The organism is Klebsiella sp. CN_Kp066, from assembly GCF_040065135.1.
Classification (GTDB): Bacteria; Pseudomonadota; Gammaproteobacteria; order Enterobacterales; family Enterobacteriaceae; genus Klebsiella; species Klebsiella oxytoca.
Window position 1 is genome coordinate 1 of the sequence record NZ_JBEAIU010000058.1, and the last position, 55,259, is coordinate 55,259.

Annotated in this window: 56 protein-coding genes and 1 riboswitch (1 of these 57 running past the window's edge); of the genes, 28 read left to right on the forward strand and 28 right to left on the reverse strand. The window is 56.6% G+C overall.

From position 1 onward, the window contains the following. Positions 1-143: 143 nt before the first annotated feature. Positions 144-299, reverse strand: a complete 156-nt coding sequence (locus ABLV75_RS25460) for a hypothetical protein (protein ID WP_313769907.1) — start codon at positions 297-299, stop codon at positions 144-146. A gap of 69 nt (positions 300-368) precedes the next feature. On the opposite strand from ABLV75_RS25460, the gene nadA reads away from it, so the two are divergent. Further along, positions 369-1,412, forward strand: a complete 1,044-nt coding sequence (nadA, locus tag ABLV75_RS25465) for a quinolinate synthase NadA (protein ID WP_004100341.1) — start codon at positions 369-371, stop codon at positions 1,410-1,412. A 35-nt stretch (positions 1,413-1,447) separates the two neighbouring features. Beyond that, entirely contained in the window at positions 1,448-2,167 is a 720-nt protein-coding gene (gene pnuC / locus ABLV75_RS25470; RefSeq protein WP_004100343.1) for a nicotinamide riboside transporter PnuC, read from the forward strand. On the opposite strand, the gene zitB is transcribed toward pnuC, so the two are convergent. Further along, positions 2,164-3,108, reverse strand: coding sequence for a CDF family zinc transporter ZitB (gene zitB, locus ABLV75_RS25475; RefSeq protein WP_004100345.1), 945 nt, complete (start codon positions 3,106-3,108; stop codon positions 2,164-2,166). The two genes, pnuC and zitB, sit on opposite strands and share 4 nt — an antisense overlap. Positions 3,109-3,226: 118 nt before the next feature. Continuing rightward, a complete protein-coding gene (locus ABLV75_RS25480; protein ID WP_004100346.1) occupies positions 3,227-3,598 on the reverse strand; it encodes a YbgS-like family protein in 372 nt (123 codons plus the stop codon). Positions 3,599-3,913: 315 nt separating this feature from the next. On the opposite strand from ABLV75_RS25480, the gene aroG reads away from it, so the two are divergent. Further along, complete coding sequence (gene aroG / locus ABLV75_RS25485; protein ID WP_004100348.1) at positions 3,914-4,966, forward strand: 3-deoxy-7-phosphoheptulonate synthase AroG; 1,053 nt, start codon at positions 3,914-3,916, stop codon at positions 4,964-4,966. Positions 4,967-5,031: 65 nt separating this feature from the next. Here the strand turns inward: aroG and gpmA are convergent, their stop codons facing one another. The 7 genes from gpmA to modE all read right to left on the reverse strand — a co-directional run bounded on the left by gpmA (position 5,032) and on the right by modE (position 12,909). Beyond that, complete coding sequence (gene gpmA, locus ABLV75_RS25490) at positions 5,032-5,784, reverse strand: 2,3-diphosphoglycerate-dependent phosphoglycerate mutase (RefSeq protein ID WP_004100351.1); 753 nt, start codon at positions 5,782-5,784, stop codon at positions 5,032-5,034. Between the two features lie 327 nt (positions 5,785-6,111). Beyond that, on the reverse strand, positions 6,112-7,155 hold the full coding sequence (gene galM, locus ABLV75_RS25495; RefSeq protein WP_004100353.1) for a galactose-1-epimerase: 1,044 nt from the start codon (positions 7,153-7,155) through the stop codon (positions 6,112-6,114). After that, positions 7,149-8,297, reverse strand: coding sequence for a galactokinase (gene galK / locus ABLV75_RS25500; RefSeq protein WP_004100356.1), 1,149 nt, complete (start codon positions 8,295-8,297; stop codon positions 7,149-7,151). The genes galM and galK overlap by 7 nt, the downstream gene beginning before the upstream one ends. A gap of 2 nt (positions 8,298-8,299) precedes the next feature. After that, on the reverse strand, positions 8,300-9,346 hold the full coding sequence (galT, locus tag ABLV75_RS25505) for a galactose-1-phosphate uridylyltransferase (RefSeq protein WP_004100358.1): 1,047 nt from the start codon (positions 9,344-9,346) through the stop codon (positions 8,300-8,302). A 9-nt stretch (positions 9,347-9,355) separates the two neighbouring features. Continuing rightward, entirely contained in the window at positions 9,356-10,372 is a 1,017-nt protein-coding gene (gene galE, locus ABLV75_RS25510) for a UDP-glucose 4-epimerase GalE (RefSeq protein WP_004100360.1), read from the reverse strand. A gap of 205 nt (positions 10,373-10,577) precedes the next feature. Further along, positions 10,578-12,053, reverse strand: coding sequence for a molybdate ABC transporter ATP-binding protein ModF (gene modF / locus ABLV75_RS25515; protein ID WP_004100362.1), 1,476 nt, complete (start codon positions 12,051-12,053; stop codon positions 10,578-10,580). A gap of 67 nt (positions 12,054-12,120) precedes the next feature. Further along, on the reverse strand, positions 12,121-12,909 hold the full coding sequence (gene modE, locus ABLV75_RS25520; RefSeq protein WP_004100364.1) for a molybdenum-dependent transcriptional regulator: 789 nt from the start codon (positions 12,907-12,909) through the stop codon (positions 12,121-12,123). A gap of 154 nt (positions 12,910-13,063) precedes the next feature. Between modE and ABLV75_RS25525 the strand changes: the two genes are divergently transcribed. The 4 genes from ABLV75_RS25525 (at position 13,064) to modC (ending at position 15,879) form a co-directional block, all read left to right on the forward strand. Beyond that, a complete protein-coding gene (locus ABLV75_RS25525) occupies positions 13,064-13,213 on the forward strand; it encodes an AcrZ family multidrug efflux pump-associated protein (protein ID WP_004848993.1) in 150 nt (49 codons plus the stop codon). Positions 13,214-13,356: 143 nt separating this feature from the next. Next, the gene (modA, locus tag ABLV75_RS25530) at positions 13,357-14,130 is read left to right on the forward strand and encodes a molybdate ABC transporter substrate-binding protein (RefSeq protein ID WP_004100368.1); all 774 of its coding nucleotides are present in this window, start codon (positions 13,357-13,359) and stop codon (positions 14,128-14,130) included. Next, a complete protein-coding gene (gene modB, locus ABLV75_RS25535; RefSeq protein ID WP_004100370.1) occupies positions 14,130-14,819 on the forward strand; it encodes a molybdate ABC transporter permease subunit in 690 nt (229 codons plus the stop codon). The genes modA and modB overlap by 1 nt, the downstream gene beginning before the upstream one ends. 1 nt (position 14,820) lies before the next feature. Then, positions 14,821-15,879 carry a molybdenum ABC transporter ATP-binding protein ModC gene (gene modC, locus ABLV75_RS25540; RefSeq protein WP_004100372.1) on the forward strand — a complete coding sequence of 353 codons (1,059 nt, stop codon included), beginning with the start codon at positions 14,821-14,823 and terminating at the stop codon, positions 15,877-15,879. On the opposite strand, the gene ABLV75_RS25545 is transcribed toward modC, so the two are convergent. Then, positions 15,880-16,698 (reverse strand): pyridoxal phosphatase, encoded by an 819-nt coding sequence (locus ABLV75_RS25545; RefSeq protein ID WP_004100374.1) that lies wholly within the window; start codon positions 16,696-16,698, stop codon positions 15,880-15,882. A gap of 221 nt (positions 16,699-16,919) precedes the next feature. Between ABLV75_RS25545 and pgl the strand changes: the two genes are divergently transcribed. After that, complete coding sequence (pgl, locus tag ABLV75_RS25550; protein WP_004100376.1) at positions 16,920-17,915, forward strand: 6-phosphogluconolactonase; 996 nt, start codon at positions 16,920-16,922, stop codon at positions 17,913-17,915. A 59-nt stretch (positions 17,916-17,974) separates the two neighbouring features. Here pgl and ABLV75_RS25555 read toward each other — a convergent pair whose 3' ends face one another. Next, entirely contained in the window at positions 17,975-18,451 is a 477-nt protein-coding gene (locus ABLV75_RS25555; RefSeq protein ID WP_004100378.1) for a GNAT family N-acetyltransferase, read from the reverse strand. A 127-nt stretch (positions 18,452-18,578) separates the two neighbouring features. Here ABLV75_RS25555 and ABLV75_RS25560 point away from each other — a divergent pair, with 127 nt between their 5' ends. Beyond that, positions 18,579-20,048 carry a PLP-dependent aminotransferase family protein gene (locus ABLV75_RS25560; RefSeq protein ID WP_032704828.1) on the forward strand — a complete coding sequence of 490 codons (1,470 nt, stop codon included), beginning with the start codon at positions 18,579-18,581 and terminating at the stop codon, positions 20,046-20,048. A gap of 249 nt (positions 20,049-20,297) precedes the next feature. Here ABLV75_RS25560 and ABLV75_RS25565 read toward each other — a convergent pair whose 3' ends face one another. From ABLV75_RS25565 to ycgZ, 3 genes are all read right to left on the reverse strand, one after another. Next, a complete protein-coding gene (locus tag ABLV75_RS25565) occupies positions 20,298-20,564 on the reverse strand; it encodes a biofilm development regulator YmgB/AriR family protein (RefSeq protein WP_004100382.1) in 267 nt (88 codons plus the stop codon). 54 nt (positions 20,565-20,618) lie between these two features. Beyond that, positions 20,619-20,942: a hypothetical protein gene (locus ABLV75_RS25570; protein ID WP_004100384.1), complete on the reverse strand. Its 324-nt coding sequence runs from the start codon at positions 20,940-20,942 to the stop codon at positions 20,619-20,621. 118 nt (positions 20,943-21,060) lie between these two features. Beyond that, a complete protein-coding gene (gene ycgZ, locus ABLV75_RS25575) occupies positions 21,061-21,306 on the reverse strand; it encodes a regulatory protein YcgZ (RefSeq protein ID WP_004100386.1) in 246 nt (81 codons plus the stop codon). A gap of 335 nt (positions 21,307-21,641) precedes the next feature. On the opposite strand from ycgZ, the gene ABLV75_RS25580 reads away from it, so the two are divergent. Both ABLV75_RS25580 and ABLV75_RS25585 read left to right on the forward strand, forming a co-directional pair. Then, complete coding sequence (locus ABLV75_RS25580; RefSeq protein ID WP_004100387.1) at positions 21,642-22,865, forward strand: diguanylate phosphodiesterase; 1,224 nt, start codon at positions 21,642-21,644, stop codon at positions 22,863-22,865. A gap of 189 nt (positions 22,866-23,054) precedes the next feature. Beyond that, positions 23,055-23,786, forward strand: a complete 732-nt coding sequence (locus ABLV75_RS25585) for a MerR family transcriptional regulator (RefSeq protein ID WP_004100389.1) — start codon at positions 23,055-23,057, stop codon at positions 23,784-23,786. A 94-nt stretch (positions 23,787-23,880) separates the two neighbouring features. On the opposite strand, the gene ABLV75_RS25590 is transcribed toward ABLV75_RS25585, so the two are convergent. From ABLV75_RS25590 to ABLV75_RS25600, 3 genes are all read right to left on the reverse strand, one after another. Further along, the gene (locus ABLV75_RS25590; RefSeq protein WP_004100391.1) at positions 23,881-24,435 is read right to left on the reverse strand and encodes a LuxR C-terminal-related transcriptional regulator; all 555 of its coding nucleotides are present in this window, start codon (positions 24,433-24,435) and stop codon (positions 23,881-23,883) included. A gap of 51 nt (positions 24,436-24,486) precedes the next feature. Beyond that, complete coding sequence (locus ABLV75_RS25595; protein ID WP_004100392.1) at positions 24,487-24,699, reverse strand: hypothetical protein; 213 nt, start codon at positions 24,697-24,699, stop codon at positions 24,487-24,489. A gap of 409 nt (positions 24,700-25,108) precedes the next feature. After that, entirely contained in the window at positions 25,109-26,392 is a 1,284-nt protein-coding gene (locus tag ABLV75_RS25600; RefSeq protein WP_004100394.1) for a putative acyl-CoA thioester hydrolase, read from the reverse strand. A gap of 177 nt (positions 26,393-26,569) precedes the next feature. Here ABLV75_RS25600 and hutI point away from each other — a divergent pair, with 177 nt between their 5' ends. The 6 genes from hutI to ABLV75_RS25630 all read left to right on the forward strand — a co-directional run bounded on the left by hutI (position 26,570) and on the right by ABLV75_RS25630 (position 34,420). Then, complete coding sequence (hutI, locus tag ABLV75_RS25605; protein WP_224232081.1) at positions 26,570-27,841, forward strand: imidazolonepropionase; 1,272 nt, start codon at positions 26,570-26,572, stop codon at positions 27,839-27,841. Next, on the forward strand, positions 27,838-28,794 hold the full coding sequence (hutG, locus tag ABLV75_RS25610; RefSeq protein ID WP_004100399.1) for a formimidoylglutamase: 957 nt from the start codon (positions 27,838-27,840) through the stop codon (positions 28,792-28,794). The genes hutI and hutG overlap by 4 nt, the downstream gene beginning before the upstream one ends. A 54-nt stretch (positions 28,795-28,848) precedes the next feature. Beyond that, positions 28,849-29,574 carry a histidine utilization repressor gene (locus ABLV75_RS25615; RefSeq protein ID WP_004100400.1) on the forward strand — a complete coding sequence of 242 codons (726 nt, stop codon included), beginning with the start codon at positions 28,849-28,851 and terminating at the stop codon, positions 29,572-29,574. A gap of 142 nt (positions 29,575-29,716) precedes the next feature. Further along, on the forward strand, positions 29,717-31,405 hold the full coding sequence (gene hutU, locus ABLV75_RS25620) for a urocanate hydratase (protein ID WP_004100401.1): 1,689 nt from the start codon (positions 29,717-29,719) through the stop codon (positions 31,403-31,405). Next, positions 31,402-32,937: a histidine ammonia-lyase gene (gene hutH / locus ABLV75_RS25625; protein ID WP_004100402.1), complete on the forward strand. Its 1,536-nt coding sequence runs from the start codon at positions 31,402-31,404 to the stop codon at positions 32,935-32,937. Before hutU ends, hutH begins: the two co-directional genes overlap by 4 nt. 100 nt (positions 32,938-33,037) lie before the next feature. Beyond that, positions 33,038-34,420, forward strand: a complete 1,383-nt coding sequence (locus ABLV75_RS25630) for an amino acid permease (RefSeq protein ID WP_004100403.1) — start codon at positions 33,038-33,040, stop codon at positions 34,418-34,420. 99 nt (positions 34,421-34,519) lie between these two features. Here the strand turns inward: ABLV75_RS25630 and ABLV75_RS25635 are convergent, their stop codons facing one another. Continuing rightward, on the reverse strand, positions 34,520-34,996 hold the full coding sequence (locus ABLV75_RS25635) for a kinase inhibitor (RefSeq protein WP_016808907.1): 477 nt from the start codon (positions 34,994-34,996) through the stop codon (positions 34,520-34,522). 69 nt (positions 34,997-35,065) lie between these two features. After that, positions 35,066-36,355 (reverse strand): adenosylmethionine--8-amino-7-oxononanoate transaminase, encoded by a 1,290-nt coding sequence (gene bioA, locus ABLV75_RS25640; RefSeq protein ID WP_024273937.1) that lies wholly within the window; start codon positions 36,353-36,355, stop codon positions 35,066-35,068. Positions 36,356-36,562: 207 nt separating this feature from the next. On the opposite strand from bioA, the gene bioB reads away from it, so the two are divergent. Genes bioB through bioD form a run of 4 tightly spaced genes read left to right on the forward strand, consistent with a single transcriptional unit; the run spans position 36,563 to position 40,211 of the window. Further along, positions 36,563-37,603, forward strand: a complete 1,041-nt coding sequence (bioB, locus tag ABLV75_RS25645) for a biotin synthase BioB (protein ID WP_004100409.1) — start codon at positions 36,563-36,565, stop codon at positions 37,601-37,603. Beyond that, the gene (bioF, locus tag ABLV75_RS25650) at positions 37,600-38,757 is read left to right on the forward strand and encodes an 8-amino-7-oxononanoate synthase (RefSeq protein ID WP_265782466.1); all 1,158 of its coding nucleotides are present in this window, start codon (positions 37,600-37,602) and stop codon (positions 38,755-38,757) included. Before bioB ends, bioF begins: the two co-directional genes overlap by 4 nt. Beyond that, complete coding sequence (gene bioC, locus ABLV75_RS25655; RefSeq protein WP_049094978.1) at positions 38,741-39,496, forward strand: malonyl-ACP O-methyltransferase BioC; 756 nt, start codon at positions 38,741-38,743, stop codon at positions 39,494-39,496. Before bioF ends, bioC begins: the two co-directional genes overlap by 17 nt. Beyond that, positions 39,489-40,211 (forward strand): dethiobiotin synthase, encoded by a 723-nt coding sequence (gene bioD, locus ABLV75_RS25660; protein ID WP_017146307.1) that lies wholly within the window; start codon positions 39,489-39,491, stop codon positions 40,209-40,211. The genes bioC and bioD overlap by 8 nt, the downstream gene beginning before the upstream one ends. Here the strand turns inward: bioD and ABLV75_RS25665 are convergent. Next, positions 40,153-40,875 carry an ATP-binding cassette domain-containing protein gene (locus tag ABLV75_RS25665; protein ID WP_004100417.1) on the reverse strand — a complete coding sequence of 241 codons (723 nt, stop codon included), beginning with the start codon at positions 40,873-40,875 and terminating at the stop codon, positions 40,153-40,155. The two genes, bioD and ABLV75_RS25665, sit on opposite strands and share 59 nt — an antisense overlap. Positions 40,876-41,586: 711 nt before the next feature. On the opposite strand from ABLV75_RS25665, the gene uvrB reads away from it, so the two are divergent. Further along, entirely contained in the window at positions 41,587-43,602 is a 2,016-nt protein-coding gene (gene uvrB / locus ABLV75_RS25670) for an excinuclease ABC subunit UvrB (RefSeq protein WP_004111544.1), read from the forward strand. A gap of 310 nt (positions 43,603-43,912) precedes the next feature. Here the strand turns inward: uvrB and pmrB are convergent, their stop codons facing one another. The 4 genes from pmrB to yvcK all read right to left on the reverse strand — a co-directional run bounded on the left by pmrB (position 43,913) and on the right by yvcK (position 48,342). Beyond that, positions 43,913-45,010, reverse strand: a complete 1,098-nt coding sequence (pmrB, locus tag ABLV75_RS25675) for a two-component system sensor histidine kinase PmrB (RefSeq protein WP_004111547.1) — start codon at positions 45,008-45,010, stop codon at positions 43,913-43,915. Positions 45,011-45,014: 4 nt separating this feature from the next. Then, positions 45,015-45,686 carry a two-component system response regulator PmrA gene (pmrA, locus tag ABLV75_RS25680; protein WP_004100425.1) on the reverse strand — a complete coding sequence of 224 codons (672 nt, stop codon included), beginning with the start codon at positions 45,684-45,686 and terminating at the stop codon, positions 45,015-45,017. After that, on the reverse strand, positions 45,683-47,326 hold the full coding sequence (gene eptA / locus ABLV75_RS25685) for a phosphoethanolamine transferase EptA (RefSeq protein ID WP_017146305.1): 1,644 nt from the start codon (positions 47,324-47,326) through the stop codon (positions 45,683-45,685). The genes pmrA and eptA overlap by 4 nt, the downstream gene beginning before the upstream one ends. 110 nt (positions 47,327-47,436) lie before the next feature. Further along, on the reverse strand, positions 47,437-48,342 hold the full coding sequence (gene yvcK, locus ABLV75_RS25690; RefSeq protein ID WP_004100435.1) for a uridine diphosphate-N-acetylglucosamine-binding protein YvcK: 906 nt from the start codon (positions 48,340-48,342) through the stop codon (positions 47,437-47,439). A gap of 365 nt (positions 48,343-48,707) precedes the next feature. Then, positions 48,708-48,846: riboswitch (molybdenum cofactor riboswitch) on the forward strand. Here yvcK and moaA point away from each other — a divergent pair. The 6 genes from moaA to ABLV75_RS25720 all read left to right on the forward strand — a co-directional run bounded on the left by moaA (position 48,834) and on the right by ABLV75_RS25720 (position 52,293). Then, entirely contained in the window at positions 48,834-49,823 is a 990-nt protein-coding gene (gene moaA / locus ABLV75_RS25695; protein ID WP_004111553.1) for a GTP 3',8-cyclase MoaA, read from the forward strand. Its footprint overlaps the riboswitch before it by 13 nt. Positions 49,824-49,844: 21 nt before the next feature. Then, positions 49,845-50,357 (forward strand): molybdenum cofactor biosynthesis protein B, encoded by a 513-nt coding sequence (gene moaB / locus ABLV75_RS25700; RefSeq protein WP_004100439.1) that lies wholly within the window; start codon positions 49,845-49,847, stop codon positions 50,355-50,357. 3 nt (positions 50,358-50,360) lie between these two features. After that, entirely contained in the window at positions 50,361-50,849 is a 489-nt protein-coding gene (gene moaC, locus ABLV75_RS25705) for a cyclic pyranopterin monophosphate synthase MoaC (protein WP_004100440.1), read from the forward strand. After that, entirely contained in the window at positions 50,842-51,090 is a 249-nt protein-coding gene (gene moaD, locus ABLV75_RS25710) for a molybdopterin synthase sulfur carrier subunit (RefSeq protein WP_004100442.1), read from the forward strand. The genes moaC and moaD overlap by 8 nt, the downstream gene beginning before the upstream one ends. Position 51,091: 1 nt before the next feature. After that, a complete protein-coding gene (gene moaE / locus ABLV75_RS25715; protein ID WP_004100447.1) occupies positions 51,092-51,544 on the forward strand; it encodes a molybdopterin synthase catalytic subunit MoaE in 453 nt (150 codons plus the stop codon). Positions 51,545-51,588: 44 nt separating this feature from the next. Beyond that, a complete protein-coding gene (locus tag ABLV75_RS25720) occupies positions 51,589-52,293 on the forward strand; it encodes a Bax inhibitor-1/YccA family protein (protein WP_004100449.1) in 705 nt (234 codons plus the stop codon). A gap of 281 nt (positions 52,294-52,574) precedes the next feature. On the opposite strand, the gene ABLV75_RS25725 is transcribed toward ABLV75_RS25720, so the two are convergent. The 3 genes in view from ABLV75_RS25725 to ABLV75_RS25735 are tightly spaced (each overlapping or abutting the next) and all read right to left on the reverse strand, a layout consistent with a single transcriptional unit that may run on beyond the window. After that, a complete protein-coding gene (locus tag ABLV75_RS25725; protein WP_004100453.1) occupies positions 52,575-53,543 on the reverse strand; it encodes a lysylphosphatidylglycerol synthase domain-containing protein in 969 nt (322 codons plus the stop codon). Further along, the gene (clsB, locus tag ABLV75_RS25730) at positions 53,543-54,787 is read right to left on the reverse strand and encodes a cardiolipin synthase ClsB (protein ID WP_004100455.1); all 1,245 of its coding nucleotides are present in this window, start codon (positions 54,785-54,787) and stop codon (positions 53,543-53,545) included. Before clsB ends, ABLV75_RS25725 begins: the two co-directional genes overlap by 1 nt. Beyond that, a protein-coding gene (locus ABLV75_RS25735; protein ID WP_004100457.1) for an endonuclease/exonuclease/phosphatase family protein crosses the window boundary here: on the reverse strand, positions 54,784-55,259 show its 3' portion. The gene runs 274 nt beyond the window's last position; 476 of the gene's 750 nt are visible here — the last part of the coding sequence; its start codon lies off the right edge, out of view; it ends in the stop codon at positions 54,784-54,786. Before ABLV75_RS25735 ends, clsB begins: the two co-directional genes overlap by 4 nt.

Genomic DNA, 55,259 nt, shown 5'->3' on the forward strand with positions numbered 1-55,259 from the left:
GCAGTTGACTTTTAATCAATTGGTCGCAGGTTCGAATCCTGCACGACCCACCAATGTAAAAAAGCGCCCTAAAGGCGCTTTTTTGCTATCTGCCATTTCCTCGAAAATCACAACAATCCGCAATACTTTAATGCTGCGTTATTCTACCGTCGCGGTGTGTTTACCGTGGCTACAATTGGCACAGGCCAGTAGCCCGGACAGATGCGCAGCATCGCCTCCGGGAAATGGTCCCTGAGGGCAAAATTCCTCACGACATTTTCTGCACAATCGGCTATCTTGTTTAGCATATAAAACACCATTACCGAATAATGCCGTTTTGCGGGCGTTATTGCGGTTTTAAAGTTAAGCCAGTGAAACGAGACTGCAAGATGAGCGTAATGTTTGATCCGGAAGCGGCAATTTATCCCTTTCCCCCCAAGCCCATGCCGTTAAACCGCGATGAGAAGCACTTCTATCGTGAAAAAATTAAACGCCTGCTGCGTGAACGCGATGCGGCAATGGTGGCCCATTACTACACCGACCCCGAAATTCAACAACTGGCTGAAGAGACCGGTGGCTGCATCTCCGACTCTCTGGAAATGGCGCGCTTCGGCGCCCGACATTCCGCCTCTACGCTGCTGGTCGCCGGCGTACGGTTTATGGGAGAAACGGCAAAAATCCTCAGCCCGGAAAAAACCATCCTGATGCCCACGCTGCAGGCGGAGTGTTCATTGGATCTTGGCTGCCCGATCGAGGCGTTCAGCGCTTTTTGTGACGCTCACCCGGACCGTACCGTTGTGGTCTATGCCAATACCTCTGCGGCGGTTAAGGCTCGCGCCGACTGGGTTGTGACCTCCAGTATAGCAGTGGAACTCATTGAGCATCTGGATAGCATGGGGGAAAAAATCCTCTGGGCGCCGGACCGCCATCTGGGCAGCTACGTGCAAAAACAGACCGGCGCCGACGTGCTGTGCTGGCATGGGGCCTGTATTGTTCATGATGAATTCAAAACTCAAGCGCTGGCAAGAATGAAAGCGCTATATCCGCAGGCTGCGGTTCTGGTTCACCCGGAATCACCGCAGGCGATCGTCGATATGGCCGATGCGGTAGGTTCAACCAGCCAGTTAATCAGTGCGGCAAAAACGCTCCCGCACCAGCAGCTGATTGTCGCCACCGACCGGGGGATTTTTTACAAAATGCAGCAGGCGGTGCCGGAAAAAGAGCTGCTGGAAGCCCCTACGGCAGGCGAAGGAGCGACCTGCCGCAGCTGCGCGCACTGTCCGTGGATGGCGATGAATGGCCTGCAGGCTATTGCTGAAGCGCTGGAGAACGGGGGCGCTGAACATGAAATTCATGTTGATGAACAGCTGCGTACCGGGGCGCTGGTTCCGCTAAACAGAATGCTCGATTTTGCGGCTACACTTCGGGGATAGTTCATTACTGCGTCACAGTACGCTCTGGGGATAAGATGGATTTTTTTAGTACGCAGAATATCTTAGTTCACATACCCATTGGCGCCGGGGGATATGATCTGTCGTGGATTGAAGCCGTCGGTACTATCGCAGGCCTGCTGTGCATCTGGCTGGCGAGCCTGGAGAAGATCGTCAACTATGCCTTTGGGTTAATCAACGTCACGCTGTTTGCCATTATCTTTTTTCAGATCCAGCTGTACGCCAGCCTTCTGCTCCAGGTCTTCTTCTTTGTTGCCAACGTCTACGGCTGGTATGCCTGGTCACGACAGACCAGCGATAACCAGGCTGAGCTGCAAATCCGCTGGCTACCGCTGCCGAAAGCGTTAGGCTGGCTGGCGGCCTGCGTGGTGGCGATTGGCCTGATGACGCTATTTATCGATCCGGTTTTTGCGTATCTGACCAGGATTGCCGTTGCGCTGATGCACGCCCTGGGCCTGCAGGTCGTTATGCCGGCGCTGCAGCCAGACGCATTCCCGTTCTGGGACTCCTGCATGATGGTACTCTCGATTGCGGCGATGATTCTGATGACCCGAAAATACGTTGAAAACTGGCTGCTGTGGGTGATCATCAACGTTATTAGCGTCGTTATTTTTGCCCTCCAGGGGGTTTATGCGATGTCGCTCGAATATTTGATTCTGACATTCATCGCCCTCAACGGCAGCCGGATGTGGATTAATAGCGCGCGTGAGCGAGGCTCTCGCGCGTTTTCCCGCTAGTGGTGATGGTGATGGCCATGCCCGGCGTGCGTCATGTTGAGACGGCACTCCGGGCCGCTGCAGGGCTGATACTCCATCTGCACCGTTACGTGTCCAATTTCGTACTTATGCTGTAAGAAATGTTGGATCCGTTCCAGCAGGCCATCGTGATCGTGCGGCGGTACCACCTGCACGTGCAGCGTCATCACCGTTTTTTCGCCGACCAGCCAGGCGTGGACGTGATGTACATCGCGCACCTCCGGTATTGAGCGACGCAGATCGCGCTTTAGTGCCTCAACATCAAGCGAGCGCGGCGCCCCCTCCAGCAGTTCGTTGACGCTCTCCTGCAGCAAACGCCAGGCGCTGCGCAAAACCAGGCACGATACCAGCACGGACAGGATGGGGTCGATAGGCGTCCAGCCGGTCGTAAGGATCACGACAGCGGCAATAATCGCCCCGACCGAGCCGAGTAAATCCCCCAGCACATGCAGAGCGGCGGCCCGCACATTGAGATTACGTTCTTCACTGCCGCGATGCAGGATCCAAAAGGCCAGAATATTAGCCAGCAGGCCGGCAACCGCAATAACCATCATCGTTTTACCGGCCACCGGCTGCGGATGATGAAAGCGCTGAATGGCCTCCCAGACGATGAGGATCGTAATGACCACTAAAGCAATGGCATTGAGAAAAGCCGCCAGCGTGGTCAGCCGCAGCCAGCCAAAGGTATGTTGCGCATTCGGCGGTCGACTGGCGAAACGCACTGCCAGAAAGGCGAACAGCAGCGCTGCCGCGTCCGTCAACATATGCCCGGCATCGGCCAGCAGCGCCAGTGAACCTGAAATGAGTCCGCCTGCGACCTCAACCACCATGAACCCGGCAGTAACGCAGAACGCCAGCAGTAGCCGACGGGCATTTTTATCTTCGGTGGGTTGCGCAGAATTATGCGAGTGTGATTGCCCCATGGTGCCTTCCGTACATTATTATTTTGATGATTACTTTATGACATGATTCCCTTTCTGGGGTGAATAAAATGAAAAAAAGGAGAGCCTTAGCTCTCCTCCCTGGGGTCCGGCACTCAGCTTACTGGGTGGTACCGTCGGTTTTCGTCGCTTCGTCCTGACCGACTTTTTTATCAGTATCCGGACAGCGGCCATCTTTGCACATTGAGTTTTTGTGCACTTCGTCGCTCGACATGCCGTCATGGTTCATGGTCGAGCCGTCAGGGTGGAGCATGGTGCCGTTGGTATCGGTGGAACCGGAGTTGATTTTACCGTTGTCGACGTTGTTTGGCGCCACGTTTTCACGCGCATCGGGGGCGACCTGGCCCGCGTCGGCCGCTGCGTTCGCTTGCCCATTATTCGACTGCGCCCCGGTATCGGCGGCCAGTGCCGCGCCGCTGGCCAGACCAAGGGTTGCTGCGAGGAGAAGACTGGTTAGCTTATTCATTTTCATTGGATGCTCCTGTTATGTCGATTTGTCGAATTACCTCTTCCAACAGTGCATTTGCCGGAGGTTTGACTCGTTGTGGTTAAAGCTTCGGTGATAGCAAGCGGCATTAATATATAATGCTGAATGCTAAAGAAAATTAAGTTCTAACAGTTAAAAATTATAGCTTGTGGCCACTATTCCGCGACTTTATGGCGTTTTTTAGCCTATTTCCAGGAATATTCTGCCGCTACTGTAAAATCACGTTTACACTTTTTGCATGAAGAGATAGATTGGAGGGATTGCATTTCACTGGATAAGTATGGCAACGCTGGAAATAAGATGAATTATCAGAACGACGATTTACGTATTAAAGAGATCAACGAATTATTACCTCCCGTTGCGCTCCTGGAAAAATTCCCCGCTACCGAAAATGCTGCCAATACCGTTGCGCATGCTCGTAAAGCGATCCATCAGATCCTGAAAGGGAATGACGATCGCCTGCTGGTGGTCATTGGGCCCTGCTCCATTCACGATCCGGCGGCGGCAAAAGAGTATGCTGAACGTCTGCTTAAGCTTCGTGAAGAGCTAAAAGGCGAGCTGGAAATCGTGATGCGCGTTTATTTTGAGAAACCGCGTACCACCGTCGGCTGGAAAGGGCTGATCAACGATCCGCATATGGATAACAGCTTCCGCATCAACGATGGCCTGCGTATCGCGCGCAAGCTGCTGCTTGATATTAACGACAGCGGGCTGCCCGCGGCGGGGGAATTCCTCGATATGATCACGCCGCAGTATCTTGCCGATCTGATGAGCTGGGGCGCGATTGGCGCGCGGACCACGGAGTCGCAGGTGCATCGTGAGCTCTCTTCCGGCTTGTCCTGCCCGGTTGGATTTAAAAACGGCACCGACGGAACCATCAAAGTGGCTATCGACGCCATTAACGCCGCCGGCGCGCCGCACTGTTTCCTGTCGGTGACCAAATGGGGGCATTCGGCAATTGTGAACACCAGCGGTAATAGCGATTGCCATATTATCCTGCGCGGCGGAAAAGAGCCGAACTACAGCGCGCAGCACGTTGCCGAAGTGAAGGTCGGTCTGGCGAAAGCAGGTCTGCCCGCTCAAATTATGATTGATTTCAGCCACGCCAACTCCAGCAAACAGTTTAAAAAGCAGATGGATGTCGGCGCTGACGTATGTCAGCAGGTTGCCGGCGGCGAGCGGTCGATTATGGGCGTGATGATTGAAAGCCACCTGGTGGAAGGCAATCAGAGTCTTGAAAGCGGCGAGCCGCTGACCTACGGTAAAAGTATTACCGATGCCTGCATCGGCTGGGAAGATACCGATACACTTCTTCGCCAGCTGGCCGAGGCGGTAAAAGCGCGTCGCGGTTAAGTCTGCAGCGAACGGCGCAAAAAAAAGCGTGGATTGCTCCACGCTTTTTTTACATCCTGCGAGGATTACTTCGCTTTGCCCTGGTTGGCAACGGCAGCCGCTTTCGCGGCGATCTCGTCGGCGTTACCCAGATAGTAGTGTTTGATCGGCTTGAAGTTTTCGTCAAACTCATACACCAGCGGTACGCCAGTCGGGATGTTCAGTTCAAGGATCTCTGCTTCGCCCATATTGTCGAGGTATTTCACCAGCGCACGCAGGGAGTTGCCGTGAGCGGCGATAATCACGCGCTCACCGCTTTTCAGACGCGGCAGAATCGTTTCGTTCCAGTATGGCACAACGCGGTCGATGGTCAGCGCCAGACTCTCGGTCGTCGGCAGTTCTGCATCGGTCAGTTTGGCGTAGCGCGGATCGTGGCCCGGATAGCGCTCATCGTCTTTGGTCAGCTCCGGCGGCGTTACCGCAAAGCCGCGACGCCACTGTTTAACCTGTTCGTCACCGTATTTTTCAGCGGTTTCCGCTTTGTTCAGGCCCTGCAGCGCACCGTAGTGGCGTTCGTTCAGTTTCCAGGATTTCTCAACCGGCAGCCAGGCCTGATCCAGTTCGTCCAGCACGTTCCACAGGGTGTGGATGGCACGTTTCAGCACAGAGGTATAAGCAAAGTCGAAGCTGAAGCCTTCTTCTTTCAGCAGCTTACCGGCCGCTTTTGCTTCACCAACGCCTTTTTCAGACAGGTCAACGTCATACCAACCGGTGAAACGGTTTTCGTTATTCCATTGGCTTTCGCCGTGACGAACGAGTACCAGCTTAGTTACAGCCATACACTTACTCCTCAATACACGTCATCTTTCGCGCCGCCTCGTCGTTGGCTACTTTCACTCACCCTGGTCACATAGTTCACTATGTTCCCGGGGATTTGCTCATTTGCCGCCTTGATGCGACCCGAAATCTGTAGTGTGTATATTTATTGATTGATAACTATTCTCATTATATTGCCGCGATTTACCTCACGGCAATGCTTATCCCTAACCATAGCGAAAATAGTGGCTCAGTGTAAGGTGCTTGTAAAACAGAGGTTATGTTTTTGTCTGTAAGTGACGTAATTTTCAGCAAAATGATATAAAGCCCTCCATCGGGAGGGCCAGAGGCTATCGAGCGATAAACTGATATTCCGTCAGGCTGACGTACTCTTCGCCGGGGCGCAGTACACAATCCGGCTGCGGCCATTCCGGATGATTCGGAGAATCTGGAAGGAACTCGCTCTCCAGAGCCAGGCCCTGCCAGTCATCGTACGCCTGCGCTGTGCGCGACGGCGTGCCGCCAAGATAGTTGCCGGAGTAAAACTGCAACGCGGGGGCGGATGTATAAACCGTCATCTGTAGCTTTTCGTCCTGCGACCAGACGTGAGCGGCCGGAGTATCGGCATTCCCCAGCGCCTGTAGCAGGAAGGCATGGTCATAACCTTTTACTTTTTGCTGATCTTCGTCGCGCAGGAAGTCGTCCGCCAGGGTTTTCGGCGTGCGGAAATCGAAGCTGGTCAGGGTGACGTTTTGCAGATCTCCCCCCGGAATACCGTCGCTTTCGACGGGCAGATAAACATCGGCAAAAATTTGCAGCTTATGGTTGCGCACGTCGCTCTGCACGCCATCGAGGTTGAAATAGACGTGGTTTGTCAGATTCACCGGGCACGGCTGGTCCACGGTGGCGCGATACTCAATAGCGATCCGGTTATCGTCGGTCAGGCGGTAGTGCGCGGTTGCCGTCAGATTACCAGGATAGCCCTGATCGCCATCGCGGGAGGAGAGAGAAAACAGCGCGTGGCGAGCGTCAGCGCTAACAATTTGCCAGCGGCGCTTATCAAAACCTTCCGGTCCGCCGTGGAGCTGATGGCCAGCCTCGTTGGAGGGCGTCAGATTGATGAGCTGGCCATCCAGGGTAAAGCGGCTGTTGGCAATACGGTTAGCGTAACGGCCTACGGAAGCGCCAAGGTAAGCGGCCTGGCGCGTATAGTCGCCGGGGGTTGCGCAGCCGAGCAGCGCTTCTCGTTCGCTACCGTCCGCCAGGGGCACGCGCGCGGAGAGCAGCGTCGCGCCCCAGTCCATCACGGTGACCGTCATGCCTGCGTCGTTACGCAGGGTAAGAAGATTCCATGGCTGGCCGTCCGGCGCCAGCTCCGTTGTTTGCTTTAGCATTGCCCGGCTCCCTGCGACGGTTTGCAGACGTAGAAGGTCTCTTTAATGCCCGTTTTCGCTTCATACTCTCTGGCAACGGCCTGCTGCACGGTATCAACCAGCTCCTCCGGCACCAGCGCGACGATACAGCCGCCGAAGCCGCCGCCGGTCATGCGAACGCCGCCTTTGTTGCCGATGGTCGCTTTGACGATCTCTACCAGGGTATCAATCTGCGGTACGGTGATTTCAAAATCATCGCGCATGGAGGCGTGAGATTCCGCCATCAGTTCGCCCATCCGCTGCAGGTCGCCTTTTTCCAGCGCCGATGCGGCTTCTACGGTGCGGGCGTTTTCAGTCAGCACGTGGCGAACGCGTTTGGCGACCACCGGATCAAGCTCGTGAGCCACGGCGTTGAACTCTTGCAGCGTGACGTCGCGCAGAGCCGGACGCTGGAAGAAGCGCGCGCCGGTTTCGCACTGCTCGCGACGGGTGTTGTATTCGCTGCCTACCAGGGTGCGCTTAAAGTTACTGTTGATAATCACTACCGCGGCGCCTTTCGGCATCGACACCGCTTTCGTCCCTAAGGAGCGGCAGTCGATCAGCAGAGCGTGATCTTTTTTACCAAGCGCGGAGATCAGCTGGTCCATAATGCCGCAGTTGCAGCCGACGAACTGATTTTCCGCTTCCTGGCCGTTCAGGGCAATTTGCGCGCCATCGAGCGGCAGGTGGTACAGCTGCTGGAACACCGTGCCGACGGCGACCTCCAGCGAAGCCGAGGAGCTTAACCCGGCGCCTTGCGGCACGTTACCGCTGATCGTCAGATCCGCGCCGCCGAAGGCATTATTCCGCTGCTGGAGATGCTTCACCACGCCGCGGACATAGTTTGACCACTGCTGGGTATCGTGGCTGGTAATCGGCGAGTCGAGAGAGAATTCATCGGTCTGATTGTCGTAATCGGCGGCAATCACCCGCACGGTACGATCGTCGCGCGGCGCACAGGCGATAACCGTCTGGTAATCAATGGCGCAGGGCAGCACGAACCCATCGTTATAGTCGGTATGTTCGCCGATCAGGTTAACGCGGCCTGGGGCCTGGATAACATGGCTGGCCGGGTAGCCAAATTTCTCAGCAAACAGGGCTTGGGTTTTCTCTTTCAGACTCATGGTTATACTCCGGATTCGCGAAAATGGACGTCGCTCACAGAGCGCAGACGCTCGGCGGCCTGCTCGGCCGTCAGGTCACGCTGGGTTTCAGCCAGCATTTCATAGCCGACCATAAATTTACGCACCGTGGCGGAACGCAGCAGCGGCGGGTAAAAATGGGCGTGCAGCTGCCAGTGATTATTCTCTTCATCGTTAAACGGCGCGCCGTGCCAGCCCATGGAGTAGGGGAATGAGCACTGGAACAGGTTGTCGTAACGACTGGTCAGCTTTTTCAGCGCCAGCGCGAGATCGCTGCGCTGGTCGTCGGTCAAATCAGTCAGGCGCTGGACGTGCGCTTTTGGCAGCAGCAGCGTTTCAAAAGGCCACGCGGCCCAATAAGGAACCACGGCGAGCCAGTGGTCAGTGTCAACGATAGTACGACTACCGTCGGCTAATTCGCGCTGCACGTAATCCACCAGCATCGGCGCGCCGTGCTCGGTGAAGTACGCTTTTTGCAGACGATCTTCGCGTTCCGCCTCATTAGGCAGAAAGCTGTTGGCCCACACCTGCCCATGGGGGTGCGGGTTGGAGCAGCCCATCGCCGCCCCTTTATTTTCAAAGACCTGCACCCAGGGGTAGCTCTTTCCAAGGTCGGCGGTCTGCTCCTGCCACGTTTTAACCACGCCTTCCAGCGCCTCAACGCTCAGTTCCGGCAGCGTTTTGCTGTGATCTGGCGAGAAGCAGATGACCCGGCTGGTGCCGCGGGCGCTCTGACAGCGCATCAGCGGATCGTCGCTTTCCGGGGCATCAGGGGTATCGGTCATCAAAGCCGCAAAGTCATTGGTAAAAACAAACGTGCCGGTGTAGTTCGGGTTTTTGTCGCCGGTGACGCGGGTATTGCCCGGGCACAGGAAACAGTCCGGATCGTGCGCGGGCAAGGTCTGCTTTGCCGGCGTTTCCTGCGCCCCCTGCCAGGGGCGCTTGGCGCGATGCGGAGAAACCAGAATCCACTGCCCGGTTAACGGGTTATAACGACGATGTGGATGGTCGACGGGGTTAAATACGCTCATGAAGGTTCCTTAGTCTGGATAACCCTGCGGATGACGGGACTGCCAGTGCCAGGTGTCCTGCGCCATTTCGTCAAGGTTGCGCGTCACGCGCCAGTTCAGCTCGCGGTCGGCCTTTTCAGCGTCCGCCCAGTAGGCCGGGAGGTCGCCTTCGCGGCGCGGCGCGAAGTGGTAGTTAATCGGTTTGCCGCAGGCTTTGCTAAAGGCATTGACCACGTCGAGTACGCTACTGCCGACGCCTGCGCCAAGGTTATAGATATGCACGCCGGCTTTGTCGGCCAGTTTTTCCATCGCCGCGACGTGGCCGTCGGCAAGGTCCATGACGTGAATGTAGTCACGTACGCCGGTGCCGTCTTCGGTTGGGTAGTCGTTGCCAAATACCGCCAGCGATTCACGGCGCCCGACCGCGACCTGCGCGATATACGGCATCAGGTTGTTCGGAATGCCCTGCGGGTCTTCGCCCATATCGCCCGATGGATGGGCGCCAACCGGATTGAAGTAGCGCAGCAGTGCGATGCTCCAGTCCGGCTGCGCTTTTTGCAGGTCAGTCAGGATCTGCTCAACCATCAGCTTGCTTTTGCCGTACGGGCTCTGCGGAGTACCGGTCGGGAAGCTCTCGACATAAGGAATTTTGGGCTGGTCGCCGTAGACGGTGGCGGAGGAGCTGAAAATAAAGTTTTTCACGCCCGCAGCGCGCATAGCGGAAACGAGTTTTAGCGTTCCGGTTACGTTGTTGTCGTAATATTCAAGCGGTTTGGCGACGGATTCCCCGACGGCTTTCAGGCCGGCAAAATGGATCACCGCTTCAATGGCGTGATCGTGAAGAATTTCCGTCATCAGCGCTTCATTACGAATATCGCCTTCAACAAAGGTGGCGCTTTTGCCGCCGAGACGTTCAATGATTGGCAATACGCTGCGCTTACTGTTGCAGAGATTGTCGAGAATAATCACGTCGTGTCCCTGCAGTAGCAGTTGAACGCAGGTGTGACTTCCAATGTAACCGCTACCACCTGTAACCAGTACTTTCATGATTCGCTCCAATAGGCTTATCGTGTGAGAAGAAGATAGCATACCAAAGAAGGTAAAAGTGTGACACAGGGCAAATTGGTGGAATCGTTTACACTAAAATTTCCAGCCGTAGCTTTTAAGATTTTTTGATTATAGAACAGGGGGTTAATTTATGGTCAGGCTATTATTCTGAAAAAATAAGGGATCCGCAGACCCCTTTACAGGCTTATTTTTCCAGCGGGCCGACCCGGTAGGTGTAACCGTCTCCACTGCTCACAAATGCCAGGCGATGGGTGATGCAGTCGGGAGCGTCTTCTGCATGGTGGGAGACAAACAGCAGCTGCGTCGCCCCTTCGCTAATGAGCACATCAACAAAGCGGCGCACCAGCTGGCGGTTGAGCGGATCCAGCCCCTGCAGCGGTTCATCGAGGATCAGCAGGGTAGGGTGCTTGACCAGCGCGCGGACGATCAGCGCCAGCCGCTGCTGCCCCCAGGAGAGGCTATGGAACGGCGCATCGGCGGTGCGTTTATCAATCCCCAGAATATCCAGCCAGTTCTGCACCAGCTTATGCTGTTTGTCGGAAACGGCCTGATAGATGCCAATCGAATCGAAATAGCCCGAGAGAATCACGTTACGTACGTTGGTGCTGACGCGGTATTCAAGGTGCAGGCTGCTGCTGACGTAACCGATATGCTTCTTAATATCCCAGATCGTTTCCCCGCTGCCGCGGCGGCGGCCAAACAGGGTCAGGTCGTTACTATAGCCCTGGGGATGGTCGCCGGTGACCAGGCTGAGTAGCGTCGATTTACCGGCGCCGTTGGGGCCGACTATCTGCCAGTGTTCGCCGGGATTTACCGTCCAGTTCAGATGATTAATGATGGGGCGGTCATTGTAGGAAACCCTGCCGTCGTTGAGCACGATGAGCGGCGCATCGTCGTCCAGCCCAAGACGCGCGGCCGGGGCGTCGGGCTCCGGCAGCGTCATGCCATCAAGCCTTTCGCTGTGGGCCAGCTGGGCAATGAGCGCCTGCTGCAGCAGGGCCTGCTTTTCGCCGGTTTCGCTCAGAACACACTCCGCCAGCACGCCGGCAAACTGAACGAACTCCGGGATTTCATCGAAACGATTAAGAACCAGCACCAGGGCGATCCCTTCGCCGTTGAGCGTGGCCAGCAGCGCCGCAAGCTGCTGGCGTGAGGCGACATCAAGACCGTCGAACGGCTCATCAAGGATAAGCAGGTCGGGGTCGCCCATCAGCGCCTGGCACAGCAGAGTCTTACGCGTTTCTCCGGTAGAGAGATATTTAAAGCGGCGCTCAAGCAGGTGGCTGATAGCGAACTGTTCTGCAAGGCGGGCGCAGCGGGAGGGGTCTTTAATCTCATCCTGGATAATTTCCGCTGTCGTGCGTCCGGTATCTTCTTCTCCGGGGCTGAGCAAGTCCGTGTTGTTGCGCTGCCACTCATCGCTGACCAGCTTCTGCAGCTGTTCAAAAGAGAGGCGGGTAACGCGTGCGAACGTATTCTCGCGCTGTCCGCTGAGCAGTGTCAGCTCTCCGGATAGCGCCCGCGCAAGGGCCGACTTCCCGCTGCCGTTGCTGCCGACGAAAGCCCAGCTCTCGCCAGCCTGCACGCAGAGTTGTTCAATATTTAACGTTTTGGTGTCGCTCAGGCGAAACGTACCTTGCGAAATTTGCAATGATGACATTGTGTATCCCACTTTTTGCAGCGATTTATTTCAGGGATACGTCTTCACGCCCACAATGTCAATGGCGTTAGCATAACGTGGCGAGAATGATGCGATCGGCATTGAAATATGCTATCGCTTCCGCGCCTTCGGCCAGATCGCGCGTCTGTTCCACCGGCAGGGTGGCGCAAAGGCTTTGACCATCCGGGAGCGCCATCAGTACTTCGCACTGCTCCGGCCCGCGTTCGATGCGGCTGATTCGGCCGGACAGCTGATTATCAGCCTGTACCGCCTGCGCGGCATCCAGGGTGATGCCAACCCACGGCGCCTTCAGCAGCACTAATACTTCCTGGCCTTCATCCAGACCAAGACGATCGGCGCTCTGGGCAGTAATCGCGACTTTGAGACGGGTTTGCCCGTCGGCCAGCAGGACCTCTACGTGCTGCTGAACCTGCTGATGGTCGCGGCCGGTAATCGTGCCGAACCACTGGTTGCGCGCGCTGGTCTGCAGAGAGAATCGCGAAATGGCGGCCAGCAGGCTGTCGAGGGGAAGGGCGTCATCATCGCTCAGGACATCGAACGCTTTCTGCTGAATCTGCGCCAGCAGGTCGTAGAGCTGAATCAGCCGCTGCCCGTAACGGGTGAGGACCGCGCCGCCGCCGCCTTTGCCGCCGGTCGCCCGGTCAACCAGGGTCTGCTCGCTGAGCTGATTCATTTCATTAATGGCATCCCATGCGCTTTTATAGCTGATGCCGGCATTTTTGGCCCCCTGGCTAATGGAGCCTGTCAGGTCAATTTGCTTCAGCAGGGCGATACGACGGGGATCGGCGAACAGGCGCTGCTGTAATTTAAGGGTAAGGAGAATTTCGGCCTGCATAATCATGTCCTGATGAAAAAAAGGTATTGTGACCGATAGCGGTCATCTTGCAAGATGCTTCTGCGGCGGCAGCCCGTGAGGCACCGCACAAATGGGGCGTGTTTTTCCGGCGGAATTCGTTACAATAAAGTATTCGTACTTTCTGGAGCCAACCATGTTAGAGCTATTGAAAAGTCTGGTTTTTGCCGTAGTCATGGTCCCTGTGGTGATGGCTGTCATCCTGGGGTTGATTTACGGGCTGGGCGAAGTGTTTAACCTCTTCTCCGGAGCCGGCCATAAAGACAGCAGGCCGCAAAACCACTGATTTCCCCCGCGCCCGGTTTGACCGGGCGTTTTTATTTTTCCCCCTTCGTTTGATCCTCCGCTCATTACCCCTAATTTTCTCTGGGAAAGTCCTGGCTCTATCGTTATATTGTCAGCTACATAACGAACCTACGGGAGATTCAGATGGCAGGTCAATGGTTACGCTTTTTTGCCGGAACAACGTTAACGCTCTGCGTTGCCGGTCACGCGCTGGCGGATGAGGGCAAAGTGACGGTTTTTGCCGCAGCATCGCTCACTAACGCCATGCAGGATATCGCTAAAGAGTATGAGAAAGAGAAGAACGTTGAGGTTGTCTCTTCATTTGCTTCTTCATCCACGCTGGCGCGCCAGATTGAAGCGGGCGCGCCGGCGGATCTGTTTATCTCCGCCGATCAAAAATGGATGGATTACGCGGCCGGGAAAAAGAGCATTGATTCTGCTTCTCGGACGACCCTTCTCGGTAACAGCCTGGTTGTCGTGGCGCCAAAAGCCAGCGCGCAGGGCGAGATAAACATCAATGATAAAACCGACTGGACCAGCCTGCTGAAAGGCGGCCGCCTGGCCGTAGGTGACCCGGAACACGTGCCTGCTGGCATCTATGCGAAAGAGGCGCTGCAAAAGCTGGGAGCCTGGGAAACCCTGTCGCCGAAGCTGGCGCCGGCAGAGGACGTGCGCGGCGCGCTGGCCCTGGTTGAACGCAGCGAAGCGCCGCTGGGGATCGTCTACGGCTCCGATGCGGTCGCCAGCAAAGGCGTAAAAGTCGTCGGAACCTTCCCGGAAGATTCCCATAAGAAGGTGGAATATCCGCTGGCTATCGTCGACGGGCATAACAGTGCGACGGTCAGCGCGTTTTATGACTATTTAAAAGGGCCGGAAGCTTCCGCCATCTTTAAACGTTACGGATTCACTACCCACTAATGTTCTTAAGCGATCCTGAATGGCAGGCGGTACTGCTGAGCCTGAAAGTCTCCTCCCTGGCGGTGGTACTGAGCTTGCCTTTTGGCATCTTTTTCTCCTGGCTGCTGGTGCGACGAGATTTTCCCGGTAAAGCGCTGCTCGATAGCGTTATCCACCTGCCGCTGGTGCTGCCGCCGGTGGTGGTGGGCTATCTGTTGCTGATTGCGATGGGGCGCCGCGGCTTTATCGGCAGCTGGCTATATGACTGGTTTGGGCTGAGCTTTGCGTTTAGCTGGCGCGGCGCGGTGCTGGCGGCGGCGGTCATGTCCTTTCCGCTGATGGTGCGGGCCATTCGCCTCGCGCTGGAAGGGGTGGACATCAAGCTTGAGCAGGCGGCGCGTACCCTGGGCGCTGGGCGCTGGCGCGTATTTTTCACTATTACGCTACCGTTGACGCTACCCGGTATTATCGTCGGCACCGTGCTGGCTTTTGCCCGTTCGCTGGGCGAGTTTGGCGCCACTATCACTTTTGTTTCCAATATTCCCGGTGAAACGCGTACCATCCCTTCGGCAATGTATACCCTGATTCAGACTCCCGGCGGCGAGGGCGCAGCCGCGCGTTTATGCTTGATTTCGATTGTGCTGGCGCTGGTATCGCTGCTGATTTCCGAATGGCTGGCCCGCCTCAGCCGTCAGCGGATGGGGAAATAACATGCTTGAACTCGATTTTACCCAGACGCTGGGAACCCACTGTCTGCAAATCCGCGAGACGCTCCCTGCCAGCGGCATTACAGCGGTATTCGGCGTCTCTGGCGCGGGAAAAACCTCGCTGATCAACGCTATTAGCGGCCTGACCCGCCCGCAGCAGGGGCGCATTGTCCTTAACGGCAGAGTGCTAAACGATGTTGAAAAACGTATCTGCCTGGCGCCGGAAAAACGCCGCATTGGCTATGTTTTTCAGGACGCGCGCCTGTTTCCGCACTATAAAGTGCGCGGCAATCTGCAATATGGCATGGCAAAAAATATGGCCGGACAGTTCGATAAGCTGGTCGATCTGCTCGGCATTGCGCCACTGCTTGATCGGCTACCGGGAGGACTCTCCGGCGGAGAAAAACAGCGGGTCGCGATTGGCCGGGCGCTGCTTACCGCGCCGGAGCTGCTGCTGTTAGATGAACCGCTGGCATCGTTGGATATCCCGCGCAAGCGCGAGCTGTTGCCCTATCTGCAGCGGCTGGCGCGCGAAATTAACATCCCGATGCTGTACGTCAGCCACTCTCTTGATGAGATCCAGCACCTGGCGGATAACGTGCTGGTGCTGGAGGCGGGGAAGGTGAAAGCCTTTGGCTGCCTGGAAGAGGTGTGGAGTAGTAGCGTGATGCACCCCTGGCTGCCCGAGGATCAGCAAAGTACCATTCTGAGCGCGATTGTTGCCGCCCAGCATCCGCAGTATACGATGACCGCCCTGGCGATCGGCGACCAGCAGATATGGGTCAACCGGCTTGACAGGCCGCTGGGCGAAACCGCGCGCATCCGCATTCAGGCCTCGGACGTGTCTCTGGTACTGCAGCCCGCTCAGCAAACCAGTATTCGCAATATTTTGCCCGCGGAGGTTATGCAGTGTATTGAAAGCCATGGGCAGGTTGAGGTCCGGCTGGAGATAAGCGGCCGCACGCTGTGGGCGCGCATCAGCCCCTGGGCTCGCGATGATCTGGGCGTTGCCCCGGGCCAGCGGCTGTATGCGCAGATAAAAAGCGTGTCGATAGCCGCCTGATTACAGCAGGTGGCGATAGATGTAGTCGGCGATGCTGGTGGTTTCGTTTTCACCGATCACCACGTTGGCGCGCGCTTTCACTTCCTCTACCGCGTTGCCCATCGCTACGCCGGTGCCGGCGGCCTCCAGCATGCTGAGGTCGTTATAGTTGTCGCCGAAAGCGATAACATCCTGCATTGACAGTCCCCGGGACGCCACCCACTGCGCCAGGCGTTTACCTTTACTGTTGCCTTCCCGGGCAATATCCACCTGATCGTGCCACGACCATTCGCACTCCAGGCCCAGCGTCTGGCCAACGTGCAGGGCAAAGCGCTGCAGTTTGGCGGTATCTTCATCGGTCAGGGCGAATTTCCACACGGCGTTAACTTCGCGCGCCGCCTGCGCCAGAGAGTCGACCTGAGTAAATACCGGGCGCTGCTCGACGGGCAGAGACTGGGCCCAGTTGGCAGTGCGGATGACGTGCCCGGTCGGCTGCTCGTAGAGCATGGCGTCATCAACGTACATCAGGCCGTGAATATCATGCTGGTTCAGCAGCTCCGTCAGGCTCAGGGCTTTATCGACCGGCATCGGATCGGACTCAAGCACCTTTTTTGCATGATAATCATACAAATAAGTACCATTGCAGCAAATTGCAGGTGTATCGAGAGCCAGTGCCTGATAAAAAGGATGGATAGCGACGTGATGTCGTCCGGTGACGACAATGATCTGGTATCCAGCGTCTTTGGCGCGAGCCAGCGCGTCGAGCGAGGCGGGGAGGATGGTCTTTTTGCCGGTTAAGAGCGTGCCGTCTAAATCCAGGGCAATCACGCGTGAGGTCATGTGTTGTTTCCGGTTAATGATGAAAAGTTAGCAGGCTATGATGGTACACCGCTGTGCCATTCCGGCAAACTTTTCAGCATCTACCGCTAAAGAGCCGATACACTTGATCTTTCAGGCTGCCTGGAGGCAATCTGAAAAATGTTGTGTATGCGTATTGTATTTTTCAGGGCGCCGTTAGTCTGAAAAATGAAATTTCCACGTGCAGTGAGGAAGGAGTATTCATGAAACAAACCGTTTATACCGCCAGCCCGGAAAGCCAGCAGATTCACGTCTGGGATCTGGATCCTGAGGGGAAACTGACGCTGGTGCAGGTTGTTGATGCCCCGGGGCAGGTGCAGCCGATGGTGGTGAGCCCGAACAAAGAGTATCTCTACGTCGGCGTGCGTCCGGAGTTTCGCGTACTGGCCTACCGCATTGCGCCCGATAATGGCGCCCTGACCTTCGCTGGCGAAGCCGCGCTGCCCGGTAGCCCAACGCACATCTCTACCGATCATCAGGGCCGCTTTGTGTTCAGCGCATCCTATAACGCGGGCTGCGTAAGCGTTACGCCGCTGGTGGACGGCCTGCCGCGGGAAGCGGTGGCGGTGGTGGAAGGGCTGGAAGGCTGCCACTCGGCAAATATTTCCCCGGACAATCGCACCCTGTGGGTTCCGGCGCTGAAACAGGATCGTATCTGCCTGTTTACCCTGAGCGACGACGGTTTCCTGGCTGCCCAGGAACCGGCTGAGGTGACCACCGTTGAAGGCGCTGGCCCGCGTCATATGGTCTTCCATCCGAACCAGCAATACGGCTACTGCGTTAACGAACTGAACAGCTCCGTTGACGTATGGGAGCTGAAGGATCCACACGGCAAAATCGAGTGCGTGCAGACGCTGGACATGATGCCGCCTGATTTCACCGGCGTTCGCTGGGCGGCGGATATTCACCTGACGTCCGATGGCCGTCACCTCTACGCCTGCGATCGCACCGCCAGCGTTATTACCATCTTTAGCGTTTCGGAAGACGGCAGCGTGCTGTCCATCGAGGGCTATCAAAATACCGAAACCCAGCCGCGCGGCTTTAATCTCGATCATAGCGGCAAATTCCTCATCGCTGCCGGTCAGAAATCGCATCATATTGCGGTGTATGAAATCGAAGGCAAGCAGGGGCTGCTGCAGGAAAAAGGGCGCTATGCCGTAGGCCAGGGCCCGATGTGGGTGGTGGTCAACGCTCGTTAAGCCCGCAGGTGTGACCGAAACCTCGCCGCGGCGAGGTTTTTTTACGCCTGGCGCAAGGGCTATTTCACCCGCATACGATACTCAATCATGCCGCTTTTCTCCGCGACCCAGTTGTACAAGCGCTGACCCCGCAGATTGGTTTCATGCGTGTGCCAGTACAGGCTGGCTGAGTGACGCTTCCGCGCCTGTAGCTGTACATACTCAATCAACTGTTTGCCGATATGCTGGCCCCGAACGGCCGGATCAACGAACAAATCTTCCAGATAGCAGTAGTCGCTTTCGGCCCAGGTAGAGCGGTGGAAGAGATAGTGAACGAATCCCACAATCCTGCCTTCGCATTTTGCCACCGCGCAATACATGGGTTCGACAGAATGGAAAAAACGCTTCCAGGTGAGTTGCGTGACGGTGTCCGGGATGTCGACGCGGTAAAACGTCTGGTAGCTTTTCCACAGCGGCAGCCACGCGGCAAAGTCAGTTTCAGCTGCGGGTTGGAGGGTAATTTCCGCGAGGTTAACGTCGGTTTTCTGGCTCTTCATGCTTCTTCCTTACTTTTAGAAACCGGATGGTTGTGCGTTATGATAGGAGGCGTTCTGGTTCCTAAAAAGTGACACTTTCTGTATATTTATAGGATCCACTTTTATTACGTTGATGCCGCTGCCGCTCATGCCAAAACCCATTGCCCCTCTGTTCCAGGAACTGTTATTAACGCGCGGCGTGATTAAAGACCAGGTCTATCACGCCCTGCGCCACGCGATTCTGGATGGCCGGTTATCGGCGGGTGCAAAAATACCCTCCAGCCGGGCGCTGGCTGAGATGATGGCGATCTCCCGCAACTCGGTCATTGCCGGGTTTGAGCGCCTGATTGATGAAGGCTATCTGCTGACGCGCAAGGGGGCAGGCACCTTTGTCTGCGACCATATTCCGGATCACGTCATTAGCGAGTACGGGTCGTCGACGGTGCCGGAAACGGCAATAGCCAGCGTTGGGCCGCTGAACCCTGATGTGTCAGCCCTGGTACCCTCATGGACGGAAAGCGAAGATAGCGGAGAGATGGGCGCGATTTTTGCCGTCGGTATTGGCTGTACCGATCTTTTCCCTCATGCTTTGTGGGGGCGATTGCTGGGGCGCGTCTGGCGGCAATCGCGCCGTGAACTCGCATCGCACGCCTCCTCCTGGGGATTCCTGCCGCTGCGTCAGGCAATCAGCGACTATATACAGGCGACGCGCGGCGTAAATTGCCACGAAGATCGGGTGATTATTGTTAACGGCATTCAGCAAGCGTTGACGATCGCCGCGCAGGCTTTACTGGAAGAGGGCGATGAAGTCTGGCTGGACGATCCCGGATATAACGGCGCTCGCGGCGCATTCGCCGCCAGGGGAGCCGTTGTTCGGCCCGTTCGGGTTGACGATGAGGGCATGGATATTCAGGATGGAATAGACCATTATCCCGGGGCTAAGCTGGTCTATACCGCGCCGTCGCATCAGTTTCCGCTCAGCGGCACGCTGAGTCTGCCGCGGAGGCTTGCTCTGCTGGAGTGGGCGGAAGCTAACCGCGCCTGGATATTCGAAGATGATTACAATAGCGAATTTCGCTATGCCGCCCGCTCTCTGCAGGCGTTGCAGGGGCTGGATAAACATCAGCGGGTCATCTATGCGGGTACATTCTCTAAGATGATGTATCCGGCATTTCGTCTGGGCTTTTTAGTTGTCCCCGAGCATTTGCGCGAACAGTTTGCCATCACCAAATATTATACTGACCTCTGTAGCGGATATCTGGAACAGGCCGTTCTGGCGCGTTTCATCCGCGAGGGGCACTATGCCAGCCACGTTCGTCGGATCCGTAAAGCCTGTTTTGAGCGAAAAAGCGCGCTGGAGGCGGCGATTAAATTCTATTTTCCCGGGCGCATGCTGGTGCATCCTACGGATTCCGGCGTGCATTTAGTCTGCTGGCTGCTGGATGGCTTACGGGCACAGGAGGTGGTGCGGAAGGCGCGCCAGATAGGCTTAGGTGTACAAACTTTTGCGCGCTATTGCCAGCGGCCAATGTCACGTGAGGGAATATTGCTTGGCTTTGCAAACCATCCGCCAGAGGTTTTGGCAGAGGGGATTCGCCGTCTGGCGGCGGTCATATAACCCAATACCGCAGGCTTTATTGAAACAAAAACTATCGCGTTTATTTCTGGCGAGGGCGAGCAAAAATAAATTAAATCTTATTTATAATTAACTCACACCGCTGAGCAGATGAGTCATCTGCTCAGCGGAGGCGAGTGTTAAGAACAATAATATTGCGCATGGATTGTAGATGTATCCACAGCTATATAACGAAACAACCATTCGCTTAGCGATAGGTGACATCCCTGTGAATGACTGCCGGTTAAAAAATCAGATATCATCCATGGTGTAGCTTACGACGATTTCCAGCGTTTTGCGGATAACGTCGGCGGTTACGACATCGCTGGTAGTCTCCAGCGCCGTAATTAACCACAGAATAATCGCTTTATTGTTGAGATGCCCCTCAGACTCCAGGATGCTGCTGATAGCCAGTGACATTACTGCTGATTCATCGATCAGCCTGTCGCCTGCGTTGCGGAAATATTCAGAGAGTGCGGTATCGTTCAGGCCTGCGTAAATATCCGGTTGCTGATGCATAGTCTGTCTCATCATATTCTCTACGTTGTGAGTTAAACATTCGACCGTTAGAGGTCAGTGTATTTTATTAGTACCTGGCTGCTGAGGGGAGCCTAATAATGAATTCGGCTTATCCCAATTGTGTTTAGCGCCTGAAGTACCCACAGTTTTGTTGTTTCCACGGCGAGCTACCATATTACTGATTTCATCGATAATACGCCCAATTGCATTCCGCCGCTTGTTATCTTGTTCTCCGGCCTGCATGGCCTGGAGTTTACCGATCAGTGCTTGTTTACTAATAGGCCCCTTGCTTTTGAGTAGCGAGAGGACAGCCTCTCCAATCAATACATCGGTTAATGGATCATAATCATTGTGATTCATAACGGTATCTCTGATCATTGTCATCTCCTTGACTGGGAATTTAGTAGCAAGCCGGTAATCCGTGTCAGATACTGGCCCATCCCCTATATTTCCTCATTCAGTAACGACTTAAATCACCAGATAACTGAAGCTACTTTTACCCCTGATGCTCAAACAAGAGACCAATCAACGTTTGATAATGGTTTTCTTCTTCAGGTTCTGAAGCCACTTCAAGGCGACTCAGCAGTTTCGTACACAGGGATTTGCGATTCAGGTTCCGTCCTTCATTCAGGATATCCATAACAATCTGTCCCAACGTTTCCTGCTGAGAAGGCAACGAAGCTTTATTGAAGTAATGGGCAATAGCGTTAGCCGTGTCAGGAATGTAACCGTTCTGCTGCATATGTGCTCCTGTCAGTTCAATTATCAGTAAAGTTGCGATTAAAGTTATACAATGTTTGCCAACTTGTACATAGAAAATGGAAAAAATATGTTAATTTTCTTAATATTTTTTATAACATATTGATTTGTAAGCTTTTAAAATTGTACAAATCTTAAGGTAAACAGCGAGTGGAGATGTACGGCTTGTACAGGTGTGCAGGATGGTAAGAATGTCAGCGAAAAGAGGATGTTAATGTGATTTATTTGTTAAGGACGCGCGCTGTTTTACAGGACTTATGTGGGTAGACCTGCTACTGTAATATCTCATTAGCATTCATCTCTTCTGTCGGAAATTTCATGCTCACTACCATCATTTATCGCAGCCATATCTGCGACAACGTGTCAATTAAATCGCTCGAAAGCATGGTTGCTGCAGCAAATGTAAAAAATGGTCAGGAAGACGTGTCGGGTATTTTGCTTTTTAACGGCACCCATTTTTTTCAACTATTAGAAGGACCTGAAGAGAAGGTTGAGGAAATTTATCGCCATATTTGCGAAGACCCGCGGCACCATAACCTCGTTGAGCTCCTCAGAGACCATGGGCCGACCCGTCGCTTTGGCAAAATCGGTATGGAACTCTTTGATTTACGAGAGTTTGACCGCGATGAAGTTCTGCAGGCCGTACTGGATAAAGGAACCTCGAAATATCAGCTCATCTATGACGACAGAGCTCTCCACTTTTTCCGTACCTTCGTCGAAGCCACGGAAAAGGAGAACTATTACGAAATTCCTGCGGCCGAAAGCTGGGACTTTGTGATAGAAGACGAGGCCTGGTATCCTGAAACCCCGCTCGAGCAGGCCGAGTGCAGCTTTGCTTTTCAGCCGGTGATCGATCCGTTTGCCAAAGAGGTCGTCTCCTATGAAGCGCTGCTGCGCACCAACTCCGGTGAATCGCCAGCGGTCTATTTTGACGGACTTTCGCGAGAGGAAATCTACTGGACGGATCTGCACAGTAAGCGCATCGCCTTCGCCATGGCGGGACGTTTGCATCTTCGTGGACGCACCTTGTCGATTAATCTGTTACCCATGACGCTGGTCAATGTTCCCAACGCTGTCGAATTTCTGTTGGCTGAAATTGAAGCCAGTGGTTTGATTCCCGAGCAAATTATTGTGGAATTCACCGAGAGCGAAGCGATTTCTCGCGTTGATGAATTTACCGATTCAGTACGAAAGCTAAAATCTGCGGGAATTCGCGTGGCTATCGATCACTTTGGCGCCGGGTTTGCCGGGCTAGTGCTGCTGGCGCAGTTTCAGCCGGACCGCATTAAGATTAATCGCCAGCTGGTCAAAGATATCCATAAGCACGGCCCGAAACAGGCAATCGTTCAGGCGATTATTAAATGTTGTAATTCCCTGGAAATTGCCATTTCAGCGGTGGGGGTTGAGCGGGCGGAAGAGTGGATGTGGCTGGAATCAGCGGGGATTACGCATTTCCAGGGAAATTTATTTGCCAGCCCGTGCTTCGGGGGCATTCCGCCGGTAGCCTGGCCGGAGAAAAAAATAGCCTGCGAGCTTCTTTAATTTTTTGAACGCTGCTCAGCGCAGCGTTTCGCTTAAAAAGCCGTGTATAACGGCAAAATAAGCCTTGTTTTTTGCTGTGTACATTGGCGTCCGACCTGTTAATTTTAGCTGTACAAGAAAAGTTAATTGTACAACTCGTCTAAATTAGTTAATTTAGTCGGTAAAGTATTATCAGGTTAGAGGGCGCTAATGGCATATTACAGCATCGGTGAAGTTGCCGAACGTTGCGGAATCAACCCTGTTACTTTGCGTGCATGGCAGCGTAGATACGGTCTGCTAAAGCCGCAGAGAAGCGAGGGTGGACACCGCCAGTTTGACGAGGAGGACGTTCAGCGGATTGAGGAAATCAAACGCTGGATCGATCGCGGCGTCTCCGTTGGCAAAGTTAAGGCGCTTCTGGAAGGCCATCAGCCTGAAACGCAAGACGCAGCCGTCCTGCTCCAGGAAGAGATGATGACGCTTCTGCGAGGTGTCCAGCCCTCAAAATTACGCACCCGCATCATGTCCCTCAGCCATGAATATCCCGTAGATAAACTTATTGACCGGCTGTTTGTCCCCGTGCGCAGCAAGCTTAATCTCGACCAGAATACTTCCCTGGCTATCATCAGTATGCTGGATGGCATTTTGATAGATTGCGTGGCGTCCATCCTTGCGGAATCGCGTAAGAAGGTGGGTAAAGAGACGCTGTTAGTAGGATGGGGTAATGAAGATCGCACTCGCCTGTGGCTGGAAGCATGGCGATTGTCCCAGCGCGCCTGGCACGTTAATGTGCTGGCGGAACCGCTCGACTCTCCTCGCCCGGAACTGTTCCCGGGTCAGCACATCTTTGTCTGGACCGGCCGCGCGCTGACCCCTTTGCAGGCAGAATTACTTAGCCATTGGCAAAGTCAGGGCTTTACCATCGAGTTTCACGGAGAGTAAGCGACTTAGAGGGTTAGCAGCGGAACATTCTTAGAGATGTTTTTCCGCCGCTTGTCTTCCTGAAGCATGGCAACATGCGCTGGTAGGTAAACTATCAGAAATTTTGCTGAGTCCAGGCTTTAAATGTTTCGCTGCGGCTAATATTAAAAAAATCAGTGCGACCAGAACAGCCTAGTTTTTTAATTAAGGTCAGGCGAATTTGGTAAATTGTTTTAATATGTAAATTCAGTGACTTCCCAATATTAACCATCGCTTCGCCATCGTTCATCAGGCGAATCACTTCTTTTTCGCGGTTGGTAAAAACAATACTTTCAGCTTCACTGTCAGGTTTTTTACCAAACAACGTCGGGCGAAGAATAAAAGATTTTATCTCAGCGGGCGTTGAGCGCGCAGGAATTCTGTACATCGGAATTTCGCTAAGGAAGTTCAGATCGTTGCCGTCGGTGAGCAGGACAAAACGAACTCTTTTGCGGTCGTAATGATGATTGAGCACCGCATAATAGTTATCGCTGGTGAAAAAGACGTATTTTCCATGAAAACAGCCTGGTGATAATGAATCTAGTACAAGCTGTAATCCTTGACGAAGAAGGTTATTGTTAATCCAAAGATCGTAATGATTAAAAAAGAGACCTTGCTTGTCGTTATTCATTTGTCCTCCGAGGCAGAAGTGTTAATTAAAGAATACTTTAACAAATCACGCTTAGTGATGATTTTTCGCGCGTAACATATGCAGCGTCTGGGTGTATAAGTCAGCGAGTATTTCATTTTTCTCGACATTCAGACGGCGCTGAACTTCAACGATTAAACGTTCATTGCTCACGGCCTCGTTCTCCATTCGCACCATATGTTCGATGTTTTTCAGCAACGCAGAGTTAAATATAAATTCTGCTGGAATGGTGTTCTTTATCTGCATGGTTAATCCCGGGTTATTTTAGCCATAATCAACTAACAAAGATGAGTGATAACACCATCTTTGCTATACGGTTTTTTCACCATTTCAGAGAAATGGTGTGCAATTTTTAATTCATAAGAATTCGGTAATGCAGAGTAATCAAAACTTACGTAATAACTATAGTCACGATTTTCAGGATGTACAATTTTTGCAGAAAAATTTTGTACATTTAGTGGGTTTTTTTAACAAATAAATTTAACTATATGATTTTACTTATCTTATGGTGTAATAAAAATGTGAAAAACTTGTACAGGATTGTCGCCTGCTCTGATGAAAGAGCGTCATGACGCCAGGTAATGATTTGCAACGGAAAGGGGGCCGCAGGAAAGAGGAGGAGAAAGGGGGAGGCGCTCCCCCTTCAAGTCAGGCGTTACTGTTTCGGTTCAGCGACGACGAAGCTCCCCACGCCGCGGTTATTGTATTCCCACATGCGATTGAAGTTAGCGTCGTTCAGATTACGCTGCGGGTTGCCTTTGGCATCCGCCGTTCCGGTATTGCCGCTGAAAGGACGATTGGAACCGACCGCATCAGCCCACGGTTTGGCAATGTTAAAACCTTCGTTAATGACGCTGTCGCGAATAACGACCTGGCCATTGGTATTGCCGTCAACGTCTAACGAGCGGCCCAGCTGCGCGACGTTATCGCCGGACGCCGTAAAGCGGCTGTTGATCGCCAGGAAGCCGTAGGTCACGCTTTTCAGGGTGGCAGGGGCGAAAACGTAAGCCTCTTTCTGGGTGCGCGAGTTGACTACGCGGAAGTCGGTATTCTCAAACACGACCGCTCCGCGACCGGAAACGATGTCCACATCGCCTTCTATATAGCTGTTGCTGACCAGCGTACGGGTCTGGCGGTTATCCTGCAGGCGATTTTGCACGCCGCTGTTGGTCACGAAAAAGGTATTCTGGCGGCCAAGGATATTAACATTGTTAATCTGTACCCGATCGCCATCGTTACGCAGCGCCACCGCCTGATGCGTCCCCACGTCAACGCTGTCGCCAAGGTTGTTGGCGATGGTCAGATTCTGCAGCTGCAGGCCGTTGTTCTGCGACCAGAATACCGCGGAACACATAACGCCAACGGTGGCGGCACGTCGGCTCTGGCAGCTGTCGTACATATACCAGGCCGGTTTACCCGGCATATATTTACCGCCCGGATTGACCTGGTGACGCCAGGAGACCGGATCCATTTCTGAATCAAGCGCTGTGCTGATTTTGACGTCAATCGGCTTCTCGCCGGTGCCGTACAGGGTCAGCGCGCCAGGCGCCGCCGGAACGTATACGGTGCCCGCATATTCGCCCGGCATAATGGCGATAAACTGACGACGGTTGGAGTGGCGGATAATCGCCGCATCCACCGCGGCCTGAATGGTGGTATGCGTTACGCCCTGGGCGCCCGCAGGACCCACGACAAAATCCGGCTGCGCCGGCAGGCTGATGGCGGATGGGCTCCACGCCGCAGCGTTAGGATCCAAAGACTGGAAATAGCTCGCCGGTAAAAAGTTTTTTGCTTCATCGGCGGTTAAAACAGGACGAGAGGCCGTGCCCGGCGCAGTCTGCGTTGAGGGCTGTTGATCGGCAGGCGTCGAACTACAGGCGGACAACGTCACGCCAAAGGCCAGCGCCAGCGCCAGGCGGGAAACGGAATATGTGTTCATGTTGCTCCGGGCAAGAATAAATTAAGGGGATAAGTCCTTTAAAGCCTGCTGTTTTATACCAACTTAAGCGAAACGGGAAGATGTAGCGCAAAAAAGTTGCTTCCTTTACATATTCAGCGCCGGAAACGGGCCGCTTTTGATCACAAATAAATAACATTTGCCCCGGTCTGAGTTGACATTTCTCGTGGAATCAAAATAAATGTCTATACAACCCATGACAAGTTGACCGCAATGACACAGACTCTTTCCGAACGCGTAATCTGGCGAAACGTCCGCCTTGCTACCCTCGACCCTCGATACGCCCGGCCTTATGGCCTGCTGGAGGACCACGTGCTGCTGGTGCGCGATGGCCGTATTGAGGCCATTGTGCCCGAAGGCGATGCGCCAGCCGGCCGAAGTATCGACCTCGGCGGCAGGCTGCTTACGCCGGGGCTGATCGATTGCCATACGCATCTGGTTTTTGGCGGCAGCCGGGCGCAGGAGTGGGAGCAGCGCCTCAACGGCGTTTCCTACCAGACCATTAGCGCAAACGGCGGCGGCATTAACGCGACCGTGCGCGCCACCCGGGAAAGCAGCGAAGCGGAGCTGCTGGCGCTGGCCCGCCAGCGGCTGGCTCGTCTGCTGCGCGAAGGCGTCACCACCCTGGAGATTAAATCCGGCTACGGGCTGGACCTTGAAAACGAGCGCAAAATGCTGCGCGTGATACAACAGCTTGCTGCGACGCATGCCGTGGATATTTCGCCAACGCTGCTTTCCGCCCACGCCACGCCGCCGGAGTATCAAGGCGACCCGGACGGCTATATCGATCTGGTGTGCCAGACTCTTCTCCCGGCGCTGTGGGAAGAGGGGTTATTCGAAAGCGTCGATGCCTTCTGCGAAAACGTCGGCTTTACCCCCGCGCAGACTGAACGGGTTTACAGTACGGCCCAGGCATTAGGTATCCCGGTAAAAGGTCACGTTGAGCAGCTCTCTTCGCTGGGCGGCGCCGAATTAGTGAGCCGCTATAAAGGCCTGTCTGCCGACCATATCGAATACCTGACCCCAGAGGGCGCGGCGGCGATGAGCCGCAGCGGCACCGTGGCGGTGCTTCTGCCCGGCGCGTTCTATTTCCTTAACGAAACCCGCAGGCCGCCGGTTGAACTGCTGCGCGAACATCAGGTTCCGATGGCGGTGGCGACGGACTACAACCCCGGCACTAGCCCCTTCGCCAGCCTGCATCTGGCGATGAATATGGCTTGCGTGAAATTTGGCCTGACGCCGGAGGAGGCGTGGGCAGGCGTAACCCGTCATGCGGCGCAGGCGCTGGGCCGTCAGGCGAGCCATGGTCAGCTGGCGGCGGGCTTCGTTGCCGATTTTGCTATCTGGGATGCGGCGCATCCGGTTGAGATGGTTTATGAGCCGGGGCGCAGCCCGCTCTGGCAGCGCGTGGTGCGAGGAGAGATTGTATGAAGCTATGGCAACCGACGCCCGCCGAGATTTGGCAGGGACGCGACGATAGCGCGGAGGCGGCCAACGCGCTGCGTCTGTTTCAGACTATCGCCCGCGTCGAACGTTTTGAACCGCAGGCGCAGCCCGGTGACATTGCTCTGCTGGGATTCGCCTGCGACGAAGGGGTTCGGCGTAATAAAGGACGAACCGGCGCTGCTAAAGGCCCGGAAATCCTGCGCCGGGCGCTGGCGAATATGGCCAGCCACGACGGCCACGACCGCTGCGTGGATATGGGGAGCGTCAGCGTAGAGGGCGACGCGCTGGAAGCGGCGCAGCAGGTGCTGCGCGAAGCGGTTACGGCCTGCCAACGCGCGGGCAAGCGTACGCTGGTGCTGGGCGGCGGTCACGAGACGGCTTTCGGCCACGGCGCCGGCGTGCTGGACGCGTTTCCCACAGATGAGGTTGGCATTATTAACCTTGATGCGCATCTGGACTTACGTATTGCCGACCGGGCCAGCTCGGGTACGCCGTTTCGTCAGCTGGCGCTGGCCTGTGAAGCGCAGCGGCGCGCTTTTCACTACACCTGTATCGGCGTGAGTTACGCCGCTAATACCCGGGCGCTGCTGGACGAAGCTGCCCGCCGCGAGGTGACGATCATTGACGATTTAGCGGTGCTCTTCGCCTTTGAAGCGCGGGTTATCCCGCAAATCGAGCATCTTATTGCCCGCTACGATCGCCTGTATCTGACTATCGATCTCGACGTGCTGCCCGCGCGTGAAATGCCCGCAGTGTCCGCGCCGGCTGCGCTCGGCGTTCCGCTGGCGACGCTGCTGCGCATCGTCGAGCCGCTGTGCCGCAGCGGTAAGCTCCAGGCGGTTGATCTGGTCGAGTTTAACCCGCAGTACGATATTGATAGCCAGGGAGCCCGCGCGGCAGCGCGTCTGGCGTGGCAAATCGCCCATTGGTGGCAATAGCGATTCAGTATATTCTGGACGTTTCGCTGCCCATTAGCACAAGGAAGCCCGGCCATGTTCTCATCGCAACCTCGTTCCGCGCCTGCGCCATTCTATGAAAAGGTGAAACAGGCTATTAGCGAAAAGATCCACAGCGGCGTCTGGCGGCCGCACGATCGCATCCCCTCGGAGGCGGAGCTGGTGGCGCAGTTTGGCTTTAGCCGTATGACCATTAACCGGGCGCTGCGCGAGCTGACCGATGAAGGCCTGCTGGTGCGATTACAGGGAGTGGGAACGTTTGTTGCGGAGCCAAAAGGGCAGTCGGCGCTGTTTGAAGTGCGCAGCATCGCTGAAGAAATCGCCTCTCGCCATCATCAGCACCGCTGCGAGGTGCTGCTGCTGGAGGAGACTCAGGCTGACCTGATTCAGGCCGCAGCGCTGAACGTAGCCGCCGGAACGCGCATTTTCCATTCGCTGATGGTGCATTTTGAAAATGAGATCCCGGTACAGATTGAGGACCGCTGCGTTAACGCCGCCGTGGTGCCGGACTATCTGCATCAGGACTACACCGTCACCACTCCCCACGACTATCTGTCGCTGATCGCCCCCTTAACCGAGGGAGAGCACATTGTTGAGGCAGTGCAGGCTACGGCGGAGGAGTGCGCGCTGCTGCATATTCATGCCCACGACCCGTGTCTGCTGATCCGCCGCCGTACCTGGTCCACCACCCATATTGTCTCCCACGCGCGCCTGCTTTTCCCCGGCAGCCGCTACCGTCTCCAGGGCCATTTTGGCTCCTGAACGCTCTGCGCGTCGGCAAAACGTGATTGCTGACGCAATATAACAAAAATGTATCATTTCTGTTAAATCCTGTCTTGCGCATGCTTGTATAGACAAGTATATGTATTTACGTACACAACGTTAATTGTCAGGAGAACCCCCGATGTCGCAAAGCAAATACCGCCAGCAGGACGTACGTGCACCGCGTGGCACGACGTTAAATGCGAAGAGCTGGCTGACCGAAGCCCCGCTGCGTATGCTCATGAATAACCTCGACCCGGATGTCGCCGAAAACCCGCATGAGCTGGTGGTGTACGGTGGTATTGGACGCGCGGCGCGCAACTGGGAATGCTACGACGCCATCGTGAAGGCGTTGAAAAACCTCGAGAGCGACGAAACATTGCTGGTGCAGTCCGGCAAGCCGGTGGGCGTCTTCAAAACCCATGAAAACTCGCCGCGGGTGCTGATCGCTAACTCCAACCTGGTGCCGCACTGGGCAACCTGGGAACACTTTAACGAGCTGGATGCCAAAGGGCTGGCGATGTACGGCCAGATGACCGCCGGCAGCTGGATCTATATCGGCAGCCAGGGCATCGTGCAGGGCACCTATGAGACCTTTGTTGAGGCCGGTCGCCAGCACTATCAGGGTAGCCTGAAGGGCCGCTGGGTACTGACAGCTGGTCTGGGCGGCATGGGCGGCGCGCAGCCGCTGGCCGCGACCTTAGCGGGTGCCTGCTCGCTGAATATCGAATGCCAGCAGAGCCGCATCGATTTCCGCCTGCGTACCCGCTACGTTGATGAACAGGCGACGTCGCTGGATGACGCGCTGGCGCGCATTAAAAAATACACCGCCGAAGGTCGGGCGATCTCTATCGCGCTATGCGGCAATGCGGCGGAAATCGTGCCGGAAATGGTGAAGCGCGGCGTGCGTCCGGATATGGTGACCGATCAGACCAGCGCCCACGATCCGCTGCACGGCTATCTGCCGAAAGGCTGGACCTGGGAAGAGTATCAGGCTAAAGCCGAGTCTGACCCGCAGGGCACTATCCTGGCGGCAAAACGCTCAATGGCCGACCACGTGCAGGCGATGCTGGCATTCCACGAAATGGGCGTGCCGACGTTTGACTACGGCAATAACATTCGCCAGATGGCTCAGGAGATGGGCGTTGACGACGCGTTTGCTTTCCCGGGCTTCGTTCCCGCCTATATCCGCCCGCTGTTCTGCCGCGGCATCGGTCCGTTCCGCTGGGTTGCCCTGTCCGGCGACCCGCAGGACATCTATAAAACCGACGCGAAAGTGAAAGAGATCGTTAAAGACGATAAGCACCTGCACCACTGGCTGGATATGGCCCGCGAGCGTATCAGCTTTCAGGGACTACCGGCGCGTATCTGCTGGGTAGGACTGGAGTGGCGGCAGAAGCTGGGGCTGGCGTTTAACGAAATGGTGCGCAGCGGCGAAGTCTCCGCGCCGATCGTCATCGGCCGCGACCATCTTGACTCCGGCTCGGTCGCCAGCCCGAACCGCGAAACGGAAGCGATGCGCGATGGTTCCGACGCCGTTTCCGACTGGCCGCTGCTCAACGCTTTACTGAATACCGCCAGCGGCGCGACTTGGGTGTCGCTGCATCACGGCGGTGGGGTAGGGATGGGCTTTTCGCAGCACTCCGGCATGGTTATCGTCTGCGACGGTACCGATGAAGCGGCGGCGCGTATCGCCCGCGTTCTGCACAACGACCCGGCGACCGGCGTCATGCGTCATGCCGATGCGGGTTACGACATCGCTATTGAGTGCGCGATAGAACAAGGTTTGAATCTTCCGATGGTAGCAGCAACGCAGGGGCACGCTAAATGAACGCTTTAACACTGATTCCGGGCCAACTCAGCCTGTCGCAGCTGCGCGACGTCTACAGCCAGCCGCTGAACATTACGCTAGACGAAAGCGCGTTCGCGGCGATTGATGACAGCGTTGCCTGCGTCAACGCGATTCTGGCGGAAGGCCGCACCGCCTACGGTATCAACACCGGTTTTGGCCTGCTGGCGCAAACCCGTATCTCCACCGAAGACCTGGAAAATCTCCAGCGCTCACTGGTATTGTCGCATGCGGCGGGGATCGGCGAACCGCTGGATGACGATCTCGCGCGTCTGATTATGGTGCTGAAAATTAATAGCCTGTCGCGCGGCTTTTCCGGCATTCGCCTGGGCGTGATTCAGGCGCTGATCGGCCTGGTCAACGCCGGGGTAACGCCGTGGATCCCGGCGAAGGGATCGGTCGGCGCGTCCGGCGATCTCGCGCCGCTGGCGCATATGTCCTTAACCCTGCTTGGCGAGGGGAAAGCGCGGGTGCGCGGCGGGGAGTGGCTACCGGCGACGGAAGCGCTGCGTCAGGCGGGGCTTGAGCCGATTACTCTGGCGGCAAAAGAGGGGCTGGCGCTGCTCAACGGCACGCAGGCATCGACGGCGTTTGCCCTGCGCGGGCTGTTCGAAGCCGAAGACCTGTTTGCTTCCGCAGTGGTCTGCGGGGCGTTAACCACCGAGGCGGCGCTTGGATCGCGTCGTCCATTTGATCCGCGTATTCATGAAGCGCGCGGCCAGCGGGGACAGATTGACGCCGCGGCGCTCTATCGCCACCTATTGACCGATGACAGCGCAATTTCCCAATCCCACCATAATTGCACCAAGGTGCAGGACCCGTATTCTCTGCGCTGTCAGCCGCAGGTGATGGGAGCCTGCCTGACCCAGCTTCGCCAGGCGGCGGAAGTGCTGCTGGTTGAAGCCAACGCGGTCTCCGATAACCCGCTGGTATTTGCCAGCGAGAACGACGTGATCTCCGGCGGCAACTTCCACGCCGAACCGGTGGCGATGGCGGCGGATAATATCGCGCTGGCGATTGCCGAAATTGGCTCGCTGTCCGAGCGCCGAATCGCCCTGATGATGGACAGCCATATGTCGCAGCTGCCGCCTTTCCTGGTGAAAAACGGCGGCGTCAACTCCGGCTTTATGATCGCCCAGGTGACGGCGGCGGCGCTGGCCAGCGAAAACAAAGCGCTGTCGCATCCGCACAGCGTGGACAGCCTGCCGACCTCCGCTAACCAGGAAGATCACGTCTCAATGGCGCCAGCCGCCGGTCGCCGGCTGTGGGCGATGGCGGAAAATACCCGCGGCGTGCTGGCCGTAGAGTGGCTGGCTGCCGCGCAGGGTCTGGATATGCGTGAAGGCCTGACCAGCAGTCCGCTGCTGGAAGAGGCGCGCCACCTGCTGCGCGAGCGGGTGACCCACTACACCGAAGACCGCTTCTTCGCTCCGGATATCGAAAACGCCATTGCGCTTCTGGCCGCACGTCATCTTACGCGGCTGCTGCCTGCCGTGCTCTCAGACCAACGCTAAACCATCGCTGTTCTCTGTACCTGCGCCGGGAGGATATCTTCCTTCCGGCCACCCTACACGCATATTTGTCGTCGTATAAAAACTATCAGGACACTTGCATATGCAACAACAAAACAAGCCACACCTGCTGCGCGGGCTGAATGCCCGTCACATTCGTTTTATCGCGCTCGGTTCCGCCATCGGCACCGGGCTGTTCTACGGCTCGGCATCGGCGATCAAGGCCGCAGGCCCGGCGGTACTGCTGGCCTATCTGATTGGCGGCGCGGCGGTGTTTATCGTGATGCGGGCGCTGGGGGAAATGGCGGTACGCAACCCGGTTTCCGGCTCCTTCAGCAGCTACGCGCGACAGTATCTTGGCCCGCTGGCGGGGTTTATTACCGGCTGGACCTACACCTTTGAGATGGTGATCGTCGCCCTCGCGGACGTGACCGCTTTCGGCATCTACATGGGGCTGTGGTACCCCGATGTTCCGCGCTGGATCTGGGTGCTGAGCATTATCTTTTTTATCGGCGCCATGAACCTGTGCAGCGTGCGCGTTTTCGGCGAGATGGAGTTCTGGCTGTCGCTAATCAAAGTGGTGGCGATTATTGCCATGATTGTGGCGGGCGGCAGCATTATTTTCTTCGGATTCGGTAACGCCTTCCCGGCAACCGGGCTGGATAACCTATGGAGTCACGGCGGCTTTGCCCCTAACGGCTGGGAGGGGATCGTGGCTTCGCTCGGAATCGTCATGTTTGCCTTTGGCGGCGTTGAGATCATCGGCGTCACCGCTGCGGAAGCGAAGAATCCGCACAAGGTGATCCCGCAGGCGATCAATACGATTCCGCTGCGTATCGTGCTGTTTTATGTCTGCACCCTGGCGATTCTGATGGCGATTTTCCCGTGGAACAGCTTCGGCGAGCGAGGTAGTCCTTTCGTACTGATCTTCGATGGCCTGGGCATTCCGGCAGCGGCCACCATTCTGAATATCATCGTCATCAGTGCCAGCATTTCGGCGATTAACAGCGATATTTTTGGCGCGGGGCGCATGATGTACGGTATGGCGAAAGAGGGGCTGGCGCCGAAGAGTTTCCAGCGCATCGCCAGCAACGGGGTGCCGTGGATGACGGTGGTGGTCATGGGCGTGGCGCTGCTGGCAGCGGTGGTGCTGAATTATCTGATGCCGGAGCAGGTGTTTGTGCTGATTGCCTCGCTGGCGGCCTTCGCGACGGTATGGGTCTGGTTAATGATCCTGCTGGCCCACTTTGCGATGCGTCGCGGTCTGTCCGCTGAGGAGCGTAGCGCTATCGCGTTTCCGGTGCCGTTCTGGCCGGTTGCGCCGCTGCTGACGCTACTGTTTATGGGACTGGTTATTGCGGTGCTGGGGATGGTGGAAGAGACGCGGATTGCGCTGATCGCCGGTCTGGTGTGGCTCGGCCTGCTGACGGCGGTGTGGTTCGCGCGGGTGCGCAAAAACGCCGTGCAGGCGGTGACGGAGTCGTGATTGTTTTGGTTTACCCGGGTTGCGGCTGACGCCTTACCCGGGCTACCCAATCGCACTCACCTGTAGCCCGGATAAGGCGTTTACGCCGCCATCCGGGGATTAGCTAAACAGGGCGGTAATCGACGCGCTGCCGAGGCTGTGGAAATGGACGTTAAAGCCGACCATCGCGCCGCTTGCGCCCTCATCGACCGCAATTTTTTCGACGTCCAGCGCGTGGACGGTAAAGATATAACGATGGGTCTCGCCCTTCGGCGGCGCTGCGCCGCCGTATCCGGTCTGACCGAAATCGGTACGAGTCTGAATAGCCTCTTCGGGCAGTTCGGCCTGGCCGGAACCGGCTCCCTGCGGTAACACGCGGGTATCGGCGGGAAGGTTGGCCACCAGCCAGTGCCACCAGCCGGAACCGGTCGGCGCATCGGGATCGAAACAGGTCACCACAAAGCTTTTAGTGCCGGCCGGCACCTCATCCCACGCCAGGTGCGGTGAAATATTATCGCCATCGTAGCCCATGCCGTTGAAGACATGGCGATTAGGCAGCTTCTCGCCGTCCTGCAAATCATGACTGATTAATTTCATCGTCTCTCCTCGCATTAATTCACTGATTAGCAAAGAAGTGTAGCGCGTGCGCCGCGCCTTTACCGTCTCTTATTCGCTAAAAAATGTTTCATCCTGAACGGCGATGTTAACCGCCCGCGTCAGGCGGCTTAGCTGCTCCGGCGTAATGATGTACGGCGGCATCAGATAGATCAGGCGACCGAACGGACGTATCCACACGCCTTGTTCGACGAAGAAGCGCTGCAGGGCGGCCATATTAACCGGTCGATGCGTCTCAACCACGCCAATCGCCCCTAAGACCCGCACGTCGGCAACCTGTTCAGATTCGCGCGCCGGGGCCAGCTCGGCGTTGAGCTGCACTCCGATCCCCGCCACCTGCTGCTGCCACTCGCCGCTTTCCAGCAGACGCAGACTCTCGGTCGCCACCGCGCAGGCCAGCGGATTGCCCATAAAGGTCGGTCCGTGCATAAAGCAGCCCGCTTCACCGTCGCTGATGGTTTCCGCCACCTGACGCGTGGTGAGGGTGGCGGAGAGCGTCATGGTGCCGCCGGTTAGCGCTTTGCCAAGGCACAGAATATCCGCCGTAATCCCCGCGTGCTCGCAGGCAAACAGCTTACCGGTGCGGCCGAACCCGGTGGCAATCTCATCGGCGATCAGCAGGATACCTTCGCGATCGCACATTCTGCGGATCCGCCGGAGCCACTCGGGATGGTACATCCGCATTCCGCCCGCGCCCTGAACAATCGGCTCGAGGATCACCGCGGCGATTTCATGACGATGGGCGGCCATCAGTCGGGCGAACGGCGCCATATCCCGCTCATCCCAGTCGCCGTCGAAGCGGCTCTGCGGCGCCGGGGCGAAGAGGTTATCCGGCAAATAACCTTGCCACAGGCTGTGCATTGAGTTTGTCGGATCGCAGACCGACATCGCGCCGAAGGTATCGCCGTGATAGCCGTTGCGGAAGGTAAGAAAGCGCCGGCGCGGGTCGCCCTTCGCCTGCCAGTACTGTAGCGCCATTTTCATCGCCACTTCGACGGCAACGGAGCCGGAATCGGCGAGGAACACGCACTCAAGGCTTTCCGGGGTCATCGCCACCAGCTGGCGGCACAGGGCCACCGCCGAAGGGTGGGTTATCCCACCAAACATGACGTGCGACATCTGGTCGATCTGCGCTTTCATCGCCGCATTCAGGCGCGGGTGATTGTAGCCATGAATCGCCGCCCACCAGGACGACATGCCGTCAACCAGCTGCTCGCCGCCGGCGAGGGTCAGCTCGCAGCCGTGGGCGGCCACTACCGGATAGACCGGCAGCGGTGAAGTCATTGAAGTGTAAGGGTGCCAGATGTGGCGCCGATCGAAAGCGAGATCGTCCGTTGTCATAATCGACTTGTAAACCATTTTGAAAACATTTAGGTTTACAAGTCTACACTGAACTTACAATGAATCGTACACAAAATATTTCGCGCAGCATCGAGGCGGCAAACGAGAAAACCCCATGAGCAAAGTTCACTATGTCACTGGGGTGCGCGAGTGCAGCCAACAAAGAGGCAGTGTGAAATAGAACGTGTACGACTTTTGGAGAGGCTAATGGCTCACCACCCACGTTGGACAATGTCGCAAGTCACTGAGTTATTTAATAAACCATTTCTGGATCTGCTGTTTGAAGCGCAGCAGGTCCACCGTCAACACTTCGACCCGCGCCAGGTTCAGGTCAGCACGCTGCTGTCGATTAAGACCGGCGCCTGCCCGGAAGATTGCAAATACTGCCCGCAAAGCGCGCGCTATAAAACCGGCCTTGAATCCGAACGCCTGATGGAGGTTGAGCAGGTGCTGGAGTCGGCGCGGCAGGCGAAACAAGCCGGTTCAACCCGCTTCTGTATGGGCGCGGCGTGGAAGAACCCGAACGATCGCGATATGCCGTATCTTGAGCAGATGGTAAAAGGGGTGAAAGCGCTGGGGCTGGAGGCATGTATGACGCTTGGCACGCTGAACGAGAGCCAGGCGCAGCGTCTGGCAGGCGCCGGCCTGGATTACTACAACCACAACCTCGATACCTCGCCGGAGTTCTACGGCAATATTATTACCACCCGCACTTATCAGGAGCGCCTCGATACCCTCGACAAAGTGCGCGATGCCGGAATTAAAGTGTGCTCCGGCGGTATTGTCGGGCTCGGGGAAACGGTCAAAGACCGTGCCGGGCTGCTGCTGCAGTTGGCCAATCTGCCGACGCCGCCGGAAAGCGTGCCGATTAATATGCTGGTAAAGGTCAAAGGCACGCCGCTGGCGGATAATGACGACGTTGATGCCTTTGATTTTATTCGTACTATCGCCATTGCGCGCATCATGATGCCGACCTCGCACGTGCGCCTTTCCGCCGGTCGCGAACAGATGAACGAACAGACCCAGGCGATGTGCTTTATGGCCGGGGCGAACTCGATTTTCTACGGCTGCAAGCTGCTGACCACGCCAAACCCGGAAGAGGATAAAGACCTGCGGCTGTTCCGCAAGCTGGGGATCAACCCGCAGCAGACCGCGGTGCTGGAAGGCGATAACGCCCAACAGCAGCGCCTGGAGCAGGCGTTGATGAACCCGGATACCGAGGAATATTACAACGCGGCGGCGCTATGAGCTGGCAGCACCGTATCGAACAAGCGCTGGCGGAGCGGCAGGCGGCGGATGCGTTGCGCCGTCGCCTGCCGGTGACCCAGGGCGCAGGACGCTGGCTTATTCGTGAAGGGCTGCGTTGGCTCAATTTTTCCAGCAACGATTATCTGGGCCTCAGTCAGCATCCAACGATCGTCAAGGCCTGGCAGCAGGGCGCGGAGCGCTACGGCGTCGGCAGCGGCGGTTCCGGCCACGTCAGCGGCTACAGCGAGGCGCACCACGTGCTGGAAGACCAGCTGGCCGACTGGCTGGGCTATCCGCGCGCGCTGCTGTTTATTTCCGGCTTTGCCGCGAATCAGGCGGTGATTGCCGCTCTCGCGGGCAAAGAGGATCGGATTGTCGCCGATCGTCTCAGCCACGCCTCGTTGCTGGAAGCCGCCAGCCTTAGCCCGGCGCAGCTGCGGCGTTTTCAGCACAATGACTCCCGACATCTGCGGGAGCTGCTGGCGAAACCGCTATCCGGTCAGCAGCTGGTGGTGACTGAAGGCATTTTTAGCATGGACGGCGATAGCGCGCCGCTGGCGGAGGTTCAGCAAGCGTCGCGGGAGGCCGGGGCGCTTCTGCTGGTTGACGACGCGCACGGTATCGGCGCGCTCGGCGAAGAGGGGCGCGGCAGCTGTTATAGCCAGCAGGTTCATCCGGATTTGCTGATCGTCACCTTCGGTAAAGCGTTTGGCGTCAGCGGGGCGGCGGTCCTCTGTAGCGAAGCGCTGGCGGATTATCTGCTGCAGTTTGCCCGCCATCTCATTTACAGCACCGCCATGCCCCCGGCGCAGGCAGTGGCGCTCAGCGCCGCGCTGGGGGTGATACGTAGCGACGATGGCCGGCAGCGGCGGGAAAAGCTGGCTGGCCATATTGCAGATTTTCGCCGCGAAATGACCCATTATTCCGGCGAACTGACCCATTCTGACAGCGCGATTCAGCCGCTGATCGTCGGCGATAACGCTCGCGCGCTGCGGCTGGCAGCCTGTCTACGCGAGCGCGGCTGCTGGGCGACGGCAATCCGCCCGCCGACGGTTCCCGTCGGTAGCGCCCGCCTGCGCCTGACGTTGACCGCTGCGCACGATTCCGCCGATATTGCTCGGCTGCTGGAGGTACTGCATGACGGTGGTGAATAAACGCGCGGTAGCGGCGGCGTTTGGCCGCGCGGCGGGACAGTACGCCCGGCATGACGAATTACAGCGGCGTAGCGCCTCTCTGCTGCTGGCGCAGCTCGATATTAAAACCTTCCCCGAGGTGCTGGACGCGGGCTGCGGTCCCGGTAGCATGAGCCGCTTCTGGCTTGATGCGGGGAGTCGGGTGACGGCGCTGGACCTTTCCGTCGACATGCTGGCTGAAGCCCGCCGCGGCGGCTGCGCGCATCGCTACGTCGAAGGCGATATCGAAGCGCTGCCGCTGGCGGACGGCTGCGTCGACCTGGCGTGGAGCAACCTGGCGGTGCAGTGGTGCGACAACCTCGTCACCGCCCTTGACGAACTTTCCCGGGTGGTGCGGCCCGGCGGACGCGTGGCGTTCAGCACCCTACTGGCGGGCTCTTTGCCGGAGCTGAACCAGGCCTGGCGCGCTATCGATGAGCAGCCGCACGCCAACCGTTTTCTCAGCGAGCAGGCGGTGCGTGATGCGCTGGCCGGTCGCCGCGCGACCGGCCGCGTCCATGCCATTACGCTGCCGTTTACCGATGCGCTCAGCGCGATGCGCTCGCTGAAAGGCATCGGCGCTACCCATCTGCACCACGGACGCAGCCCTGCGCCGCTCAGCCGCGGTAAGCTGCGGCAGCTTCAGCTCGCCTGGCCGCAGCAGCAGGGACAAAGTCCGCTGACGTACCAACTTTTTACAGGAGTCATCGAACGTGATTAAACGTTTTTTCGTTACCGGTACCGACACCGAAGTGGGGAAAACCGTCGCCAGCTGCGCGCTGCTGCAGGCGGCTAACCGCGCGGGATTTCATAGCGCGGGCTATAAACCGGTGGCCTCCGGCAGCGACCATACGGCGCAGGGATTGCGCAATGAAGATGCGTTGGCCCTGCAGCGCAATAGCCGCGCGGTGCTGCGCTACGAACAGGTTAATCCCTTTACCTTTGCCGAGCCGACCTCGCCGCATATCATTAGCGCCGATGAAGGGAGGCCGATTGACGCCGCCGCGATCTCTGCGGGTCTGCGCGAACTGGAGGAATGGTCTGATTGGGTACTGGTGGAAGGGGCGGGGGGCTGGTTTACGCCGCTGTCAGAAACGCTGACCTTTGCCGATTGGGTACAGGCGGAGCGGCTACCGGTGATTCTCGTCGTCGGGGTCAAGCTGGGGTGCATCAACCACGCGATGCTGACCGCTCAGGCGGTGCAGCAGGCCGGACTGCCGCTGGCGGGATGGATCGCCAACGATATCCAGCCGCCGGGCAAGCGTCACTCTGAATATCTGGCAACGCTAGAGCGCGTACTGCCCGCGCCGCTGCTTGGAGAAATTCCGTGGCTGGCGAATGCGCAGCAGCGCGAGGATCTCGGCCAGTATCTCGATCTCAGCGCGCTGGATCCGGCGTCATCCATTTTGCCAGCAGCGGCGCATCCAACTGCATAACGTCGCCCTGGGCCACGCTGCGTCCGCAGTGCAGGAGACAGAAACGATCCGCCACCCGACGGATAAACGGCAGGTGTTGTTCGGCGATCAGCACCGTCAGGCCAATATCGCGGTTCAACCGTACCAGTAAATCCCCGAGCTTGTGCAAAAAGCGCGGGCCGCCGCCGCGTGAGGGTTCGTCGAGGATCAGCAGGCGCGGGCGGGTTATCAACGCCCTCGCCAGCGCGAGCTGGTACTGGTCGTCGGCGGTCAGGGTAATCCCTTTACTTTGGCGCAGCGCGTAAAGCTCCGGAAATAGCTCATAAATCTCTCCGGCCATGCCCGATGCGGATTCGCCGCCCGCAGCAAGGGCTATATGCAGATTTTCCTCAACGCTTAGCTGCGAAAAAATACGTTTATCCTGCGGGACGTAGCCTATGCCGATAGCGCTGCGCGACTGGGCGGAGAGCGGCATCAGGTCATAAGGAGCCGCCCCCGCGTCCTGCCAGGTCATACTGCCGCTGGCGACCGGCAGATGCCCGGTAATACAGTTAACCAGCGTGGTTTTACCCATGCCCTGACGCCCCATCACGCAGGTGCATTTCCCCGGCCAGAGTTCAAGGTCAACATTCCATAGCGTGTGCTGGCTTCCGTAATAGTGATTCACGGCACGTAGACTCAACATAGACGTTTTCTCCTTTCCTGAGATATCAGGCGACGAGAAGATGCTGCAAATCTCTTGCCAGGAAAAAGAACTCTCGGTTTTTGCCGTTGAATGCAGGCGGCGGCGTCAGAAAGCGGACGGCGCTTGCACTTTCCCGGTGCCCGCGCGCTGGAATGTGGTGCAAAAAATAATAAAAAATCCAGCTAATCTTTGCCGATAAACAGCAAAAAAAATTCAATAAATTTTTTTCGCAGCGGGTTTTGCCGGTCCGCTCGGTTTTGTTCGGGTGGCTTGGGTCAGGGGCTGCAGACAGTTATCCACTATTCCTGTGGATAACCTTGTGTATTAGAGTTAGAAAACTTGCGGTAAGCTAGAGACTACGCGGCCTGCGGGCGAATTGACGCGAAACCCGTCTTTTATTAAATTTCATTAAATTTCAAATGCTTAAATAAAAGCAATGCCTGTAAGAAAAGTGTCACCGGCTGCCATAAAACATTCATCCACTCGCTTGACAAATGTTAAATGTCAATACTTTCTGGGGATAACCCCACAGAGTGGTGGATTATGCGCAAAAGCGCTATTTATTCGTCTATTCTGACGGCAAAAAGGGCTGATTCGCCCGGATACGATAATAGGATACTGTTTTTATATCCAGTATTTTTTATTGGCAAAAGCTGTGCTGGCGAGTAGAATTAAAGACCTGCCGTTCAACCCTTCTTCAGGTCCTGATAGATGAGTAAACCGTTCAAGCTGCATTCTGCTTTCCGTCCCTCCGGCGACCAGCCGGAAGCCATTCGTCGCCTGGAAGAGGGGCTGGAAGATGGCCTGGCGCATCAAACGCTGCTCGGGGTGACCGGCTCAGGTAAAACTTTTACCATCGCCAACGTCATTGCCGACCTGCAGCGCCCGACGATGGTGCTGGCGCCGAACAAAACGCTGGCGGCGCAGCTATACGGCGAGATGAAAGAGTTCTTCCCGGAGAACGCGGTGGAGTATTTCGTCTCGTACTACGACTACTATCAGCCGGAAGCCTATGTGCCAAGCTCGGACACCTTCATCGAGAAAGATGCTTCGGTAAACGAACATATTGAACAGATGCGTCTGTCGGCAACCAAAGCGCTGCTGGAGCGTCGTGACGTGGTGGTGGTTGCCTCGGTCTCCGCCATCTACGGTCTCGGCGATCCGGACCTCTATCTGAAGATGATGCTGCACCTGACGGTCGGCATGATCATCGACCAGCGCGCCATTTTGCGCCGCCTGGCTGAACTGCAGTATACCCGCAACGATCAGGCCTTCCAGCGGGGTACCTTCCGCGTGCGCGGCGAGGTGATCGATATCTTCCCGGCGGAGTCTGACGACGTCGCGCTGCGCGTAGAACTGTTCGATGAAGAAGTCGAGCGCCTGTCGCTGTTCGACCCGCTCACCGGCCACATCGAGTCGACGATCCCGCGCTTTACCGTCTACCCGAAAACCCACTACGTCACTCCGCGCGAACGTATTGTCCAGGCGATGGAAGAGATCAAAACCGAGCTGGCGGAGCGGCGTAAGGTGCTGCTGGAAAACAATAAGCTGCTGGAAGAGCAGCGCCTCAGCCAGCGTACCCAGTTCGATCTCGAAATGATGAACGAGCTAGGCTACTGCTCGGGGATTGAAAACTACTCGCGTTATCTGTCAGGGCGCGGGCCGGGCGAGCCGCCGCCCACGCTGTTCGACTACCTGCCGGCGGATGGTCTGCTGGTGATTGATGAATCCCACGTCACGATTCCGCAAATCGGCGGCATGTATCGCGGGGACCGGGCGCGTAAAGAGACGCTGGTGGAGTACGGTTTCCGTCTGCCGTCCGCGCTGGATAACCGTCCGATGAAGTTTGAAGAGTTTGAGGCCCTGGCGCCGCAAACGATCTACGTTTCGGCAACGCCGGGCGCCTATGAGCTGGATAAATCCGGCGACGAAGTCGTCGACCAGGTTGTCCGCCCGACCGGGCTACTGGATCCGGTCATCGAAGTGCGCCCGGTAGCCACTCAGGTCGACGACCTGCTGTCGGAAATTCGCCTGCGTACCGCGATCAACGAGCGCGTATTGGTCACCACGCTGACCAAACGGATGGCGGAAGACTTAACCGAATATCTGGAAGAGCACGGCGAGCGGGTGCGCTATCTGCATTCGGATATCGATACCGTCGAGCGTATGGAGATTATCCGCGATCTGCGCCTCGGCGAGTTTGACGTGCTGGTAGGGATCAACCTCCTGCGTGAAGGTCTGGATATGCCGGAAGTCTCGCTGGTGGCGATCCTGGACGCCGATAAAGAAGGCTTCCTGCGCTCTGAACGCTCGCTGATTCAGACCATTGGCCGCGCGGCGCGCAACATCAACGGTAAAGCGATTCTCTATGGCGATAAAATTACGCCGTCAATGGCGAAAGCGATCGGTGAAACCGAACGTCGCCGCGAGAAGCAGCAGGCCTATAACGAAGAGCACGGTATTGTTCCGCAGGGGCTGAATAAGAAAGTGGTCGACATTCTGGCGCTCGGTCAGAATATTGCCAAAACGAAAACTAAGGGGCGCGGCAAGTCTCGCTCGCCGGTTGAGGCGGATGTCGTGGCGCTCACGCCGAAGGCGCTGCAGCAGAAGATCCACGAGCTGGAAGCGCAGATGATGCAGCACGCGCAGAATCTGGAGTTCGAAGAGGCGGCGCAAATTCGCGACCAGCTTCATCAGCTGCGCGATCTGTTTATCGCCGCTTCGTAGCGGAGTTGCCAGATAAATATCGCCCGGGCTTTACCGGTGCTTCAGGGGGGACGGGCGGTGTTTTTCGTGGGGCGGGTAAGGCGTTAGCCGCCACCCGAGAGAAAAGCGAGCGCATGAGCCAAAACGAGGCGCAACACGTTTTGTCTATTTATTGCCCCTCTGTCGCGATTTTCCGTGATGCTTAATGTTGGCTTAATATTGTTTGGCGAAACTATCCTCAATCTACTGAGGATAGCGCCATGCAAAAATTAACCTTCCGCGAATATCTGGCAGTCACCTGCGCTTTTGTTATCGTCGTTGCCTTTTTTCATCAATGGGTGCTGACGTTCTGACGGACCGTGTCGGGAAAAAGCACCCACGCGCGAACGCCGGGCCCGGGCTGACGGTTATGTAAAAAGAACTGGGCGTCGTGCAGCTGGGCGATGCGGGTGACGATGCTTAACCCGAGCCCGATACCACCGTAGCGGCTGTCCATGCGGACGAACGCTTTGCTCAATTCACCGCTTTTGGCCTCATCAATGCCCGGACCTTCATCTTCTACCGCCAGAACCGGCGTGGAGCCGGGGGCTATCGACACTTTAATCGTCGAACCCGTCGGGCTGTAACGATGCGCGTTTTCTACCAGATTGCGTAAAATCACCTGCACCAGCGTGGCGTCACCTGACACTATCGCTTCACCCTCTTTGTCGCTGACCACCAGCTTTTGCTGACGCTGTTCCAGCATCGTCTCCAGTTCGCTGCGCAGCGGCTCGATCACATCTTCCTTCAGCCTGACCTGCTGATAGCTGCCGGCGGAGAAAGACTGGCCGACCCGCGCCAGCTGAAGCAGTTGATTAATGCTGTTGGTCATCTGATCGAGGCGCTGGATCAGCGGGGCGACGCTAACGCCATGCACTTTCGCCAGCAGCTCCAGATGCAGACGCAATCCGGCCAGGGGCGTGCGCAGCTCATGGGCGACGTCGGCGGTAAACAGGCGCTCGCGATCGAGCGTTAAGTTAAGGCGGGAGACCAGCTGATTAATCGCGGTAGTGACCGCGGTGACTTCGGGCACCGACTCTTGCAGGGCGATAGGCCGCAGGTTGTCCGGGGTACGGCTTTCAAGTTCCTGCTGGAGGCGGGATAGCGGCCTGGTGATTTTTTTCACCGCCAGCAGGGAGATATAGAGCGCCAGGCCGATAATCAGCAGGCTCGGGATCAGCAGACTGGCTACCGCTTCACGAACCTCATGCTCAATATGCTTCTGATTATTATGACCTTCGATGGCGCTGGCCACCAGCAGCTGAATCTGTTCCTGGCTTTCATGCCACAGCCAGAACACGCTGATGAGCTGGCAAACCGCCAGTATCGCGCCAATGGTCAGCAGCAGCCGATGGCGCATGGTCCAGTTTTTACTGACAAACAGAGCCATAGCGTTATTCGGCTCCTGCATTATCGACCAGCATATAGCCGAAGCCGCGGACGGTGCGGATCCGCGATTTACCCACCTTATCGCGTAAATTATGGATATGCACTTCCAGCGTATTAGTGGCCGGTTCGTTGTCCCAGCTGTAGATATCGTTATAAAGAATTTCGCGGTGTACCGGACTGCCCGCCTTCATCATCAGGCGGGAGAGCAGCGCGTACTCTTTCGGGGTTAGATCCAGGGACTGTTCGCCGAGCCAGACCAGCCGCCGGGTGACGTTCAGGCGCAGGTTACCGATAGTCAGCTCGTTATCGCCCTGATTGTTGTGGCGACGCAGCAGGGCGCGGATGCGCGCGTTAAGCTCTTCAAGAGCGAAGGGTTTAACCAGATAGTCATCCGCGCCGGTATCCAGGCCGCTAATACGTTCATCAACGGTATCGCGGGCGGTGAGGATCAGCACCGGCTGGCTAAACTTCTCTCGCCGCATGCGCGCCAGAAAGTGCAGGCCGTCCTCATCGGGCAGCCCGAGGTCAAGCACCACCAGACTGTAGTGGTTGCTGGCCAGCGAGAGCGCGGCTTCGTGGGCGGTAGAGACGCCGTCGCACACGTAGCCCTCGCTTTGCATCGCCAGAATTAATCCTTGTAACAGGAGCGCATCGTCTTCAATGACTAAAATTTTCATCGGCCTGCCTCTCTACATGGCGTTAAAATATCGTCTGTTGCCTGGTACTCGTGAGTGCTGACCCCGAGCAGACCGAGCAGGGTGGAGAAAAGGTTATCCTGCGAATACGTTTGGGTTTTCGCTTTTTGCTGCAAACACTGGCTGGAGACCCCATAGCGCTGTTGATAATCCGCTGACAACCACAGCAGCATGGGCACATGTTTTTGCGTATCCGGCGCAATGGACCACGGCAGCCCGTGCAAATACACCCCATCCTCGCCAAGCGACTCTCCGTGATCCGAGAGATATACCAGGCTGGTGGTAAATTTATCCTGCTTCGACTGCAGTAATTTTATCGCTTTGTCGACCACATAATCGACATACAAAATCGTGTTGTCGTAGGTATTAGTGAGCTGTTGCTGGGTGCAGCTCTGGATCTCATTGGTATCGCAGGTCGGCGTAAACTGTTTAAACTGCGCCGGATAGCGATTGTAGTAGGTCGGCCCGTGGCTGCCGATGGTATGCAGAACGATAATCCCGTCCTGCTGTAGATTATCGATATAGCTATCCAGATTATGGAACAGCACTTCGTCGTAGCACTCGCCGTCGATGCACTGGCCGCTCAGCTTAAGATCGGTGACGTTTTCGTGCGGCACCCGGTCGCAGGCCCCTTTACAGCCGCCGTCGTTGTCATTCCACTGCACTTTAATTCCCGCCCGTTGCAGGATATCCAGCACGCCTTCCTGATGATGCGCCAGCTCTTCATCATAGTGGGCGCGCGGCATATTAGAGAACATGCAGGGGACGGAAACCGCGGTAGCGGTGCCGCAGGAAGTCGTATTAGCGAAATAGATCACGTTATCCTGCTTCAGACGCGGGTTGGTCTCGCGAGAGTAGCCGTTCAGGGAGAAGTTGGCCGCCCGCGAAGTTTCACCTAACACTACAATGGTCAGATTTTTCCGCGGTCCGCTGCGCATCTGCGGCTTCTGAACGGCGTCTTCGCCAATTTTGACCAGCGGAAGATTGTCCATTCTGTTATGCGCATACCATGAATTCACCGCCACAATGCTGTTTGACGGGCTCAGGGACTTTACCAGCTCTTTGTTGTTGCGAAACAGCGAAGCGTAATCTTTATAGAAGAGGGCGGCGACCAGAATAATCAGCAGCGCTGAAACCGCGATGCTCACCAGCCGTACGGCAAGACTGCGCCAAAGCGTCTGCGGTTTGCGAATTTTGATCCACCATGCCGCGACGACGGCCAGAATGCCGGAAAGCCCCAGTATCAGCACCATTTTCCCGGAGAGCAGCGCAAAGCTCTCCGCGGGCGTGGTATCGAAAATATTGGTAATCATCGCCCGATCGATAACCACCCCGAAGGTCCAGATAAAATACTGGGCCGAGGCGCTGAGCAAAATAAACAGGCTAACCACGAGGCGGTCGAGCTTCAGGAACGAGGCGAGAGTGGTGATGATATTCATCACGCTGATGGCCACTATCGGCATACTGAGGAATACCAGCCAGTTATGCAGACCGTTAACCGGCAGCAGGGTAAATGCCTGGCGATAGAAAGCAAGATTCAGCGCGAGGCCGATATAGCAGGCGAACAGAAGCAAATAGGCCGTACGGCTGAGTACCGGCCGACGTAAAGAAAATAACGACATAGCGAACGTCCACATGAAGAGATGTTCGCTATCCTGCCGATTCTTTTTTAAGACAACCTTAAGATTTTAAGCCAGCCAGCTTTTGCCGCCACAATTAAGCCGCTTGAGGATTAACCTAACGCCTGAATGGCCTGTTCCAGCGCGTTGCGTAATAGCTGCCGATCGTGGCGATAGGGCACATCGCTGGCGTCCAGCGGCGTCTGAATGATGACCCGCTGTTCAACCCCTGCGGTATCGGCTTTCGGGCCGACAACCAGCGCGTCAATTACTCGTTTGCCGATTTGTTGCTCCATAATGGCGACCCTGTCGGCCAGCGTCAGGCTGGCCGCCGGGCTATGCTCTTTGCCGAGGTTATCGATAAATACCATTGGCGCGGGCGTGCGGCGCAGCGCTTGCGCCAGTTCATCAAGCAGCAGAATCGGCATCAGGCTGGTATAGAAACTGCCGGGGCCAATGAGGATTAAATCGGCTTCGGCGATAGCTTCTAGCGCCTCCCGGGTTGTGGGCACCGGCGGGGAGAGCATAAGCTCGCGCGGTACGCAGGCCAACTGATCGATATTGACTTCGCCGTAAATTTCGTGCCCGTCCTGATCGATAGCCATCAGATCGACCGGCTGTTCCGACATCGGGATCAGAAACGCATCGACCTTCAGTAAATTGCGGATCAAATTGATCGCTTCAAGCGGCCGAACGCTCAGATGATCGAGGGCCTTAAGCATCAGGTTTCCGAGGTTATGCCCGGAAAGTTCGCCGTTACCGCTAAAACGGTATTCAAACATCGCCGAGGCCACGCTGGGTTCAGCAATTAACTGATTAATACAGTTGCGCATATCGCCCCAGGCGATGCCGCCTTCCGCGCGGCGAATACGTCCTGTTGATCCGCCGTTATCGGTTGTAGTCACAATGCCCGTCAGGCGCGAACCCAGCGAAGAAAGTGATGACATTACCCGTCCCAGCCCGTGTCCGCCGCCGAGAGCCACAACGCGATCAAGATCGGCGAAAGTACGATTGCGCATAAAAATCCTTATCTCAATTAATCGGGCTCACAGTAACTGATTTCACCTTAAAAAACGATGTCCGTTCTCTCCAGGTATGAAGGATATTTTAGCGTGGCAATGGCGAGAATATCAGCGTACTGGTGAATTCCCGCCGATTGCCAGGGTGATATTTTTAGAGCTTTTGCGCTCCAGATAACCTACTACGCGGGAAAAATAAAATACTCAACGGGTCTGTTACCGCCCGAAGGCAAAGAAGGGAGGGATAAATTACGCTGCTTTCTCACACGCTTAGTCGTAAAAAAGCGAGATAAATCCGTTATATACATCGTTACATAACGAAATGTGGGTATGGCATAACCATGGTTTCCGCGCTACTATTCGGCGTAACCCACTAACACTCTAGCCTCTGTGCCTGTGTCGAAAGATATGGTGCTTTGGCCGTGACAACTTCGGTTGCCACCAGGGCGCGAAAAGAAATGACCGCGTCTCCCGTATTTGGAAAGGTGTCTATGGCTTCACAGCTTACCGATGCATTTGCGCGGAAGTTTTACTATCTGCGTTTGTCGATTACCGACGTATGCAACTTTCGTTGCACCTACTGTCTCCCCGATGGCTATAAGCCCGGCGCCGTCACCAATAAAGGCTTTCTCAGCGTCGATGAAGTGCGTCGCGTCACGCGGGCTTTCTCCGCTCTGGGAACCGAAAAGGTGCGCCTGACCGGCGGTGAACCCTCTCTGCGACGCGATTTTACCGACATCATCGCCGCCGTGCGGGAAAACCCCTCTATTCGCCAGATTGCGGTCACCACTAACGGCTACCGGCTGGCGCGGGATGTTGAAAGCTGGCGCGATGCCGGACTGACGGCGATTAACGTCAGCGTGGATAGCCTCGACGCCCGTCAGTTTCATGCTATAACCGGCCAGGACAAATTTCGTCAGGTGATGGACGGCATCGATGCCGCATTTGCCGCTGGCTTCGAAAAAGTGAAGGTCAATACCGTGCTGATGCGCGATGTTAACCATCATCAGCTTGATACCTTTCTCGCGTGGATCCAGCCGCGCCGCATTCAGCTACGTTTTATCGAATTGATGGAAACCGGCGAAGGCAGTGAACTGTTCCGCCGCCATCATATATCCGGCATGGTGCTGCGTGATGAATTGCTGCGCCGCGGCTGGATCCATCAGATCCGCCAGCGTAGCGATGGTCCGGCGCAGGTGTTTTGCCACCCCGACTATGCCGGGGAAATCGGCCTGATCATGCCTTATGAAAAAGACTTCTGCGCCACCTGCAACCGTCTGCGCGTCTCTTCCGTAGGAAAACTGCACCTGTGCCTGTTTGGCGAAGGCGGCGTCGATCTGCGCGATCTGCTTGCCGATGAGCAGCAGCAGCCGGCGCTCGAAGCGCGGATTTCCGAAGCGTTAACCCATAAAAAACAGACCCATTTCCTGCATCAGGGCAACACCGGTATTACCCAGAACCTGTCGTATATTGGCGGATAATGCATTTTAAGGAGCGATCTAATGAGTCAGGCCAGCGCTGAGTTTATCCCGACCCGTATTGCTATTCTCACCGTTTCCAGCCGACGCGGCGAAGAGGACGACACCTCCGGCCACTGGCTGCGCGATGCCGCCCAGGAGGCGGGGCACGTCATCGTCGATAAGGCGATTGTTAAAGAGAACCGCTACGCCATTCGCGCCCAGGTATCGGCGTGGATTGCCGGCGATGAGGTGCAGGTGGTGCTGATTACCGGCGGTACCGGCTTTACCGACGGCGACCAGGCGCCGGAAGCGCTGCTGCCGCTGTTTGACCGCGAGGTGGAAGGCTTCGGTGAGGTATTCCGCATGCTCTCCTTTGAGGAGATTGGCACCTCGACCCTGCAATCCCGCGCCGTTGCCGGGGTAGCCAACCGCACGCTGATTTTTGCCATGCCTGGTTCAACCAAGGCCTGTCGTACCGCATGGGACAATATCATTGCGCCGCAGCTCGATGCGCGCACGCGCCCTTGCAACTTTATCTCTCATCTTAAGAAGTAGTTTATGTCACAGCTGACCCATATTAACGCCGCCGGCGAAGCGCACATGGTCGATGTCTCAGGGAAAGCGGAGACGGTTCGCGAGGCGCGCGCCGAGGCCTATGTTGAAATGCAGGCGACGACGCTGGCGATGATTATCGACGGCAGTCATCACAAAGGCGACGTCTTCGCCACCGCGCGTATCGCCGGGATTCAGGCGGCCAAACGCACCTGGGAGCTGATCCCGCTTTGTCATCCGCTGATGCTGAGCAAAGTCGAAGTGAATCTGCAGGCGCAGCCCGAGCACAACCGGGTGCGTATCGAATCCCTGTGCCGTTTGACCGGTAAAACCGGCGTCGAGATGGAAGCTCTGACCGCCGCTTCCGTTGCCGCGCTGACCATTTACGATATGTGCAAGGCGGTGCAGAAAGATATGGTGATTGGCCCGGTGCGCCTGCTGGCGAAAAGCGGCGGTAAGTCCGGCGATTTCAGAGTGGAAGCTAGCCATGATTAAAGTTCTTTTTTTTGCCCAGGTGCGCGAACTGCTCGGCACCGACTCCCTGACTCTCGAACCGAACGGGCTGACCACGGTTGAAGCCGTTCGCCAGCAGCTCATCGCCCGCGGCGACCGCTGGGCGCTGGCGCTGGAAGAGGGCAAACTGCTGGCGGCGGTAAATCAGACGCTGACGACCTTTGATCATCCGCTGGCGCCCGGGGATGAAGTGGCATTTTTCCCGCCGGTTACCGGGGGCTAATATGACGCAGACGCGTATTATTGTCAGCCATGACCGCTTTAAAGTCGGCGAGGAATATCCCTGGCTGGCCGAGCGCGATGAAGACGGCGCGGTGGTGACGTTCACCGGTAAAGTCCGCAACCACAACCTTGGCGACAGCGTCAAAGCGCTGACCCTTGAGCACTATCCGGGAATGACGGAAAAATCGCTGGCGGAGATCGTGGAACAGGCGCGCGAGCGCTGGCCGCTGGGCCGGGTGACGGTGATTCATCGTATCGGCGAAATGTGGCCCGGGGAAGAGATTGTCTTTGTCGGCGTCACCAGCGCCCATCGCGGCAGCGCGTTTGCGGCGGGAGAGTTTATTATGGATTACCTGAAGACCCGCGCGCCGTTCTGGAAGCGCGAGGCGACGCCGGAAGGCGAGCGCTGGGTGGATGCGCGAGATAGCGACCGCAAGGCGGCAGAACGCTGGTAGTGTGGTACGCTTAGAAGATAAATTTCGTTAATCAGGAGACAGTCATGGACAGATATCCTCGTTCCGGTACCATCGTCCAGGGGCGCAGCGGGCTACAAACTTATATGGCGCAGGTATACGGCTGGATGACGGTCGGGCTGCTGCTCACGGCGTTTATCGCGTGGTTTGCCGCTAACACCCCGGCGGTGATGATGTTTGTTTTTTCCAGCAAAATTACCTTTTTTGGGCTAATTATCGCCCAGTTGGGGTTGGTGTTCGTGCTCTCGGGCATGGTGCAGCGCCTCAGCGCCGGTATGGCGACGACCCTGTTTATGCTCTATTCGGCGCTAACCGGACTCACCTTATCCAGTATATTCCTCGTCTATACCTACTCATCGATCGCCAGTACCTTCGTGGTTGCCGGCGGGATGTTTGGCGTGATGAGCCTTTACGGCTATACCACTAAACGCGATCTGAGCGGCTTCGGCAATATGCTGTTTATGGCGCTCATCGGTATCGTGCTGGCGTCGCTGGTTAACTTCTGGCTCAAGAGTGAAGCGCTGATGTGGGCGGTGACCTACATCGGGGTGATCGTATTCGTCGGCCTGACCGCCTATGACACCCAGAAGCTGAAAAATATCGGCGAGCAGATTGACGTTCGCGATACGTCGACGCTGCGCAAATACTCGATTCTCGGGGCTCTGACGCTGTATCTGGACTTTATCAACCTATTCCTGATGCTGCTGCGCATTTTCGGCAACCGTCGTTAATTCGTTCCCGGATGGCGGCGCGATGCGCTTATCCGGGCTACCAGACCGCAGAAAACGATGAACCTGTAGCTTTGGTCAGAAGCAAAGTTTCCCGGAGGCGATGCTGCGCATCTGTCCGGGCTACCGGATTTCAGACGGTGGTGAACTTGTAGCCCGGTCAGCGAAGCGCCTCCGGGCAAGTTCATCAACGGAGGAGTGGATAAAATAGCGGCAGATATCCACGATATCTACCAAACCGCATGAAACTGCAGCCCCGGTCAGCATCCGCGCCCGGGGCTTTTTTACTTCTCACCCGCCAGCTTGCGCTGGTTTTTCGCCCGCAGATGCTTTGCCCGGCTCTCCAGAATCAGGTAGCCGATGGTCGCCAGCAGCAGCGGCAGGAAGTAGTACAGCGCGCGATAGGCGAGCAGGGCGGCGATGATCGCGCCGCGCGAAATATCTTCGCCGGAAAGCATGGCGATAAACACCGCCTCAAGCACGCCAATCCCTGCCGGAATATGCACGATAACTCCCGCAATGCTGCTGACCAGCAGCACGCCGAGCACGAGGAAATAGTCCACCTGTGGCCCCAGCAGTAGCCAGATAATCGCCCCCATCGCCATCCAGTTCAGGCTGGAAACCGCCATCTGCAATATCGCGAAGCGCCAGGAGGGCAGAACCAGTCGCTGGCCTTTTATCGTCAGATGGCGCTTTTTAGCAAAGGCGCAGGCCCATAAATAGAACGCGGAAATCAGCAGCAAAATGACGCCGAGAATTTGCAGCGACGACTGACTGATATACCAGCGCTCGGGCACCTTCACCATGCCGGAGCTAAAAATGATGCCGCCGAGCAGAATATAGCCCAGCCAGTTGGTGGTAATGCTCAGCGAAAAAATTCGGGTAATGGTTGCGCCGCTCAGGCCGAGGCGCGAGTAGAGCCGATAGCGCATACCAATCCCACCCACCCAGGTGCTGAGCGTCAGGTTAAAGGCATAGCAAATAAACGACACCAGCATCACCTGGCGTTTAGCCAGCTTGTGGCCACAGTAGGCGCGTCCCAGCAGGTCGTAGCAGCCATAGATCAGGTAGCTGGCGATAACCAGGCCTATGGCGCTGAGCAGCGCCGTACGGTTGTAATCACGAATCACTTTCCACACTTCCTGCCAGTCGATTTTCTGTGCGTAAACGACCAGCAGCACAACGACGGCGATAAAAAAGAGCACCGTCAGGATTTTTTTCGCCATCCGCCAGCGAGGGTGAGATTTCGCCATCAGGATTTGACCTCCTGGTTTTCCGGGTCCACGCGATCCTGGGTTTCAATTTCTGGCTGAACCGGAGGCTGAACGCGCGACAGCAGGGGCGTATGGGCCGGAAGCCATCCGACCCACGCGGGGAAGTGGCGCAGGAAGTGGAACGCCAGCACGCTAATCCCGAGCCGCCACCAGGTTCGTTTCGACAAAATGCGCTTATCCACTTCGCGGCAGTCGTTGGCGATTAAGCCATTGAGATTATCGCGCAACGTCTGGTTGAATTCGCGGTCGTGGATCACCAGGTTGGCTTCCAGATTGAGTGACAGGCTGAGCGGGTCGAGGTTGCTGGAGCCGACGGTGGCCCAGTGGTCGTCCGCCAGCGCCACTTTGCCGTGCAGCGGACGGCGGCGATATTCAAAAATCTGCACGCCGCCTTTGACCAGGTAGTGGTACAGCAGTCGTGCGCCGAATTTAACAATCGGGATATCCGGTTCGCCCTGGACAATAAGCTTGACGCGTACGCCGCGGCGGGCAGCGTTGCGCATCGCATGCAGCAGCCGATAGCCAGGGAAAAAGTAGGCGTTGGCGATAATCACTTCCCGGCGGGCGGTGGTCAGCATTTTCAGATAGTGGCGTTCGATATCATCGCGATGATCCTGATTATCCCGCCAGATAAACAGCGCCTGAGCCTCGCCGGGATTGCGGTTGACTTCGGGCTTATGCCGACGGCGGCGCCACCAGCGGCGGGTGGCTTCGCTGGTGGGCAGGTTTTCCAGTTCAAACTGCAGAATGTCGAGCACCACCGGCCCTTCAACCTGCACGGCGTAGTCCTGTTTGGCCTCGGGACCGTAATCGGTCATATGCTCGGCGGAGTAGTTAATGCCGCCGACAAAGGCGGTAACGTCGTCGATCACCACGATTTTACGATGCATGCGGCGGAATAAATTGGTGCGCATGCCGAGCAGCCGCGGGCGCGGATCGTAGTAGCGAAAAATCACCCCGGCCGACGTCAGTTCGCCCACAAAGCTTTCGCTCAAATCCGGAGAGCCGTAACCGTCCAGTAGGACTTCTACGCGCACGCCGCGCTGGGCCGCTTTGAGCAACACGGCATGCAGCTGCTTGCCGACGTCATCCTCGAACCAGATAAAGGATTCCAGAATCACCCGCTGCTGCGCGCGATCAATAGCGGCAAATAATGCCGGATAATAGTTATCGCCATTTTCTAATAGCCGAATGCGGTTTCCTTCCTGCCAGCTGCATTTCACAGATGTATCTCCACGCTAAGCGGTGCATGATCGGACAAATGACGCCACTGTTTTAACGCCAGCGCTTTTGGCTGGCTGGCATGGGCGTTTTTTACGTATATGCGGTCGAGGCGCAGCAGAGGGAAGCTGACCGGGAAAGTTCGCGCCGGGCGCCCTCTGGCGCGGGTAAAAATCTCCTCCAGCCCGGCCTGGGCTTTAAGCTGGCGGTTAGCCTGCTGCTGCCAGTCGTTAAAATCACCGGCCACTACCACCGGCTCGCCCGCGGGCAAACCGTTTACCCAGTCCGCCAGCATCGTCAGCTGGGCCTGGCGCTGATGAGAACGCAGACCCAGATGCGCGCAGATCACATGGATAGCGATCCCGCTTTCGGGCGGGACGATGCGGCAATAGAGCAGGCCGCGCTTTTCGCTGTTGCCGACCGAAACATCCAGATTTTGATAATGTTCTATAGGAAAGCGAGAAAGTACCGCGT

Excerpts from the sequence above, each read along its gene's own strand:
- pnuC (WP_004100343.1), top strand. The coding sequence starts at position 1,448 with ATGGATTTTTTTAGTACGCAGAATATCTTAGTTCACATACCCATTGGC.
- ABLV75_RS25525 (WP_004848993.1), top strand. The coding sequence starts at position 13,064 with ATGTTAGAGCTATTGAAAAGTCTGGTTTTTGCCGTAGTCATGGTCCCT.
- modE (WP_004100364.1), bottom strand. The coding sequence starts at position 12,909 with ATGCAGGCCGAAATTCTCCTTACCCTTAAATTACAGCAGCGCCTGTTC.
- bioA (WP_024273937.1), bottom strand. The coding sequence starts at position 36,355 with ATGACAACGGACGATCTCGCTTTCGATCGGCGCCACATCTGGCACCCT.
- ABLV75_RS25570 (WP_004100384.1), bottom strand. The coding sequence starts at position 20,942 with ATGATCAGAGATACCGTTATGAATCACAATGATTATGATCCATTAACC.
- moaC (WP_004100440.1), top strand. The coding sequence starts at position 50,361 with ATGTCACAGCTGACCCATATTAACGCCGCCGGCGAAGCGCACATGGTC.
- ycgZ (WP_004100386.1), bottom strand. The coding sequence starts at position 21,306 with ATGCAGCAGAACGGTTACATTCCTGACACGGCTAACGCTATTGCCCAT.
- ABLV75_RS25580 (WP_004100387.1), top strand. The coding sequence starts at position 21,642 with ATGCTCACTACCATCATTTATCGCAGCCATATCTGCGACAACGTGTCA.
- ABLV75_RS25565 (WP_004100382.1), bottom strand. The coding sequence starts at position 20,564 with ATGCATCAGCAACCGGATATTTACGCAGGCCTGAACGATACCGCACTC.
- eptA (WP_017146305.1), bottom strand. The coding sequence starts at position 47,326 with ATGTCGTTATTTTCTTTACGTCGGCCGGTACTCAGCCGTACGGCCTAT.
- ABLV75_RS25665 (WP_004100417.1), bottom strand. The coding sequence starts at position 40,875 with ATGTTGAGTCTACGTGCCGTGAATCACTATTACGGAAGCCAGCACACG.
- ABLV75_RS25555 (WP_004100378.1), bottom strand. The coding sequence starts at position 18,451 with ATGAAGAGCCAGAAAACCGACGTTAACCTCGCGGAAATTACCCTCCAA.
- galE (WP_004100360.1), bottom strand. The coding sequence starts at position 10,372 with ATGAAAGTACTGGTTACAGGTGGTAGCGGTTACATTGGAAGTCACACC.
- moaA (WP_004111553.1), top strand. The coding sequence starts at position 48,834 with ATGGCTTCACAGCTTACCGATGCATTTGCGCGGAAGTTTTACTATCTG.
- moaE (WP_004100447.1), top strand. The coding sequence starts at position 51,092 with ATGACGCAGACGCGTATTATTGTCAGCCATGACCGCTTTAAAGTCGGC.
- ABLV75_RS25585 (WP_004100389.1), top strand. The coding sequence starts at position 23,055 with ATGGCATATTACAGCATCGGTGAAGTTGCCGAACGTTGCGGAATCAAC.
- pmrB (WP_004111547.1), bottom strand. The coding sequence starts at position 45,010 with ATGGCTCTGTTTGTCAGTAAAAACTGGACCATGCGCCATCGGCTGCTG.
- moaB (WP_004100439.1), top strand. The coding sequence starts at position 49,845 with ATGAGTCAGGCCAGCGCTGAGTTTATCCCGACCCGTATTGCTATTCTC.
- hutH (WP_004100402.1), top strand. The coding sequence starts at position 31,402 with ATGAACGCTTTAACACTGATTCCGGGCCAACTCAGCCTGTCGCAGCTG.
- bioC (WP_049094978.1), top strand. The coding sequence starts at position 38,741 with ATGACGGTGGTGAATAAACGCGCGGTAGCGGCGGCGTTTGGCCGCGCG.
- uvrB (WP_004111544.1), top strand. The coding sequence starts at position 41,587 with ATGAGTAAACCGTTCAAGCTGCATTCTGCTTTCCGTCCCTCCGGCGAC.
- pmrA (WP_004100425.1), bottom strand. The coding sequence starts at position 45,686 with ATGAAAATTTTAGTCATTGAAGACGATGCGCTCCTGTTACAAGGATTA.
- ABLV75_RS25600 (WP_004100394.1), bottom strand. The coding sequence starts at position 26,392 with ATGAACACATATTCCGTTTCCCGCCTGGCGCTGGCGCTGGCCTTTGGC.
- modB (WP_004100370.1), top strand. The coding sequence starts at position 14,130 with ATGTTCTTAAGCGATCCTGAATGGCAGGCGGTACTGCTGAGCCTGAAA.
- bioB (WP_004100409.1), top strand. The coding sequence starts at position 36,563 with ATGGCTCACCACCCACGTTGGACAATGTCGCAAGTCACTGAGTTATTT.
- modF (WP_004100362.1), bottom strand. The coding sequence starts at position 12,053 with ATGTCATCATTGCAAATTTCGCAAGGTACGTTTCGCCTGAGCGACACC.
- ABLV75_RS25725 (WP_004100453.1), bottom strand. The coding sequence starts at position 53,543 with ATGGCGAAATCTCACCCTCGCTGGCGGATGGCGAAAAAAATCCTGACG.
- ABLV75_RS25590 (WP_004100391.1), bottom strand. The coding sequence starts at position 24,435 with ATGAATAACGACAAGCAAGGTCTCTTTTTTAATCATTACGATCTTTGG.
- pgl (WP_004100376.1), top strand. The coding sequence starts at position 16,920 with ATGAAACAAACCGTTTATACCGCCAGCCCGGAAAGCCAGCAGATTCAC.
- zitB (WP_004100345.1), bottom strand. The coding sequence starts at position 3,108 with ATGGGGCAATCACACTCGCATAATTCTGCGCAACCCACCGAAGATAAA.
- bioF (WP_265782466.1), top strand. The coding sequence starts at position 37,600 with ATGAGCTGGCAGCACCGTATCGAACAAGCGCTGGCGGAGCGGCAGGCG.
- ABLV75_RS25595 (WP_004100392.1), bottom strand. The coding sequence starts at position 24,699 with ATGCAGATAAAGAACACCATTCCAGCAGAATTTATATTTAACTCTGCG.
- ABLV75_RS25460 (WP_313769907.1), bottom strand. The coding sequence starts at position 299 with ATGGTGTTTTATATGCTAAACAAGATAGCCGATTGTGCAGAAAATGTC.
- ABLV75_RS25560 (WP_032704828.1), top strand. The coding sequence starts at position 18,579 with ATGCCAAAACCCATTGCCCCTCTGTTCCAGGAACTGTTATTAACGCGC.
- ABLV75_RS25615 (WP_004100400.1), top strand. The coding sequence starts at position 28,849 with ATGTTCTCATCGCAACCTCGTTCCGCGCCTGCGCCATTCTATGAAAAG.
- ABLV75_RS25480 (WP_004100346.1), bottom strand. The coding sequence starts at position 3,598 with ATGAAAATGAATAAGCTAACCAGTCTTCTCCTCGCAGCAACCCTTGGT.
- modC (WP_004100372.1), top strand. The coding sequence starts at position 14,821 with ATGCTTGAACTCGATTTTACCCAGACGCTGGGAACCCACTGTCTGCAA.
- galK (WP_004100356.1), bottom strand. The coding sequence starts at position 8,297 with ATGAGTCTGAAAGAGAAAACCCAAGCCCTGTTTGCTGAGAAATTTGGC.
- ABLV75_RS25720 (WP_004100449.1), top strand. The coding sequence starts at position 51,589 with ATGGACAGATATCCTCGTTCCGGTACCATCGTCCAGGGGCGCAGCGGG.
- hutG (WP_004100399.1), top strand. The coding sequence starts at position 27,838 with ATGAAGCTATGGCAACCGACGCCCGCCGAGATTTGGCAGGGACGCGAC.
- moaD (WP_004100442.1), top strand. The coding sequence starts at position 50,842 with ATGATTAAAGTTCTTTTTTTTGCCCAGGTGCGCGAACTGCTCGGCACC.
- ABLV75_RS25545 (WP_004100374.1), bottom strand. The coding sequence starts at position 16,698 with ATGACCTCACGCGTGATTGCCCTGGATTTAGACGGCACGCTCTTAACC.
- gpmA (WP_004100351.1), bottom strand. The coding sequence starts at position 5,784 with ATGGCTGTAACTAAGCTGGTACTCGTTCGTCACGGCGAAAGCCAATGG.
- modA (WP_004100368.1), top strand. The coding sequence starts at position 13,357 with ATGGCAGGTCAATGGTTACGCTTTTTTGCCGGAACAACGTTAACGCTC.
- galM (WP_004100353.1), bottom strand. The coding sequence starts at position 7,155 with ATGCTAAAGCAAACAACGGAGCTGGCGCCGGACGGCCAGCCATGGAAT.
- ABLV75_RS25635 (WP_016808907.1), bottom strand. The coding sequence starts at position 34,996 with ATGAAATTAATCAGTCATGATTTGCAGGACGGCGAGAAGCTGCCTAAT.
- nadA (WP_004100341.1), top strand. The coding sequence starts at position 369 with ATGAGCGTAATGTTTGATCCGGAAGCGGCAATTTATCCCTTTCCCCCC.
- galT (WP_004100358.1), bottom strand. The coding sequence starts at position 9,346 with ATGAGCGTATTTAACCCCGTCGACCATCCACATCGTCGTTATAACCCG.
- yvcK (WP_004100435.1), bottom strand. The coding sequence starts at position 48,342 with ATGCGCAATCGTACTTTCGCCGATCTTGATCGCGTTGTGGCTCTCGGC.
- ABLV75_RS25630 (WP_004100403.1), top strand. The coding sequence starts at position 33,038 with ATGCAACAACAAAACAAGCCACACCTGCTGCGCGGGCTGAATGCCCGT.
- aroG (WP_004100348.1), top strand. The coding sequence starts at position 3,914 with ATGAATTATCAGAACGACGATTTACGTATTAAAGAGATCAACGAATTA.
- hutU (WP_004100401.1), top strand. The coding sequence starts at position 29,717 with ATGTCGCAAAGCAAATACCGCCAGCAGGACGTACGTGCACCGCGTGGC.